Annotated in this window: 64 protein-coding genes and 2 pseudogenes (1 of these 66 cut by a window edge); 41 read left to right on the top strand and 25 right to left on the bottom strand. The window is 65.8% G+C overall.

Annotation, left to right across the window (positions count from 1 at the left end):
* The 8 genes and pseudogenes from CK226_RS30845 to CK226_RS30880 all read left to right on the top strand — a co-directional run.
* Nucleotides 1-221, top strand: a pseudogene (locus tag CK226_RS30845) (ABC transporter substrate-binding protein); the annotation flags it as partial.
* A 2-nt stretch (nt 222-223) separates the two neighbouring features.
* Nucleotides 224-1,504 carry an ABC transporter permease gene (locus tag CK226_RS30850; protein ID WP_095793847.1) on the top strand — a complete coding sequence of 427 codons (1,281 nt, stop codon included), beginning with the start codon at nt 224-226 and terminating at the stop codon, nt 1,502-1,504.
* 2 nt (nt 1,505-1,506) lie between these two features.
* Nucleotides 1,507-2,334 carry an ABC transporter permease gene (locus CK226_RS30855; protein ID WP_095775057.1) on the top strand — a complete coding sequence of 276 codons (828 nt, stop codon included), beginning with the start codon at nt 1,507-1,509 and terminating at the stop codon, nt 2,332-2,334.
* A 467-nt stretch (nt 2,335-2,801) separates the two neighbouring features.
* The gene (locus tag CK226_RS30860) at nt 2,802-3,110 is read left to right on the top strand and encodes a hypothetical protein (protein WP_095789253.1); all 309 of its coding nucleotides are present in this window, start codon (nt 2,802-2,804) and stop codon (nt 3,108-3,110) included.
* 138 nt (nt 3,111-3,248) lie between these two features.
* On the top strand, nt 3,249-3,746 hold the full coding sequence (locus tag CK226_RS30865) for a DUF2306 domain-containing protein (RefSeq protein WP_095776028.1): 498 nt from the start codon (nt 3,249-3,251) through the stop codon (nt 3,744-3,746).
* A 140-nt stretch (nt 3,747-3,886) separates the two neighbouring features.
* Complete coding sequence (locus tag CK226_RS30870; RefSeq protein ID WP_095793848.1) at nt 3,887-5,920, top strand: acyltransferase family protein; 2,034 nt, start codon at nt 3,887-3,889, stop codon at nt 5,918-5,920.
* A 252-nt stretch (nt 5,921-6,172) separates the two neighbouring features.
* On the top strand, nt 6,173-6,394 hold the full coding sequence (locus tag CK226_RS30875) for an alkylphosphonate utilization protein (protein ID WP_095776030.1): 222 nt from the start codon (nt 6,173-6,175) through the stop codon (nt 6,392-6,394).
* 224 nt (nt 6,395-6,618) lie between these two features.
* On the top strand, nt 6,619-6,954 hold the full coding sequence (locus tag CK226_RS30880) for a hypothetical protein (RefSeq protein WP_095789251.1): 336 nt from the start codon (nt 6,619-6,621) through the stop codon (nt 6,952-6,954).
* 84 nt (nt 6,955-7,038) lie between these two features.
* Here CK226_RS30880 and CK226_RS30885 read toward each other — a convergent pair whose 3' ends face one another.
* The 3 genes from CK226_RS30885 to CK226_RS30895 all read right to left on the bottom strand — a co-directional run bounded on the left by CK226_RS30885 (nt 7,039) and on the right by CK226_RS30895 (nt 8,768).
* The gene (locus tag CK226_RS30885) at nt 7,039-7,635 is read right to left on the bottom strand and encodes a DUF6456 domain-containing protein (RefSeq protein WP_095776032.1); all 597 of its coding nucleotides are present in this window, start codon (nt 7,633-7,635) and stop codon (nt 7,039-7,041) included.
* 232 nt (nt 7,636-7,867) lie between these two features.
* Nucleotides 7,868-8,173 carry a hypothetical protein gene (locus CK226_RS30890; RefSeq protein WP_142878302.1) on the bottom strand — a complete coding sequence of 102 codons (306 nt, stop codon included), beginning with the start codon at nt 8,171-8,173 and terminating at the stop codon, nt 7,868-7,870.
* Entirely contained in the window at nt 8,094-8,768 is a 675-nt protein-coding gene (locus CK226_RS30895; RefSeq protein ID WP_095793849.1) for a DUF1376 domain-containing protein, read from the bottom strand. The genes CK226_RS30890 and CK226_RS30895 overlap by 80 nt, the downstream gene beginning before the upstream one ends.
* An 80-nt stretch (nt 8,769-8,848) precedes the next feature.
* On the opposite strand from CK226_RS30895, the gene CK226_RS30900 reads away from it, so the two are divergent.
* Nucleotides 8,849-9,130, top strand: a complete 282-nt coding sequence (locus CK226_RS30900; protein ID WP_095789250.1) for a DUF982 domain-containing protein — start codon at nt 8,849-8,851, stop codon at nt 9,128-9,130.
* 75 nt (nt 9,131-9,205) lie between these two features.
* Nucleotides 9,206-9,532, top strand: a complete 327-nt coding sequence (locus CK226_RS30905; protein ID WP_179301167.1) for a DUF982 domain-containing protein — start codon at nt 9,206-9,208, stop codon at nt 9,530-9,532.
* Nucleotides 9,533-9,534: 2 nt separating this feature from the next.
* Here the strand turns inward: CK226_RS30905 and CK226_RS30910 are convergent, their stop codons facing one another.
* Together CK226_RS30910 and CK226_RS30915 are read right to left on the bottom strand one after the other, a co-directional pair.
* Entirely contained in the window at nt 9,535-10,212 is a 678-nt protein-coding gene (locus CK226_RS30910) for a GcrA cell cycle regulator (protein ID WP_095793851.1), read from the bottom strand.
* 128 nt (nt 10,213-10,340) lie between these two features.
* Nucleotides 10,341-10,718 (bottom strand): hypothetical protein, encoded by a 378-nt coding sequence (locus CK226_RS30915; RefSeq protein WP_245437905.1) that lies wholly within the window; start codon nt 10,716-10,718, stop codon nt 10,341-10,343.
* A 74-nt stretch (nt 10,719-10,792) separates the two neighbouring features.
* Here CK226_RS30915 and CK226_RS30920 point away from each other — a divergent pair, with 74 nt between their 5' ends.
* Complete coding sequence (locus CK226_RS30920; RefSeq protein ID WP_095776039.1) at nt 10,793-11,497, top strand: helix-turn-helix transcriptional regulator; 705 nt, start codon at nt 10,793-10,795, stop codon at nt 11,495-11,497.
* A gap of 46 nt (nt 11,498-11,543) precedes the next feature.
* Here the strand turns inward: CK226_RS30920 and CK226_RS30925 are convergent, their stop codons facing one another.
* Complete coding sequence (locus CK226_RS30925; protein ID WP_095793853.1) at nt 11,544-11,846, bottom strand: hypothetical protein; 303 nt, start codon at nt 11,844-11,846, stop codon at nt 11,544-11,546.
* A gap of 173 nt (nt 11,847-12,019) precedes the next feature.
* Between CK226_RS30925 and CK226_RS30930 the strand changes: the two genes are divergently transcribed.
* The 4 genes from CK226_RS30930 to CK226_RS30945 all read left to right on the top strand — a co-directional run bounded on the left by CK226_RS30930 (nt 12,020) and on the right by CK226_RS30945 (nt 14,240).
* Nucleotides 12,020-12,382 (top strand): hypothetical protein, encoded by a 363-nt coding sequence (locus tag CK226_RS30930; protein ID WP_095793918.1) that lies wholly within the window; start codon nt 12,020-12,022, stop codon nt 12,380-12,382.
* Between the two features lie 96 nt (nt 12,383-12,478).
* Nucleotides 12,479-13,066: a hypothetical protein gene (locus CK226_RS30935; protein WP_095793854.1), complete on the top strand. Its 588-nt coding sequence runs from the start codon at nt 12,479-12,481 to the stop codon at nt 13,064-13,066.
* Nucleotides 13,063-13,668, top strand: coding sequence for a hypothetical protein (locus tag CK226_RS30940; RefSeq protein WP_095793855.1), 606 nt, complete (start codon nt 13,063-13,065; stop codon nt 13,666-13,668). The genes CK226_RS30935 and CK226_RS30940 overlap by 4 nt, the downstream gene beginning before the upstream one ends.
* Entirely contained in the window at nt 13,665-14,240 is a 576-nt protein-coding gene (locus CK226_RS30945) for a hypothetical protein (protein ID WP_095793856.1), read from the top strand. Before CK226_RS30940 ends, CK226_RS30945 begins: the two co-directional genes overlap by 4 nt.
* A gap of 208 nt (nt 14,241-14,448) precedes the next feature.
* Here CK226_RS30945 and CK226_RS30950 read toward each other — a convergent pair whose 3' ends face one another.
* The 4 genes from CK226_RS30950 to CK226_RS30965 form a co-directional block, all read right to left on the bottom strand.
* Entirely contained in the window at nt 14,449-15,747 is a 1,299-nt protein-coding gene (locus CK226_RS30950; RefSeq protein ID WP_095793857.1) for a hypothetical protein, read from the bottom strand.
* A gap of 183 nt (nt 15,748-15,930) precedes the next feature.
* Nucleotides 15,931-16,947 (bottom strand): ABC transporter permease, encoded by a 1,017-nt coding sequence (locus CK226_RS30955; protein ID WP_038648308.1) that lies wholly within the window; start codon nt 16,945-16,947, stop codon nt 15,931-15,933.
* Nucleotides 16,944-18,527, bottom strand: coding sequence for a sugar ABC transporter ATP-binding protein (locus tag CK226_RS30960; protein ID WP_095793858.1), 1,584 nt, complete (start codon nt 18,525-18,527; stop codon nt 16,944-16,946). Before CK226_RS30960 ends, CK226_RS30955 begins: the two co-directional genes overlap by 4 nt.
* 94 nt (nt 18,528-18,621) lie before the next feature.
* Nucleotides 18,622-19,569, bottom strand: a complete 948-nt coding sequence (locus CK226_RS30965; RefSeq protein ID WP_095776046.1) for a substrate-binding domain-containing protein — start codon at nt 19,567-19,569, stop codon at nt 18,622-18,624.
* Between the two features lie 354 nt (nt 19,570-19,923).
* Here CK226_RS30965 and CK226_RS30970 point away from each other — a divergent pair, with 354 nt between their 5' ends.
* Nucleotides 19,924-20,622 carry a RibD family protein gene (locus CK226_RS30970; RefSeq protein ID WP_095793859.1) on the top strand — a complete coding sequence of 233 codons (699 nt, stop codon included), beginning with the start codon at nt 19,924-19,926 and terminating at the stop codon, nt 20,620-20,622.
* Nucleotides 20,623-20,634: 12 nt separating this feature from the next.
* Here CK226_RS30970 and CK226_RS30975 read toward each other — a convergent pair whose 3' ends face one another.
* Nucleotides 20,635-21,519: an SDR family oxidoreductase gene (locus CK226_RS30975; protein ID WP_095793860.1), complete on the bottom strand. Its 885-nt coding sequence runs from the start codon at nt 21,517-21,519 to the stop codon at nt 20,635-20,637.
* 78 nt (nt 21,520-21,597) lie between these two features.
* Here CK226_RS30975 and CK226_RS30980 point away from each other — a divergent pair, with 78 nt between their 5' ends.
* Nucleotides 21,598-22,428 (top strand): helix-turn-helix transcriptional regulator, encoded by an 831-nt coding sequence (locus tag CK226_RS30980; protein WP_095793861.1) that lies wholly within the window; start codon nt 21,598-21,600, stop codon nt 22,426-22,428.
* A gap of 29 nt (nt 22,429-22,457) precedes the next feature.
* Here the strand turns inward: CK226_RS30980 and CK226_RS30985 are convergent, their stop codons facing one another.
* Nucleotides 22,458-22,904, bottom strand: a complete 447-nt coding sequence (locus CK226_RS30985) for an SRPBCC domain-containing protein (protein ID WP_095793862.1) — start codon at nt 22,902-22,904, stop codon at nt 22,458-22,460.
* 215 nt (nt 22,905-23,119) lie between these two features.
* Here CK226_RS30985 and CK226_RS30990 point away from each other — a divergent pair, with 215 nt between their 5' ends.
* Nucleotides 23,120-23,746 (top strand): class I SAM-dependent methyltransferase, encoded by a 627-nt coding sequence (locus CK226_RS30990; RefSeq protein ID WP_095793863.1) that lies wholly within the window; start codon nt 23,120-23,122, stop codon nt 23,744-23,746.
* On the opposite strand, the gene arsK is transcribed toward CK226_RS30990, so the two are convergent.
* The 8 genes and pseudogenes from arsK to CK226_RS31030 form a co-directional block, all read right to left on the bottom strand.
* Nucleotides 23,710-25,005: an arsenite efflux MFS transporter ArsK gene (gene arsK / locus CK226_RS30995; RefSeq protein ID WP_095793864.1), complete on the bottom strand. Its 1,296-nt coding sequence runs from the start codon at nt 25,003-25,005 to the stop codon at nt 23,710-23,712. The two genes, CK226_RS30990 and arsK, sit on opposite strands and share 37 nt — an antisense overlap.
* On the bottom strand, nt 25,002-26,387 hold the full coding sequence (locus CK226_RS31000) for an NAD(P)-binding protein (protein WP_095793865.1): 1,386 nt from the start codon (nt 26,385-26,387) through the stop codon (nt 25,002-25,004). The genes arsK and CK226_RS31000 overlap by 4 nt, the downstream gene beginning before the upstream one ends.
* Nucleotides 26,388-26,430: 43 nt before the next feature.
* On the bottom strand, nt 26,431-26,751 hold the full coding sequence (locus CK226_RS31005) for a metalloregulator ArsR/SmtB family transcription factor (protein ID WP_095776054.1): 321 nt from the start codon (nt 26,749-26,751) through the stop codon (nt 26,431-26,433).
* A gap of 65 nt (nt 26,752-26,816) precedes the next feature.
* The gene (gene arsC / locus CK226_RS31010; protein ID WP_095776055.1) at nt 26,817-27,239 is read right to left on the bottom strand and encodes an arsenate reductase (glutaredoxin); all 423 of its coding nucleotides are present in this window, start codon (nt 27,237-27,239) and stop codon (nt 26,817-26,819) included.
* Nucleotides 27,236-27,936, bottom strand: a pseudogene (locus CK226_RS31015) (MIP/aquaporin family protein). Before CK226_RS31015 ends, arsC begins: the two are co-directional and overlap by 4 nt.
* 7 nt (nt 27,937-27,943) lie before the next feature.
* Nucleotides 27,944-28,276 carry a helix-turn-helix transcriptional regulator gene (locus CK226_RS31020; protein WP_095776057.1) on the bottom strand — a complete coding sequence of 111 codons (333 nt, stop codon included), beginning with the start codon at nt 28,274-28,276 and terminating at the stop codon, nt 27,944-27,946.
* Nucleotides 28,277-28,342: 66 nt separating this feature from the next.
* Nucleotides 28,343-30,256 carry a diguanylate cyclase gene (locus CK226_RS31025; RefSeq protein WP_095793866.1) on the bottom strand — a complete coding sequence of 638 codons (1,914 nt, stop codon included), beginning with the start codon at nt 30,254-30,256 and terminating at the stop codon, nt 28,343-28,345.
* 160 nt (nt 30,257-30,416) lie between these two features.
* Nucleotides 30,417-31,322, bottom strand: coding sequence for a LysR family transcriptional regulator (locus CK226_RS31030; protein WP_095793867.1), 906 nt, complete (start codon nt 31,320-31,322; stop codon nt 30,417-30,419).
* 93 nt (nt 31,323-31,415) lie between these two features.
* On the opposite strand from CK226_RS31030, the gene CK226_RS31035 reads away from it, so the two are divergent.
* The gene (locus tag CK226_RS31035; RefSeq protein ID WP_095793868.1) at nt 31,416-32,300 is read left to right on the top strand and encodes an aldo/keto reductase family oxidoreductase; all 885 of its coding nucleotides are present in this window, start codon (nt 31,416-31,418) and stop codon (nt 32,298-32,300) included.
* A gap of 25 nt (nt 32,301-32,325) precedes the next feature.
* On the opposite strand, the gene CK226_RS31040 is transcribed toward CK226_RS31035, so the two are convergent.
* Nucleotides 32,326-32,661, bottom strand: a complete 336-nt coding sequence (locus tag CK226_RS31040) for a metalloregulator ArsR/SmtB family transcription factor (RefSeq protein WP_095793869.1) — start codon at nt 32,659-32,661, stop codon at nt 32,326-32,328.
* A 212-nt stretch (nt 32,662-32,873) separates the two neighbouring features.
* Between CK226_RS31040 and CK226_RS31045 the strand changes: the two genes are divergently transcribed.
* The 9 genes from CK226_RS31045 to CK226_RS31085 all read left to right on the top strand — a co-directional run bounded on the left by CK226_RS31045 (nt 32,874) and on the right by CK226_RS31085 (nt 42,326).
* The gene (locus tag CK226_RS31045) at nt 32,874-34,181 is read left to right on the top strand and encodes an FAD/NAD(P)-binding oxidoreductase (RefSeq protein WP_095793870.1); all 1,308 of its coding nucleotides are present in this window, start codon (nt 32,874-32,876) and stop codon (nt 34,179-34,181) included.
* Between the two features lie 113 nt (nt 34,182-34,294).
* Nucleotides 34,295-34,495 (top strand): DUF2892 domain-containing protein, encoded by a 201-nt coding sequence (locus tag CK226_RS31050; protein ID WP_095776080.1) that lies wholly within the window; start codon nt 34,295-34,297, stop codon nt 34,493-34,495.
* A gap of 10 nt (nt 34,496-34,505) precedes the next feature.
* On the top strand, nt 34,506-35,468 hold the full coding sequence (locus CK226_RS31055) for an efflux RND transporter periplasmic adaptor subunit (protein WP_095793871.1): 963 nt from the start codon (nt 34,506-34,508) through the stop codon (nt 35,466-35,468).
* Entirely contained in the window at nt 35,465-38,662 is a 3,198-nt protein-coding gene (locus tag CK226_RS31060; protein ID WP_095793872.1) for an efflux RND transporter permease subunit, read from the top strand. Before CK226_RS31055 ends, CK226_RS31060 begins: the two co-directional genes overlap by 4 nt.
* A gap of 209 nt (nt 38,663-38,871) precedes the next feature.
* Nucleotides 38,872-39,207 (top strand): metalloregulator ArsR/SmtB family transcription factor, encoded by a 336-nt coding sequence (locus tag CK226_RS31065; protein WP_095789224.1) that lies wholly within the window; start codon nt 38,872-38,874, stop codon nt 39,205-39,207.
* Nucleotides 39,204-39,698, top strand: coding sequence for an SRPBCC domain-containing protein (locus tag CK226_RS31070; protein WP_095793873.1), 495 nt, complete (start codon nt 39,204-39,206; stop codon nt 39,696-39,698). Before CK226_RS31065 ends, CK226_RS31070 begins: the two co-directional genes overlap by 4 nt.
* Nucleotides 39,688-40,512, top strand: coding sequence for an alpha/beta hydrolase (locus tag CK226_RS31075; protein ID WP_095776071.1), 825 nt, complete (start codon nt 39,688-39,690; stop codon nt 40,510-40,512). Before CK226_RS31070 ends, CK226_RS31075 begins: the two co-directional genes overlap by 11 nt.
* Before the next feature lie 238 nt (nt 40,513-40,750).
* Nucleotides 40,751-41,446 (top strand): VIT family protein, encoded by a 696-nt coding sequence (locus CK226_RS31080; protein WP_095793919.1) that lies wholly within the window; start codon nt 40,751-40,753, stop codon nt 41,444-41,446.
* Nucleotides 41,447-41,579: 133 nt separating this feature from the next.
* Nucleotides 41,580-42,326, top strand: coding sequence for a pseudouridine synthase (locus tag CK226_RS31085; RefSeq protein WP_095793874.1), 747 nt, complete (start codon nt 41,580-41,582; stop codon nt 42,324-42,326).
* A gap of 74 nt (nt 42,327-42,400) precedes the next feature.
* Here the strand turns inward: CK226_RS31085 and CK226_RS36090 are convergent, their stop codons facing one another.
* The gene (locus tag CK226_RS36090; RefSeq protein ID WP_280951489.1) at nt 42,401-42,526 is read right to left on the bottom strand and encodes a hypothetical protein; all 126 of its coding nucleotides are present in this window, start codon (nt 42,524-42,526) and stop codon (nt 42,401-42,403) included.
* Between the two features lie 193 nt (nt 42,527-42,719).
* On the opposite strand from CK226_RS36090, the gene CK226_RS31095 reads away from it, so the two are divergent.
* The 5 genes from CK226_RS31095 (at nt 42,720) to CK226_RS31115 (ending at nt 46,448) form a co-directional block, all read left to right on the top strand.
* Nucleotides 42,720-43,172 (top strand): DUF4440 domain-containing protein, encoded by a 453-nt coding sequence (locus CK226_RS31095; protein WP_095793875.1) that lies wholly within the window; start codon nt 42,720-42,722, stop codon nt 43,170-43,172.
* Between the two features lie 78 nt (nt 43,173-43,250).
* Nucleotides 43,251-43,853 (top strand): sulfotransferase family protein, encoded by a 603-nt coding sequence (locus CK226_RS31100; protein ID WP_095793876.1) that lies wholly within the window; start codon nt 43,251-43,253, stop codon nt 43,851-43,853.
* 202 nt (nt 43,854-44,055) lie between these two features.
* Nucleotides 44,056-44,802, top strand: a complete 747-nt coding sequence (locus tag CK226_RS31105) for an SDR family NAD(P)-dependent oxidoreductase (RefSeq protein ID WP_095793877.1) — start codon at nt 44,056-44,058, stop codon at nt 44,800-44,802.
* A gap of 42 nt (nt 44,803-44,844) precedes the next feature.
* Nucleotides 44,845-45,897 carry a sigma-70 family RNA polymerase sigma factor gene (locus CK226_RS31110; RefSeq protein WP_095793878.1) on the top strand — a complete coding sequence of 351 codons (1,053 nt, stop codon included), beginning with the start codon at nt 44,845-44,847 and terminating at the stop codon, nt 45,895-45,897.
* A 95-nt stretch (nt 45,898-45,992) separates the two neighbouring features.
* Entirely contained in the window at nt 45,993-46,448 is a 456-nt protein-coding gene (locus CK226_RS31115) for a VOC family protein (RefSeq protein ID WP_095793879.1), read from the top strand.
* Nucleotides 46,449-46,686: 238 nt separating this feature from the next.
* Here the strand turns inward: CK226_RS31115 and CK226_RS31120 are convergent, their stop codons facing one another.
* On the bottom strand, nt 46,687-47,268 hold the full coding sequence (locus CK226_RS31120) for a histidine phosphatase family protein (protein WP_095793880.1): 582 nt from the start codon (nt 47,266-47,268) through the stop codon (nt 46,687-46,689).
* Between the two features lie 271 nt (nt 47,269-47,539).
* Here CK226_RS31120 and CK226_RS31125 point away from each other — a divergent pair, with 271 nt between their 5' ends.
* The 4 genes from CK226_RS31125 to CK226_RS31140 all read left to right on the top strand — a co-directional run bounded on the left by CK226_RS31125 (nt 47,540) and on the right by CK226_RS31140 (nt 49,536).
* Nucleotides 47,540-47,989 (top strand): universal stress protein, encoded by a 450-nt coding sequence (locus CK226_RS31125; RefSeq protein ID WP_095774886.1) that lies wholly within the window; start codon nt 47,540-47,542, stop codon nt 47,987-47,989.
* Between the two features lie 98 nt (nt 47,990-48,087).
* Nucleotides 48,088-48,363, top strand: coding sequence for a DUF1778 domain-containing protein (locus CK226_RS31130; RefSeq protein ID WP_095790444.1), 276 nt, complete (start codon nt 48,088-48,090; stop codon nt 48,361-48,363).
* Complete coding sequence (locus tag CK226_RS31135; protein WP_095774888.1) at nt 48,360-48,878, top strand: GNAT family N-acetyltransferase; 519 nt, start codon at nt 48,360-48,362, stop codon at nt 48,876-48,878. Before CK226_RS31130 ends, CK226_RS31135 begins: the two co-directional genes overlap by 4 nt.
* A gap of 100 nt (nt 48,879-48,978) precedes the next feature.
* Nucleotides 48,979-49,536 carry a sugar O-acetyltransferase gene (locus CK226_RS31140; protein WP_095774889.1) on the top strand — a complete coding sequence of 186 codons (558 nt, stop codon included), beginning with the start codon at nt 48,979-48,981 and terminating at the stop codon, nt 49,534-49,536.
* 7 nt (nt 49,537-49,543) lie between these two features.
* Here the strand turns inward: CK226_RS31140 and CK226_RS31145 are convergent, their stop codons facing one another.
* Together CK226_RS31145 and CK226_RS31150 are read right to left on the bottom strand one after the other, a co-directional pair.
* A complete protein-coding gene (locus CK226_RS31145; protein WP_095793881.1) occupies nt 49,544-50,293 on the bottom strand; it encodes a sulfite exporter TauE/SafE family protein in 750 nt (249 codons plus the stop codon).
* Between the two features lie 10 nt (nt 50,294-50,303).
* On the bottom strand, nt 50,304-50,498 hold the full coding sequence (locus CK226_RS31150; RefSeq protein ID WP_095793882.1) for a hypothetical protein: 195 nt from the start codon (nt 50,496-50,498) through the stop codon (nt 50,304-50,306).
* 125 nt (nt 50,499-50,623) lie between these two features.
* Between CK226_RS31150 and CK226_RS31155 the strand changes: the two genes are divergently transcribed.
* From CK226_RS31155 to CK226_RS31170, 4 genes are all read left to right on the top strand, one after another.
* Complete coding sequence (locus CK226_RS31155; protein ID WP_095793883.1) at nt 50,624-51,541, top strand: LysR substrate-binding domain-containing protein; 918 nt, start codon at nt 50,624-50,626, stop codon at nt 51,539-51,541.
* 95 nt (nt 51,542-51,636) lie between these two features.
* Complete coding sequence (locus tag CK226_RS31160) at nt 51,637-52,137, top strand: Lrp/AsnC family transcriptional regulator (protein ID WP_010910740.1); 501 nt, start codon at nt 51,637-51,639, stop codon at nt 52,135-52,137.
* On the top strand, nt 52,134-53,294 hold the full coding sequence (locus tag CK226_RS31165; RefSeq protein ID WP_095793884.1) for a saccharopine dehydrogenase family protein: 1,161 nt from the start codon (nt 52,134-52,136) through the stop codon (nt 53,292-53,294). The genes CK226_RS31160 and CK226_RS31165 overlap by 4 nt, the downstream gene beginning before the upstream one ends.
* A gap of 94 nt (nt 53,295-53,388) precedes the next feature.
* A protein-coding gene (locus CK226_RS31170) for an ABC transporter substrate-binding protein (RefSeq protein WP_095774894.1) crosses the window boundary here: on the top strand, nt 53,389-53,551 show its start. Its footprint extends 644 nt past the window's final position; 163 of the gene's 807 nt are visible here — the first part of the coding sequence; its start codon is at nt 53,389-53,391; the stop codon falls past the right edge of the window.

Genomic DNA, 53,551 nt, shown 5'->3' on the forward strand with positions numbered 1-53,551 from the left:
CCTATATCTCCAAGCCGGAAAACAATGCCAAGCTCGCCAGCTACATCACCTATGGGCCGGTGCGCACCGACGCGGCCTCCTTCGTGGCGGCCGACGCCTTGCCGAAACTGCCCAACGCGCCCGACCACCTCGCCGGCGCCTATCTCGTCGCCGACACCGAGTTCTGGGGCGACTATGGCGAGGACCTGGTCAAGCGCTTCAACGCCTGGCTGGCGCAGTAAGCATGTCGGCGCTGCAGCCCAGCGAACTCGACCGGCCCGCGCTGGCCCGCGGCCGGCCGGCCGCCGGCGCGGATCCCGGAACCGCGTCGGCGGCGCTGCGGCGCGCCGAATTCGGCGACCGGCTGCGTTCGCTGGCCCTGGCCGCGCCCCTGCTCCTGCTTCTGGCCCTGAGCTTCGGCATCCCGATCGTGTTGTTGCTGTCGCGCGCCGTCTACGACCCGACCATCGCCGACGCACTGCCGCGCACTAGCGTGGCCCTCGCCGGCTGGAACGGCCAGGGCCTGCCTGCGGACGCCGCCTTCACAGCACTCGCCGCCGATCTCAGTGAAAGCCAGGCCAAGGGCACCGCCTATGAACTGGCCAAGGCGCTGAACGCCCGGCTGCCCGGCGCCCGCAGCCAGGTGCTGAAGACCGTGCGCCAGCTCGAAGGCGCCGCCGGAAAGTCGCCGCTCGAGATCATGAAAGCCGTGCCTTTCTGGTCGGCGCCCGCCACATGGCCGACCATTGCCAACGGCACCCACGCCATCACCTCGTTTTACCTGTTGAGCGCCCTCGACCTCCGATGGAACGCCGATGGCGGCATTGAGCGGGTGCCGCCCGAACAGGCGATCTTCCTGCAGGTGTTCCTGCGCACCTTTTTCGTCGCCGCCGCCGTCACGATTGCCACTCTGCTGCTCGGCTTTCCTCTCGCCTATCTCATTGCGAGCGTGCCGAAGGGGCTGGCGGCGATCCTTATCGTGGCGGTGCTGTTGCCGTTCTGGACCTCGATCCTGGTGCGCACGGCCGCCTGGACGGTGCTCTTGCAGAAATTCGGCCTGGTCAACGACCTGCTCCTGTGGCTCGGCTTCGCCTCCGAGCGGCTCGATTTGATGTACAGCCGCATCGGCCTGATCATCGCCATGACGCATATCCAGCTGCCGTTCACGCTGCTGCCGATCTACTCCGTCATGCGCACCATCGCGCCCTCGCAGATGAAGGCCGCCTATTCGCTCGGCGCCAAACCCTTCACCGCCTTCCGCCGCGTCTACCTCCCGCAGGTCTTTCCCGGCGTCATGGCCGGCTGCCTGCTCACCTTCATCCTGTGCCTCGGCTACTACATCACCCCAGCGCTGATCGGCGGCGCCAGCGACCAGCTGATCAGCAATTTCATCGCCAATTACGTCAATGTCGAACTGAACTGGGAGATGGCGGCGGCGCTCTCCTTCATCCTCTTGGTCTTCACCCTGGCCCTGTTCGGCATCTTCGCCCGCATCCTCGGCCTCGAGCGCCTGAAGATGGTGTAGCCATGCTGCTCTCGCCCTACCCCACTCCTGGTGAACGCATCCGCGTGGCGCTGCTCTGGCTATGGTGCGGGCTGGTCATCCTGTTCCTGCTGGTGCCGATCCTCATCCCCGTGCCGCTCTCGTTCAACAGCGGCGCCTTCTTCGTCTTCCCGCTCGAGGGCCTGTCGACGCGCTGGTATGAGGTGGTGTTGGGCACGCAGCGCTGGCAATCGGCGATCGGCAACAGCCTGATCGTCGCCTTCGGCACGACGCTGATCGCCACCACGCTGGGCACGCTGACGGCGATTGCGCTGTCGAACGAAAAATTTCCCGGCCGCCGCATCGTAATGCCGCTGCTTCTGTCACCATTGATCGTGCCCGTGGTGATCACCGCCGTCGGCTCGTACCTGTTCTACGCCCGCATTGGGCTGGCCAGCACCTATACCGGCATTATCCTGGCGCATACCGCGCTTGCCAGTCCCTTCGTCGTCGTCACCGTCGGCGCCAGCCTCACCGGCTTCGACCGCAATCTGATGCGCGCCGCGGCCATTTCCGGCGCGAAACCGCTGGCCGCCTTCTTCCGCGTGATGCTGCCGCTGATCCTGCCCGGCGTGCTTTCGGGCGCCGCCTTCGCCTTCGTCACCTCCTTCGACGAGGTGGTGGTGGTGCAGTTCCTGGCCAGCGCCGGCCAGCGCACCATGCCGCTCGAAATGTTCATCGGCCTGCGCGAAAAACTCTCGCCCGCCATCACTGCCGCCGCGACGCTGATGATGGCGCTGTCGATCGTGCTTTTGGTGGTGGCGAACCTTCTGGCCCGGCGCGGCCAGGGCCGCCGGGCAGCAAGCGGCTGAGACCCGCCATCGGCGACAGCCGGCGCACGGAACGGTGAAACTTTTCGCATGCCGCTCCCGTTGCTTTAGGGATCGCCTCGCGGGCGATCGCAGACCTCCGATCAATGCCCCGCCGGTCCTGCCGGTGGGGCCTTTTTGGGGCTGACGGCGCGGAACAATCCCAGAGCCGGGAAGTTTTGAAATCGCTGGACGCTGCGACGTCCGACCGACCTTCGACGCCGGCCACGATCCACGGGGGGCAGGTTACTGCGTGGCTATTCGACAACAAAATGAGCTTTCGCTTGTGCGTATGAGTGAAAACTCGGAAATTTTCAAGCTTTCGTATGACATATTCAAGCTTTCGTATAATATATTTTAGAAAAGTAGAGCTCATTTTGCCCGGAAATTTGGAACTTTTACCCAAATCCTGCCGTTACGCCCTTGATCGTTGCTTAGACGATCACAAAGCAACAGGGAAGGATCCTATCATGAAAATCAAGATGATCTGCCTTGGCGCCATAGCGCTTTCGATGGTCGCCGGCTCGGCTCTCGCCGCATCGGGCGGCAGCGGCACGTCCGCTCTCGACGATCCGGCCAAGATGCAGCCCTTCTACACGGACTCCACCATGAAGAAGATGCGCAGCGATGACGAGTTCACCAAGGCCTGGAAAGCACTGACACCCGAAGACCAGAAGATGATGATGACGGCCTGCGCCGACGAGGTCAAGAACGCCAACCCCACCAACACCCATCCGGAATTCTGCAGCAACGTGAAAAAGATCGGCGGCAGCAAGTAGACGATGCCTCCATACCGTTGAAAAGCAGCCCCGTTCGCGGGGCTGTTTTGTGGACGGCGGATTGAGCGGTCGCCGCCGCAAACCCTTGCCGCCTCAACGCCCCCTCGGCGATAGTCCGCCATCTCGCGGAGAACACCGATGTCGCTCAGCCCTTTATTCAACGCCTCGCCCGTCATCCAGCTCCACGCGCTGATCGCCATCGCCGCATTGCTGCTCGGCGCCGCGCAGCTCTGGCGCACCAAGGGCGACCGGCTGCACCGCGCGCTTGGCCGCGTCTGGGTGGCGCTGATGGCGACGGTCGCCGGCTCCGGCCTGTTCATCTGGACGATCCGGCTGTGGGGGCCGTTCAGCCCGATCCACCTTCTGTCGCTGCTGGTGCTGGTGATGCTGTGGCGTGGCGTGCGCGCGGCGCGCGGCGGCAACATTGCCGCCCACCGCCGCATCATGCAGGGCACCTACATTTTCGGCCTCATCATCACCGGGCTTTTGACCTTCATTCCCGGCCGCACCATGTATGCCGTCGCCTTCGGCCCGCAGGGCGCGACAGCGCAGAAGCTGGCGATTTTCTCCGCTTTGGTTATCCTCGCGGCAGCGGCAGGCCTCTACGCCGCGCGCAGAGCGCGGGTGCCGGGCTGAGTGTCGGCCGGCGAAGCCGCCGTCCTCTCCAATCCTTTCCTTGTTCTGGCCATGTTGCACTGCGAAAAGCATATTGCATTGCGATATCGGCCGACCAGGGCCGCGATGCGGGGCGGGCTTGAAGTAACGAAGGAGCTGTCGTGGCGGCATCGTTTCGGCCTGATATACAAGGATTGCGCGCGCTGGCGGTCGGCGGCGTCGTGGCCTATCATTTCGGCCTCTCGGCCCTCCCCGGCGGCTTTGCCGGCGTCGACATCTTCTTCGTCATCTCCGGCTGGCTGATCACCACGCACCTTATGGGCGAGATCACCGAGACCGGCCGGCTTGACCTCTGGCGCTTCTATGCGCGGCGCGCCCGGCGTCTCTTGCCGGCGGCCCTGTTCGTGATCCTGGCGACGCTTGGCCTCGGCTATTTCATCCTGGCGCCGCAGGAGCAGGCGCTCTATTCGCGCGGCGCCATGTTCGCCTCGGCCTATGCCATCAATCTGTGGCTGCTGCGCTGGTCGTTCGATTATTTCGCCGCGGACGCCTTGAGCAACCCCTTCATCCACTTCTGGTCGCTGTCGGTGGAGGAGCAGTTCTATCTCGTCTGGCCGGCGCTGCTGCTGTTGGCCGCCTGGCTGCGCCCGGGTCGGCGCATGGCTGTCGTGGTGATCGGCGTCGCCGGCCTCGCCTCCTTCGCCGCCTGCCTGTGGCTGACCAGCCTGTCGCCGGCCTGGGCCTTCTACTTCTCGCCGCTGCGCGCCTGGGAGTTCGCCGCCGGCGGCATGGCGACGCTGGCGCCGGCAGCCTTGTGGCAACAGCGGCCATGGCTGCGATCAGCGCAGGGCTGGCTCGGCCTGGCGCTGATCGCGACGGCCTATCTCTGCTTGAGCGAAGACCTGCCCTTCCCCGGCTGGTACGCGCTGCTGCCGGTCGCCGGCACGGTGCTGCTGCTGTTGAGCGGCGCGGGCGAAGAACACAACCAGCAGCCAGCGGGCCCGGCCCGTCTGCAGGCCCTGACGCCCGCCGCCGCGCTGTCGCTGCCGCCTCTGCAATGGGTCGGCACGCTCTCCTATTCGCTCTATCTCTGGCACTGGCCGGTCATCGTCTATGCCGGCATGCTGGTGCCGGATCTCAGCGTCCTCCAGCGCCTCGGCTGCGGCGCGCTGTCACTGGCGCTGGCATTCCTCACCTATCATTTGATCGAGAACCCGGCGCGGCGCGGCGGCTGGCTGACGGCGGGCGCGCGTGCGGTTCGTTTTGCCGCAATTCCCCAGGGAAAACCGCTTCACACTTTTCCCGGAATTGCTCTGGTTCCCGCGCTGGTGCTGACCGGCGTGGGCGTGGCGGCGGCCTATGCAAATGCGCATCTGGCGACGCGCAACATCGACCTCGCCCAGCGCGGCATCGAACAGGCCGCCGAACAGCCCTCCATCGCGCGTGCCGTGGACAAGAACTGCCTGCTCGACTTCCACACGGTGAAGCCGAAACCCTGCACCTTCGGCCCGGCAGATGCCGCCCACACCATCGTGCTGTTCGGCGATTCGCATGCCGACCATTGGTCGACCCCGCTGGTCGAGGCTGCCAGGCGCAACGACACCAAGGTGATCACTTATCTCAAATCCTCGTGCCGCGCCTCGCGTCTGTCGACCTTCAACACCGTGCTGAAGCGCGACTACACCGAATGCGACGCCTGGCGCGAACAGGCGATCGCCGACATCATCCGCCGCAAGCCGCGCCTTGTGGTGATCTCGGAATTCTCAATCGGCAATCTGACGCGCGACATGCCCGCCGCCGGCCGCAAGGCCGAGACGGCGCGCTGGCAGGCCGGCCTGCGCTCCACACTGCATGCCTTCAGCCAGGCCGGCGTCGAGACCGCCGTCATCCGCGACACGCCGATCGGCGACAGTTTCGCCGATTCCTGCGTGGCGCGCGCCCTGTGGTGGCGCGAGGCGCCCTCGCGCTGCGACACGCCGCGGGCGCAAGCCGCCAATGACGGCGCGGCGGCGCAAGAGCGCGCCGTGGTCAAGAGCGTGCCCGACACGCGCTATGTCGACCTCACCGACCGCTTCTGCGGCCCCACACAGTGCCACGTGTTCATATCAGGCAAACTGGCATTCCGCGACCGGCATCATCTGGCGACGGCGTTTGCCGAGACCTTGGAGGGGCCGCTGGAGAAGGCGCTGTTCTAGAGCAATTCTCCGTTCGGAATTTCAAGAAAAACAAAGAGATAGAGCGGGTCGGCCTTTCCATGAACGATAACCCGCTCCAATGCATGTCGTGCAAAAGTGGATCCAGCTTCAACGCGGCGCACCTTAGGTTTGAGGTCGAGACAGCGGCGTCTGACCGCAACAGCCCGACGATTTGGCCCGGCAGCGCATTGACGAGGCGGCGGTCGAAGCCTTAAGCCCGCGCTCACCCGGCCCCGCGCAGAAGAGAAAGACATGACAGACCCGATCGTGAGAGACAGCAACGGCAGCCAGTTGAACGAGGGGGACTCCGTGACCCTGATCAAGGACCTGAAGGTCAAGGGCACATCGGAGACGATCAAGCGGGGCACGCTGGTGAAGAACATCCGCCTTACCGGCAATCCAGGCGAGATCGAATGCAACACCAAGCAGGTGAAGGGCCTGGTGCTGAAAACCGAATTCCTGAAAAAGGCGTGAGCCGAGTTGCGGGGGCGCTAAGTCGGCGCCCTGGCAGACCCGGATTGGCCCTGCGGCCCCAAGGGCGGGACCTGCCCGTTGGCCAGCCTATCCCGACGACGCGCTCGATCCTGCGCATTCCCCCGCCTGTCGCCGTCACGGTGAGAAACATTGGTTTACCGGCTTCATGGGAACAGGGCCGCGCCGGCGGCGTTTATTAGGCAGACCTTGAAGAGGAGGTTGTCATGAAGAAACTCTTGCTCGCATCCGTGATCGCGATTGCGTCGGCCGTGTCGGTGATAGCACCGGCGAATGCCGCCAGCATCACGCTTGGCATCGGCAACGGCTATGACGACGACTATTATGTTCCCAGATATCGTCATCATCATCGCGACTACAACGACGACGGCTACTATGGCCGATACAGTATGTATGACGACGAAGGCTACCGGCCGCGTTACTACGGCATGTACCATCACCGTTACTACGGCATGTACCATCGCCGCTGTCACACCGAGGTGATCAGGCACTGGCGTCACCACCATCGCGTCATCGAAACAGTCCGCGTCTGCAGGAACTGACTTGCGACTTGATCCGGCTGGCACCATGCCGGCCGGATTGCCCTTTGACATTCGCTTGCGCATCGCTCCCGGATGACAGCGCCGCTATCCGCGCCCCATCATCATCCCATAGTGCACCGCCAGCAGGTCCAGCCCGACCTTCAACAGCTTCGTCACCACGTCCCTGCCCTCGCCCGTCTGCTCCGCCAGGCTCTTGATCGAGCCGCCGGCGCAGCAGACTTGCCGCACCACCGCCACGACCTCCCAATGCCCCAGCGCCCTTGTGGCGGCGGCATGCGCGCGGCCGGCGTCGAGCACGCTGTCGGCGATGCCGCCGCCATGGCGGCCGCTATCGACGCGCTCGCTCCAGCGCATCGGCTTCACGCTCGCCTGCTGGCTGCACTGGAAATCCTCGCGGTAGCGCTGGCCGGCCTCGCGCTGCTGGCGCGACAGCGAGGTGATGCCGACGAGCGGGTCGACATTGCGCACCCGCACGATGCCGCCGGTGGACGTGTAGCCGTCATTCGACACCTCGTAGACGCGCCGCGCCTCAGCCGTGCCGGCGGCCAGCCGCTTGCGGCCGAAGGCGTCGTCGCTAAGCGCGAAATCATGGCCGAGCTCGCGACGTATGCGCACTTGCTCTGCCTCGCCCTTCGGCAATTTCGGCGCCTGCGGTTTGGCGGCTTTGGCTTTTTTGGGCATGGAGTGGCTCCTTGGGTTTGGGGTGTGGTGTTTTTGGAAAGGTCGGCGGGGCAGCGCCCCCCTCTGCCCTGCCAGGCATCTCCCCACGAGGGGGGAGATCAGATGTCGTGTCGGCTTTCGCCAATCATCAGCGTTGCAGGAAAGGCGGCGCCGGCGACGCTGCCAATCTCCCCACCCGTGGGGGAGATGGCCGGCAGGCCAGAGGGGGGCGCTGTCCCACCGACCTGTCTGATCATCCCGTCACCAGATTCGCGGGCGCTTGCGCCGCCCGCCGCGCCATCAACTCGCGCATCGTTTTCCGCTCCCGCACTTCGATGCAGAGCTGCGCGCTGGACGGGCAGAACTGAGCGTTGCCGCTCCTCACCTCGCCGCGCACGAAGCGCTGGATGGCGGCCTGCAGATCGGCAAGCTCGGCGTCGCGCACCGCGCCGAGATAGCCGCGCATCTGCATCTCGACGTCAGTCAGGGCGGATTGCGGGAAGCATGAGAACATCGCCGCCAGCGCCTTCGTCGCCTGCTGCAGTTCGGCTGCGGTCATGGCTGCGGATCTCCTCGATGATGGCGTTGGCGGCGTCGGCATGGGTTCTCGGCCGCTGCCAGCCGGGCGGTTTCTTGGAACTGGCCGCGCGCGATGAAGAACGCTGCGCACCGTCGCGACAGAACGGCTCTCGTTGTCCTTGCGCCGAAACATGCCGGTTGTTTTCGCCTGAAAAAGCGGAAGCTTTTTCACTCTGGTTTCTGGAGTCTGGAGAATGCCGCGGCAAAGCGCCGGCATTTGCCGCCCCATGCGCCTTTGTTTTCAAGGCGGTGACGGCACCGCCGCGTGCGCCGGCGGCGGCCCTCGCCTCGCTCTTGACCTGCGCCTTGTGCAATTCCCTGGTCAGCCTCTTGTGGCCGATCTCGCCCGCCTGCCGCTCGAAGAAGCCCAACAGATCGGCGCTGATGGCGCGCCATCTTTTCAGGGAAAGGCGCGCGACCCGCGCGAGCTTGGCGTCGTCATCGGGCAGCCGGCCGCCGGCGTTCCACATCGCCATCAGGATGAGCATGTAGGCGCCGATCTGCTCGGTGGAGAGCAGCAAGGTGTCGCCGACGAAATCGGAGACGTAGAGCTGCATGAAGGGCCGCTCGCTCATGCCATGCCTGCACGCAAGCTAATGGAACCAGCCGCCGGCCCGCACGTTATGACGCGTCGATGCAAAGGGGAGGTTTGCCGATGACGGCGTTCATGCCGATTACGCTGCGCTTTTGCAACAACAAGACCATGCTGGTCGGCTCGGTGGCCGACGCCGAAACGGCATTGCGACAGCAATGGCCCGACAAGACCGCACCCGCCTACATCGAAGCCGCAAGGCTGGTCCGCCTGGCGGTCGAGGGCAGTTGCTGCCCGCGCACCGCCTTCGAGGCCTTCAGCAAGGCCGCCAGGCAACAGGGCATCTTGGTGGTGAAGCCGAGAAGCCGCGCGCATGACTGGCTCGACGCCGCCGCCGGCCCGTGACGCCGGGGCGATGCAACCGCGTGGCGGCCTTGCGCGTTTATAAGCGCGGGCTTTATAGTCTCGCTGAGATCGAAGGTGAACGCCGTGGGTACGCTGAAAACCGGAGTGCCGCTCAAAGTAAGCCTGGAAGGACATGTCGAGGAGATCGACAGCGTCAGCGATGCCGCCGATTTCCTGCAGCGATGGCCGATCGAGCGGCGCGGTCACGTCTACCGCAGCGCGCTCAACGCCTGCAGTGCCGCGATCGCCGCGCAGATCTCCGAATCCGACGCGATTAAGGTGTTCACCGGCTTTGCCCGCGTCTCCGGCATCCTGGTTGCCGAAGGCGGCCCGGCCATGCGGCTCGAGGCACGCAGCGTGCAAAGCCGCATGCCCAAGCAGGGCCGACAGATACCGAAATAAGCTCACTGGCAAACCCGCCGCTGAAACCGCGCCTGGTGGTAGCCGCAGTAGCTTTTCTGCGCTTTCGTTCGCATGCCGCAGCACAGCATGTCGGCGCCGGGCCGGCCGCCCGGCGCCTCGTTCTCCGGATCCTCTTCCAGCGTGAGATCGAGCGGCGCGCGGCAGCGGTCGAACAGGCAGTCGATGAAGCGCATCGCCACGCCATGCGGCTGGCGGCCGATCGGTGCGCGCTGGGGCGCCGGCACCTGTAGACGGTAGGCCTCGCCATCGGCGATCAGCATGCCCACCTCGCGCACGAACAGGCGCGGCGGCAGCCACGCCGGCGAGGATTCGCGCCTGGTCCGCGCCTTGTTCTTGCGCGCGTGCCCGGTGGCATGGACGCCGGCGCGTTGTTGCGCCACTGCCTTGCCGCTCGGCTTGCCATTTGCCTGCTTTGCGGCCGCCGGCTTGCATATTGCCTGCTCGCCGGCGGCTTGTCTCGCGGCCGGCGGCATCCCACGGCCATTGGCAAAGCCGATCGCGCCCAGCATGGCGTTGCGGTGGACGATGCCGATGATGGCGTTGCGTGACACCGGGTTGCCGCGCAGCGCGCTGAACGCCGCCGCGATCCTCAAGGCCGAAAGCCCCTCCTCCAGCCAGCGGGCGATCTCTTGCAGTTCGGCGTCGCTGTAGCTTGCCATCTCCAAGCTCCATCCAGGGGTCCGCCTTCGGCAGCGCTCGAGAGCGCGCCGTCGGCCAGGCGTCAGGGTTCGGCCCGGTCCGGGCCACGGTCAGGGTGTTCGGTGCGAAAGCCGGCTCGCGGGCCGGATCAGCCGGGGCGGATCGCGTGCCCGGCGGCCAGGCGCGCCAGTCGCGCCTCGGCGGTCTTCCTGTCGGGAGCGGAAACTGCCCTGCCCGTCATCGGCTCGAACACGGCGCCGTCCTGCGTGCGGATGCAGGAGCGCGCATAAGGACCGGCGGACAAAACGGGCCGGTCGAATTGGGGGCCGGAGCCGAGGGGAGCGGCGGCTCCGGCCGTTCCGGCCGCCGGGGACGGGCGGGCCGGACCCGAGGCATCAAGGCGCTCGGGCTTCGCCTCGGCCGGGGAGGAGGACGGCCGGGACGGAAGGCCGGCGACATAGGTCGCCTTGTTTGCCTCGCGTGAGGCCGGCGCTACCGCGCCATGAAAGCTGGACAGGTTTTGCATGGCCGGATATAAGCATAACTCAAAAATATATGCAAGCCATTCTTTCATAGACGAGAGCCGCTTTCATCGCTCACATGGGTGCCATGGCCAAAACGGAACTGTCGATCAAGGTCGGGGCGGCGATACGCCAGGCGCGCAAGCAGCGCGGCCTGGTCATGCGCCACATTGCCGAGCACAACGACACCGATGTCGCCGCCGTCGGCAATTGGGAAACCGGCCGCAACCTGCCCAAGACCGAGAACCTTCTGAAGACCGCCGCCTTCCTGCGCGTCGACCCGGTCGCGCTCGGCCAAGGGCAGGTCGTCTTCCTCGACGATGCCGGCCCGGTGGCCGACGCCGAGATCGTCACCGATGCCGGCCCGATGCCCGCCGGCTCAATGGATATCGAGGTGCTGGGCGCCGCGGTCGGCGGCGATGACGGCGACTTCACCTTCAACGGCGAGCCCGCCGGCTATGTCCAGCGCCCGCCGGGCGTGCGCAACCTGCCGAAAGTCTTCGCGCTGCATGTGCTGAGCGACTCCATGGTGCCGCGCTACGAACCCGGCGACCTCATCTATTGCGGCGGCCGCGACGCGATCCCCGGCGACCATGTGGTGATCGAGACGTTCCCGGAAGAAAACGAGCGCAACGGCAAGGCCTTCATCAAGAAACTGGTCAAGCGCACGGCGGGCGAGCTGGTGGTCGAGCAGTACAATCCGCCCAAGACGCTGACCTTCAACCGCTATGCGATCAAGCATGTCTGGCGGGTCATCCCGCTGAAGGAATTGCTGGGATATTAGGCCCTTTTTCCTTCTCCCCTTGTGGGAGAAGGAAAAACCAGCCCCCTCAAGCCCGCCTCGCCCCCTCCACCAGCACCTCGCGCTCGCTCAGCATCTGCGCTTCGCTGCGCACGCGCTGGCGCTCGTCGAGGAAGGCGGCCTGGATCGAGATCGCCGTGCCCGGCAGCCCGTCGGCGCGGCAGGCCGAGCAGACGATGCGGCCAGAAAGCTCAGCCAGCGGCGTGCTGCCCGTCACCCCGAAACGCCGGAGTTCATCCGGTTTCCACCATCTGTTGCGGCCGCAATCGGCGCATTCGACCGATATCGAGACGACATGCGCGATGACTGGTTTCCTGCCGGGCAATGCCATTGCCACTCCACCCCATTTGTTCCTGATTTGTTCGCATAATCCTGCGTTTTAGCCCTGGAGTCGAGTCGCAGTTTTAACACTTTCCCAAAAGTTTCCCTTTTATCAATTTTTGAGTTATGCTCCCAAAAACTTACAAACGTGAGTCGCCTGCCGCACCAGACCCGGGAGCAATGATGGATGCCGCCGATTTCGCCCGCGCCTGCGGTTACACCGGCGACAGCCCTGCTCTGCTTAAAGCCTTCGAGGCGATCCGCCGCAAGGGCATCGCGCAGGCCCGCCAGGAGCATTTCCGGCGCAAGGCCGTCATCGACGAGTTGAAACAATCCGAACCGCTGTTCCTGGCGGCGATCGGCCCGGCGCTGTCGGCGCAGGAGGCCATCGAGGACACTGCCCGTTTCATCGCCTGCTGGCGCAACATGCCGCGCTGGCGCCAGGAACGGCGCCTGCCCGACCTCGTCCGGGCGAGGCAGCAGCGTCTCGTGGCCCGCTTCTTCCGCCGCCACGGCCATCGCCTGTGGGCGCGCGAAGCGGCCTGAAGACCGGCCATGTTGGACCAGCCATTTGCGGGTTCCAATCGGTTCTGTTTCTTTCTAGATTGTGCGTGGGTGGCTGTTCGACGTGCATGATTTGGAATGTTCAGGACTGCCCGCTCAAAAGTTCAAACCTGGATCACCGCCGGCGCGGGGACCATCGCGGCGCTGTTCGTCGCCGGTCTGATGGGCGCTTTCGGCGCCATGCCCGCCCACGCTCCGCCGCAATTGCCGCTTGATGCCGCCATCGATGCCGGGCGCTGGCGCGTCCAGCCGGTGCGCGCCTATGTCAGCCACGCCAGAACCTATGGCGTGCTCTTGAAGCCCGGCCAGAAGGCGCTGGTGCTGGAGGCCGACATGACCAACCGCACCGCGCAATCCGATAAGGCCTATTTCGATGTCTTCAAGCCGGACGCCATCACCTTGCCCGACCCCATGCCGACGATCGCGCTAATCCGTGATTCGACGCTGACGCCGGAACTCCATCCCGGCATGACCGAGCGCATGGCCTATGTCTGGCCGCTGGCCGGCGACGCCGCTGTCCCGGCCAGCTTGAGCTTCGGCGTCACCGCCGAGATCTTCAAGCCGCGCGACAACCTCTACGGCATGCCCGGCTGGTTCAATCCCTACCGGCTCGGCACCATCACCTTGCCGGTCGCCGACGTGCCGGCGCCGGGAACCGGCTCATGAGAATCCGCATCCTCGGCAATCTCGTCATCCTCGCCAGCACCGTAGCGCTGAGCTACGGCATGCAGGTGTCGAAACCACATTATGCCGACCTCACCGCGCCGATCCCGGTCGATGGCGCCATGCGCGACACCGTGCGCGCGCGCAGCTTCGATGTCCGGCTCGACAAGGTCGTCTTTGCCCGCGCCCTGAAAACCAACCAGTTCGGCCAGGAAAGGTCTTTGACCACCAGCGGCCTGTGGGCGGTGGTATCGACCAATCTCACCGCCACCGCCGCCTCCACAACGGTTGCCGAGGGCACCTGGCAAGGCCCGACCGGGCTGCGCTACCACCAGACGGAGCGGCTCGGCTACCGCCAGGACATGCCGCCGCATGGCGTCGATCCGGGCCTGGAGAAGCGCGGCCTGTTCGTGTTCGAAATACCGCCCGACCAGATCCGCGGCGCCAGCCTGCTGATAGCAGCGCGCCAGTTCGCCCCGCTCGACGCCCAGGCGCGCATCAGCCTCGATGGGGTGCCGACAAGCGCCGACGGCCAGCCGGCGGATGTGCTGCCGGAATTCGACTTGGATGCCCCGCAGGCCCACACACCTCAAGGCAAGTCATGAACGCCGTTTCTACCGGACCGATCGCCGGCGAAGACCGGCAGCCCGAGAAAAAATGGCGGCGGCGCAGCCTTGTGGCGCTTGCCATCCTGCTGCCGCTGACGCTGGCCGAGACCAGCAATGACAGCCTGCGCGAATGGCTGCATGGCGAGGACCTTATCGCCCGGGATGTCGATTTCGGCCAGGCCGTGCCGTTCGGCGGCAGCGACTGGAAACTGGCCGATCTGCGCGGCGGCAAGGCCGGCCGCCTGCCCGACCACGCCTTCGCCGTCATCGCCACGTTCTCGGTCAAGATAGGTGACCCCGACCTGCAAAAGCAGTGGCTGGGCTGCAAGCTGATGCTGACCGACGCCGCCGGGCGCCGCTGGCTGCCGGATGCCATCAGCGGCGTCAGCCTGCCGGCGGGCGTGATGAGCTGCACCTCGGCGATCTTCTCCAGCGCCAGGAAGGGCGACACCATCACCATCGGCGACACTTTTATTGTGCCGGAGGATGCGGTGAAAACGATCCGCCCGGCGGTCGGGCTGGGCAGCGAGCGGCCCTGGTTTCTGCGCTTCCAGCGGCCGCCGAAATAGCTACTTTCTCCCCGTCACTATACGGGGAGTTGAGAAGCGGTCCGCGAAGCGGACGAAAAGCCAATTGCTTGGCTTTTCGAGTGACGAACGCCCGGCAGGGCAATGAGGGGCAGCGCCAACGCTCCGGTAAGTGGCTGATTTGCCCAACGTCGCGGTCAGCACCGGCTTTGCGTATCCAAGCCCAATTCTTTCACGTCAGCGCCGCCCCTCATCCGCCTGTCGGCACCTTCTCCCCGTGAACGGGGCGAAGGGAACTCAGCGAAAACGCCGTCTCCAGCACCGCGGCCAGAAAGCATATCCTGATCGGCTCGATCAAAATGCCGGTGGAGGAATCCTGGAACGGGCTGCCGAACAGCAGCGTCACCCCGTGCGAGAAAATCTGCCAGACATCGAGTTCGTGCGGCCCGATCAGCCGCGTCGCGCCGAGCCACAGCCAGGCGGCGCTCCAGTCAATGAGGCGATAGCCGACGATCAGCGTGCACAGAAGCAGCAGGCTGGAACTCACCGTCAGCCGCACGCCATTGGCGATTGGCAGATAGCGCGAGCGGTAGCCGGCGATGAAATGCTCGACGAAGTCGCGCAGGAATTTCGGCAGGCCGGCATAGCGCGCGCCGAAGCGCTCCACCCGATCGTGCACGCGCATCAGGGCAGCATCTTCGCGCACGTCATAGCCGTAGATCAGCGCCGCCATGACCAGCCAGATCAGCGGCAGGAGCATGTAGAAGAACAGGTTGACGGCCACCGTCGAGGGCGCGATCGAGGTGATTTCGACCGGCACCATCGGGGCCGCATTCGCCACCGGCACCGGGCTCGCCAGCCCGTCGGCGGTGGCCTGCAGCACCGACCAGAAGGAGCGGCTCATCAGCCATTGCAGCGCCGTGTCCTTCCAGCGGCTGATCACATAGAGACCGACGAAGATCCAGTTGGTCTCGCAGATCACCACCACGATCTGCCAGAACGAGGCGGTCTTGGTTTTCGTCTGCATGAACTTGGCCAGCCGGCGGATCAGCCAGGACACCGCCACCGAGATCAGCAGCCAGCGCGAATCCAGCACGTCGAGCACATTTCCGGCCTGGCCGAAATCGGCCTGGTCGAGCGTGGCGCGCGAATATTGCCGCACGATATCGCCGAGAAACCCCCAGGCCGCGTAATAGGCGAAGAAAGGCAGCAGCGCGATGGTGATCATGCGCACCAGCCGCGAGCCGCGCCGGTCGGCAGTGTCCTGTTCCCCCGCGGCCTTGTCGGCGCCGCGCTGCGCGGCCAAGAGATGCGGCAGGCCGGGGCGCAGCACATGGAACATCGCCACCGTCACCACCAGCTGCGCCAGCGCCACCAGCGTCAGCATGGCAAGCCCGGCGAAATGATTGGCGAGCGCCACTTTCGCCGCCAGCTGCAGCAGGAGATCGCCGGCCAGCACCCCGGCCAGCACCAGCGCGACAAGCTGCGGCCAGAAGCGCCGCAGCAGCGAAAAACTCAAGCTGATCGGCCTGATGATATCGGCAAACATGAGGTCTGTCACGATGCCACCCGCCCCAGGCCTTTCTAGCAAGGCCCGATCGTTTTGCAACCGGGCCGGGAAACGGATGGTCGTGCTGCGGTTTTGACCAGAAAGTTGCCAGGGTGAAAGTGCTGGTGCGAGGCGCCCCCCTCTGTCCGGCAGGACAGAGGGGTGAGCGCAGACCTCTTGCCCTTACCGCCGCACCCGCGACTTCAGCCACCGGTCAAACGCCACCGCCAGGATCAGGATGAGCCCGATCACGATGCTTTGCGTGTAGGACGAGACATTGTTGAACTGCAGCCCGTTCTGCAGCACGCCGATGAGCGCCGCGCCCACCACCGTGCCGCCGACCGAGCCGATGCCGCCGAACAGCGAGGTGCCGCCGATGACGACGGCGGAGATGACCGTCAGCTCGTAGCCGATGCCGGCGACCGCTTCCGAGGAATTGAGCCGCGCCGACAGCACGAAGGCGGCAAGCCCGGCGAAGAAGCCGACGATGACATAGACCGAGACAAGGATGCGGTCGACGCGCAGGCCCGAGAGCCGTGCCGCCTCTGCATTGCCGCCGACGGCATAGACCGCGCGGCCATAGCGCGTGTAGCGCAGCACGATGTGGCACAGGATCGCGGCGATGGCGAAGATGATGGCCGGCACCGGCACCGGGCCGATCAGCCCCGTGCCGAACCAGCGCATCGAGGCGTCGAAACCGGAGATCGGGCCGCCATTGGAGATGGTCAGCGTCAGCCCGCGAAACACCGTCAGCCCGCCCAGCGTGACGACGAAGGGCGGCACTTTCAGTCGGGTGATGGCAAGCCCCTGCACGCCGCCGGCGGCGGCGCCGACGATGACGGCGGCGAGCAGCGCCGCGAACCAGCCATAGCCCTGCGTGCCTGAGGTCGACAGCGACAGCGTGTTGGCCGCACCGCCCTTGGCGACGACGGCGGCGACCATGCCGCAGAAGGCCAGCAGCGAGCCGACCGAGAGGTCGATGCCGGCGGTGAGGATGACGAAGGTCATGCCGAGCGCGATCAGCCCGGTGATCGAGATCTGCCGCGTGATGTTGAACAGATTGATCGGGTCGATGAAGCTCGGCTTCAAAACGGTGAAGACGACGACCAGCGCCGCCAGGAACAGCAGCGGCCCGAAACTCATCAGCAGCCGCGCGATCGTCGCGCCGCCGCGCTGGCTCTGCTCTTCGGCGATGCTCATCGTGCCTGATCCTCCGCATCCTGCCCAAGCGCATCTTGGCTGTCGAGCGCCATCAGTTCCATCAGTTTTTCCTCGTTTGCCTCGACGCCCGGCATCTCACCGGTGATGCGGCCCCGGCGCATGGTGACGATGCGGTCCGACACCGCCAGCACTTCGGGCAGCTCGGACGAGATCATCATCACCGCGATGCCGCGCGCCGCCAGTTGCACCAGGATCTGATGCACCTCCGCCTTGGCGCCGACATCGACGCCGCGCGTCGGCTCGTCGACGATCAGCACTTTCGGGTCGCGCGCCAGCCAGCGCGCCAGGATGACCTTCTGCTGGTTGCCGCCCGACAGGCCCTCGATGGCCTGCTCGGCCGAGGCCATGCGGATCGACAGCATTTTCCTGAAGCCCGACAGCGCGTCGCGCTCGCGCCGCTCGGCCATGAAGCCGAAGCCGTTGCTGAACGTGCCGAGCGAAGCGACGGAGAAATTGGGCAGGATGCCGAGCGCGGCAAAGATCGCCTGGTGCTTGCGGTCCTCCGGCACCAGGCCGATGCCGAGCGCGATGGCATCCGCCGGTGAGGCCGGCGCGATCTGTTTGCCGTCGAGCGTGATGGTTCCGGCGGCGATGCGGTCGGCGCCGAAAATGGCGCGCGCCAGCTCCGTGCGGCCCGAGCCGACAAGCCCGGCGACGCCGAGGATTTCGCCGGCCTTGAGATCGATGTCGACGCCGTCGAGCACGATGGCGTGCGGCGCCTCGGGGTCGCGCACGGTGCGCAGGCCGCGCACCGACAGCACGACATCGCCGGCCACCGCGCGCTGCACCGGCCGTGCATAGAGTTCGGAGGCGGCACGGCCGACCATCTTCTCGATGATCCGCGGCAACTGGATCGGCCGTCCCTTGTCGCGGTCGAGATGCCCGGCCAGCCGGCCGTCGCGCAGCACCGTCATGCGGTCGCAGATGGCGGAGGCCTCCTCCAGCCGGTGGGTGACGAACATGATGGCGACCTTGTCCTGGCGCAGCCGGCCCATGATCGACAACAGACGCTGCACCTCGGTCTCGGTCAGCGCCGATGTCGGCTCGTCCATGATGATCAGCCGGCTCTTGAGCGACAGGGCGCGGGCGATCTCGACCAGTTGCTGCTCGGCCACCGACAGCGCCGAGACCGGCGTCATCGGATCGATGGAAAGGCCGACGCGGGCGATGATGTCGCGGGAATCCTGTTCCATGCGCCGCCAGCTCACCAGCCCCAGTGGCCCGACCGGCGCGCGGCCGATGAAAATGTTCTCCGCCACGGTCAGCGTCGGGATCAGGCTGAGCTCCTGGTAGATGGTGACGATGCCGAGCCGCTTGGCATCCTGCGGGCTGGACGGCGCGTAATCGGCGCCGTCGAAAATGATGCGCCCGCTGGACGGCGGCATGACGCCCGACAGGATTTTGAGCAGCGTCGATTTTCCCGCGCCGTTCTCGCCGAGCAGGCCGAGGATTTCGCCGGGGCGGATGTCGAGCGAGACGTCGCTCAGCGCGGTCACGCCGGCGAAATGCTTGGTGACGCCCTCGACGGCAAGCAGGACAGGCGCGGCTTCAGCTGGCAAGGGTTGCTCCCGTATTGCGGTAAGTGGCGGGAGCGCGCCCGCCTTCGGCGCGCTGTCCCGCCAGCCTTGCCAATGAGCCTGTCTCCGCCAAGTTCTACTTCGTCTCGCTCAACCTCTCGGCCTTGTCGAGATTGTCCTTGCCGATGACGATCGGCGTCAAAAGCACCAGCTTCTCCTTCGGCTCGGTCTTGTTCTTGGCGTAGGCGACAGCGATCTGCACGGCGGTGCGCGACTGCTGGCCGGGGAACTGTTCGACCGTGCCGGCGAGCTTGCCGTCGCGCACGGCAACCAGCGCTTCCGGCAGCGCGTCGAAGCCGTAGATCTTGACGTCGGTGAAGTTGCGCGCCGCACAGGCTTCGAGCGCACCGAGCGCCATGTCGTCATTGGCGCAGATGATGGCGTCCGGCTTGCCATTGGCGGCGAGCCCGGCTTCCGTCACCGACAGCGCCTCGGCGCGGGCGAAGTTTGCGGTCTGCTCGAAGATGATCTGATACTTGTCCTTCAGGGGATCGAGCACATTGTGCACGCCCTTGTTGCGATCGATCGCCGGACCGGCACCCGGCTGGCCCTGCAGATGGAACAGCTTGGCGCCGTTGGGGAACGCCGCCACCATGGCCTGCGCCTCCGCCTCGCCGCCCTTGACATTGTCGGCGCCGACATGGGCGAGAATGCCCTGGACACCGTCGACGCGGCGGTCGATCGTCACCACGGGAACACCAGCCTTGACCGCTTCCTCGATGGCCGGCGCCAGCGCGTTGACGTCGAGCGGCGAAATCACGATGGCGTTGACCTTCTGCACCAGCGCCGCCTCGATGTCGGCGGTCTGCTTGGTGGCCGAATTCTGTCCGTCGCTTTCGGTCAGGTTGACGCCCTGGGCCTGCGCTTCGGCCTTGATCTCGTTCAGCATGTGCACGAAGAACGGAAAGCCGAGATTGGGCACCGAACCCAGTATGGTCAGCTTATCCTCGGCGAACGCCGAACGTGCGGCCAGCATCATGGCGCCCGCGGCCACGGACGTCATCAGGAATTCACGTCTGTTCATGGTTGATCTCCTCCACAAGAACGCACGCCCCGGAAACCGGGACGGTTTCAGGAAGGATCATGCGTCGGTTCAAAGTGTTGGAGCATCCTCCTTGCGCGGGACAGCGCATGCCGCTCCAGCTGATCGCCGTGCAAAAACTGCCTCCCATCGGCATCAGCCGCGAGATGCTAACCCAGGGTCAACCTTTTGTGCAACATCGATATAACAGCGCTGGGGGCGAATTATCGGAATTGTCGGAATTTTGGCCAAACCGACCTGCCCGGCTTCCATTCCGGGGCCGCGGCCCTAGTTTGACCCCCGAACCATTCCTGAAGCTCAGTCCTTCCCGAAAATCAGTCCATCCCTGGAGAAACCATGAAGCCGCACGTCATCTGCCATATGCTCGCCTCGCTCGACGGCGGTCTTCATCCGAGCCGCTACACGGCGAGCCCGGACGGAACTCGGGCCGAGTGGTCAGGCCTCTATGAGCAGATCCACGGCGATCTCCAGGGCGACGCCTGGATTGTCGGCCGCGTCACCATGGCCGAGATGAGCAAGGCCGGCGCGCACCCACCGGCGCAGATCGGCAAGGTCGAGCGGCCGCATCATTTCGCGCAACGCGACGCGGGCACCTATGCCGTGGCGCTTGATGCCTCCGGCAGGCTCCATTTCGCCAGGCCGGATGTCGGCGGCGACCATGTCGTGGTGCTGCTTGGGCGCGACGTCTCCGACAGCCATCTGGCCGAGCTCGCCGCCGACGGCGTGTCCTATATCGTGTCGGAAACGGCCGATATCGATCTCGCCGCCATGCTCGAAGTGCTCGGGCGTGAGCTCGCAATCCGCCGGCTGCTGCTCGAAGGCGGCGCCGGCATCAACGGCTCCTTCTTCGCGGCAGGGCTTGTCGATGAATTAAGCCTGCTGGTCGCGCCCGCGCTCGATGCGCGGGCGCGAAACCAGGGTTTTGTCGAGTTCGGCGAAAGCGGCCTCGCCGGCAAGATGCAGCTGTCGCTGACAGACTGCGAAACGCTGGCGCATGGGCTCATCCATTTGCGCTACGCCGTCAGCCCTGGCTGAGGCCGCAGCCCATCAGGGGCGCATGGCGTCGAGATCGGCGATCAGCGTCGGGCCGGTCGGGTGCCAGCCGAGCCGTGCCTGGGTCAGTGCGCTGGAGGCTGGCAGGTCCATGGGGGCGAACATTCCCATCCAGCCGAAATGCTCCGCCGCCTTTTCCGGCGCGATCGAGACGACCGGCAATTTCAGGCCCCGGCCAAGCGCCTCGGCGATGGCGCGCACCTCGACGCCTTCCTCGCCGACCGCGTGATAGCGCGCACCCGGCTGGCGCTTTTCGACGGCAAGCCGGTAGAGCCGCGCGGCGTCGGAGAGATGCCCCGCCGAATAGCGGTTGCGACCTTCGCCGACATAGGCCGACACGCCCTTTTGCCGCGCGATCTCGATGAGCGGCGAGATCAGCCCCTGCTTGACCGGATTGTGGACCTGCGGCAGGCGCACGACCGACAAATTGATGCCGGCCTCCAGCAAGGCATTGCCGGCGAGTTCGGAGGCGATGCGCGGATTGGGGTGGCTGGCGTTGAAGACGTCCTCGACCGCCAGCTGGCCATGTCCGGGGCTGCCCATGCCGACGCCCGAGGTGATGACCAGCGGCCGGTCGGATCCGGCGAGCGCCTCGCCGAGCGCCGCGATGACTCGGGCGTCCTTTTCGCAATTCTCGGCAAAGCGCGAAAAATCATGGTCGAAGGCGGTGTGGATCACGGCATCCGCCTTTGCCGCGCCGCTGCGCAGGCTCGCCGGTTCCTCGAGGGTTCCGCGATGCACTTCGGCGCCCGCGGCCGCCAGCGCGTCGGCGCCGGCATCGGAGCGGGTGACGCCGATCACCTGATGGCCGGCCTGGATGAGTTCGGGAACGAGCGCCGAGCCGATGAAGCCGGTGGCGCCGGTCAAAAAGATACGCATGCAAAATCTCCTGCACAGTTGCCCGCGCAGTATCTCCGGTCTATTATTCCATTAAAGTAGTGATCTTATCATGGTATAATGGCTAACAGGATGCCCACCCCCGGTTCGCTCGCTGCCTTCCTGAAAGACCGCCGCACCCGGCTCGATCCCGCTTCGTTCGGCTTCTCCGGGCGCCGGCGCACGCCGGGGCTGCGCCGCGAAGAGGTCGCCCAGCGCTCCAACATCAGCCCGACCTGGTACACATGGCTGGAACAGGGCCGTGGCGGCGCGCCTTCGGCCGATGTGCTGAACCGTATCGCCAAGGGGCTGCTTTTGACCGAGGCGGAGCGCGAACATCTCTTCATGCTTGGGCTCGGCCGTCCGCCCGAGGTCCGCTACCGGGGCGACGAGGGCGTCAGCCCGAGGCTGCAGCGCCTCATCGACACGCTCGAGGCCAGCCCCGCTTTGGTCAAGACTGCCACCTGGGATGTCGTCGCCTGGAATCGCGCCGCCGAGATCGTGCTGACCGACTACGGCACCATCCCAGCCGGCCGGCGCAACATATTGCGCTTCATGTTCCTCACGCCCCACATCCGCGCCAAGCAGCATGATTGGGAAAACCTTGCCCGTTTCGTGGTCGGCGCGTTCCGGGCCGATGCGGCGCGCGCCGGCGCGGTCTCCGAGGTCACCCTCCTGGTGGACGAACTGTGCAGCGGCAGCGCCGAGTTCGCCACGCTGTGGCAGGAGAACGACGTGCTCGCGCATGGCGACGGGACAAAGCGCCTGAAGCACCCGGAACTGGGTGATATCGAGCTGGAATATTCATCCTTCGCGGTCGATGGCCGGCCGGATTTGAACCTGACCGTCTACAACCCGGTCGACGGCAAGGTCGCCGACCGCATCCGCGCTTTGGCCAAGCGCCCGAGGTAACGACCGGCGCCGCTGCGATGGCGCCCTCTTCAACGCCGCTCGCACACCGCCTTCAGGATCTGCAAGGTCGGACCCCAGTAGAGATTGGCGTGCGGACGGATCGCCGGTTCGGCGAAGTCGCTGAGCGTCAGCGTCAGCAGTGTTTCCCCATTTGCCGGCGCCAGGGCGAAACTGACCAGCGTGTGGTTTTCCGGCACGTCCGCCAGGCGCGAGGCCGACAGCGTGCTCCAGTAGCTGTAGGCAAACAGCCGCTCCGGCTCAAACGCGCGGACGGTGCCACGGTTCTCGAACGCCATGCCATGCAGCAGCCCGCCTATCACGATCGCGCCACCGGCATGCCCCTCCAGGCTGACGGTCAGCTCTTCATCGGACATCCATTGCGGGATCATCCCAGGCGTCGTCAGCACGCGCCAGACCCTGGCCGGTTCGGCGGCTATGGCGACGGCCTTGACGATCGGCGCGGAGGGATCGGTCATCCCTGCATTTACCGCGACTGCTGGGGGAAAGTGTAGCGCAATATCGGTTGGTACTTCCGCGCAATTTCAGCCGGCAGCAATCTGTGCCTTGGCGGGAACAGCGCCTGCCGGATCAATCCTGTCGGTCTGAATAATCGTGCTTCCACAAATTGATCACCGGCCGGCCACCGCGACTGATATGCTGGACGGTGTCACTAAAAGTGAGGGCCGGCCCGATGGAGAAAGAGGCATCGCAGTTGCACTGGAACGCAGCATATGAATCGAAGGGCGAGGACGGCGTCAGTTGGTTCCAAGATAATCCCGAGCCCTCTCTTTCGTTGATCAAAGAGATTGCCGAGCGCAGCTCTGCCATCGTTGACGTTGGCGGCGGCGCCTCTCGGCTGGTGGATAATCTTCAAGAACAACAGTTTGAGGACGTCACTGTCCTGGATCTGTCTGCTACGGCGATCGCGGCGGCTCGCGATCGGCTGGCTGGGACAGGCGGGCACATCGATTGGATTGTTGCTGACATTCGCACGTGGTCGCCGAGGCGACTTTACGATGTCTGGCATGACAGGGCCGCCTTCCATTTCATGGTCGAAGAAGCCGATCGTGACGCTTACCTCGTCACACTCGAGCGGACACTCGCACCAAATGGCTACGCGATTATCGCGACGTTCGCGCTCGACGGGCCGGAGAAGTGCAGCGGCCTGCCCGTTCAACGATACGACGCAAGCAAGCTCGCCCAAGTCCTTGGATCCGGCTTTGCACTTGTTCGCACACTCGACCATCTGCACCTGACGCCATGGGGCTCCTCTCAGTCCTTTCAGTTCAGCGTTTTCAGACGAGCACCTGACATGTAATCCGGCGCTGCTGTAAAACTGTCCGCGCCCGGCGCAGCCGCATCGGCCATGCCGCCCTTTTCACCCTTGCGCGACTGCCGGCTGATCAGCGCGACGGCGGCGAAGGCGGCGATGCCGAACAGGCCGACCACGACGTTGAGCCACAAGGCCGGGAAGACGCCGAGGCCCGATATCATCAGGGTCAGGCCGAACGGGGCGAAGGCGGAGCTGAACTGGCGCGCTGCCGTGATCCAGCCGACATAGGAGCCGTAGCGTTCCTGGCCGAACAATTCGAGCGGCAGCGTGCCGCCGACAATGCTCATCAGGCCCGAGCCGAAGCCGAAAAGCACGGCAAACAGCATGGCGCCGGAAACGGAGGGCGCCACCATGAGCAGCACCGCAAGACCGCCGGCCAGTGCGGCGGTCGCGCCGAGCGCCAGCGATGTCTGCGACAGGCCGCGGCCGAACAGCATGTTGACCAGCCGGCTCGCCACTTGCGACGGGCCGAACAGGCTGGCGACCAGCACCGAGGCGCCGCCGAGGCCGACCAAAGTGAGCAGCGGCACCATCTGCACGAGGATTGCCGAGAGCATGAAGCCCTCTATGGCAAAGCCGGCCAGCACCAGGACGAACAGGAGCGACCATCGCCGGCCGGGCGCTGACCCCGACAGGCTCGCCGTGACCGGAACGATCCTCTCCCGCGCCTTGCCGATACGGCTGGAAAGCCGGGCCAGCCACCAATGGATCGGCAGGCAGACAAAGGCGTTGAGCGCGGCAAACAGAGCGAGAACCTCGCGCCAGCCGAGGTGCTGGTGCAGCAGCGTCGTCAGCGGCCAGAACAGGGTCGAGGCGAAGCCGGCGATCAAGGTGAGATGGGTGATGCCGCGCCGCGCACCGCCGAGCTGTACGATGGCGACGAAGGCCGTGCTGTAGAGGACGAAGCAGGAGGCGAGTTCCATGGCCAGCACGCCTATGGCAAAGCCGGCGCGCCCCGGCGCCAACGCACACAACAGCAAGGCGCCCGCCGCCGCCAGCGAACCCGGCACCATCAGGCGCCCCGCCCCGACCCGGTCCGCCAGGCTGCCCGCGAACGGCGCCAGGATGGCGCTTGCCAACAGCGACACCGACAGCACGGCGAACACCCATTGCTGCGACCAGGCGAGTTCCGCCGCCACCGCCGGCGCCAGGATGCTGTAGCTGTAGTAGAGCGTGCCGTAGCCGACGATCTGAGTGGTGCCCAGCGCCCAGATGGCGGAGGCAGGAATCTTGGCGTCGCTCACTCGGCGGCTTCCATCTTGCCGGCGCAGCCGCAACCGCTTTTGCCGGCGGCCTTGGCGTCGGCATCCGCCACGCAGCAGGCATCGATCGCCGCCGGCGCCGGTCCGCCGCAACAGCCCTGCGAAGCGCCGCCCGCCGGCACCGTGCAGACGCCGGTTTCGGGCAGCACCAGTTGCACCGCGTCGGCCGCCGCCATGTCGCCGGCGAGTGCCGCCGCGATCGAGCGCACCTGTTCGTAGCCGGTCAACAGCAGGAAGGTCGGCGCACGGCCATAGCTCTTGATGCCGACCGTGTAGAAGCCGGGCTCCGGATGGCTGAGTTCGCGGTGGCCGTGCGGCGGCACGTCGCCACAGGAATGCTCGTTGGGATCGATGAGCGGGCCGAGCGCCTTGACGCCTTCCAGCCACGGATCGAGATCGAGCCTGAGCTCCCGGGTCAGCGACAGGTCCGGGCGCTGCCCGGTCGCGGCGATGATGCGGTCGACAGGGCCGAGTTGAGCCAGGCCATCCCCGCTTTGCCCCTCGACGATCAGCCTTCCGTCATGCTCGCGGATCGCAAGCGTGGCAAAGCCCGTCACCAACTGGACGCGGCCGCTTTCGGCGAGGTCGCGGATATCGGCGCCGAGTTCGCCGCGCGCCGGCAACTGGTCGGCGTCGCCGCCGCCAAAGATGCGCACGAGGTCGGTTCCGCGCACCGCCCAGATGAAGGCCGTGCCGGGCGCGGCCTCCGCCAGCCTGGCCAGGTCGAGCAAGGCATTGGCCGCCGAGTGGCCGGAACCGGCGACCAGCGTCGTGCGGCCGGCATAGAGCGCGCGGTCGCGGCCAAGAATGTCGGGAATTCCATACGCGATACGGTCGGCAAACTCCGCTTCGCCCTCCGCCGCGATGCCGCCGGCACCGAGCGGGTTGGGCGTGCGCCATGTCCCCGAGGCGTCGATGACCGCGCGGGCGCTGTCGCGCCTTGTCCCATCGGCGGTTTCGACGACGAGCATGAAGGGCCGCGTCCCGCGCTCGCTGCCGCGCACCTTGTCGGCGCCCCAGCGCGATATGGCCACGACACGCGCCTTGGTCTCGATCGCCGGCGCCAGTTCCGGCAGGTTGGCGAGCGGCTCGAGATAGTGCGCGACGAGTTCATCGGCAGTGGGAAAGGCTTCCGCGTCCGGCCTCCGCCAGCCGTGGCCTTCGAGCAGCTTCCTGGCCGCCTCGTCGACGCAATAGCGCCAGGGGGTGAACACCCGCACATGGCCCCAATCCCGCAAATTGGCGGCGACACCATCGCCAGCTTCATAGACCTTTACCGGCAGGCCCCTGGCGATGAGATGAATGGCGGCGGCCAGGCCGACCGGACCGGCGCCGATGACGGCGATGGGCAGATCGTTTTGCATCAGCTTCTATCCTTCCGGTATTATCGAAATAACAGGCAAAAATTCAGGCAGCCGCGTCTTCCGCTGCCGGATTGCAGGCGGCATCGGCGCAGCATTCGTCGGCCAGGAAGCCGATGAGATCGTTCATCATGGGATAGTTGGCGCGACAGATCAGCGTCGTCGCCTGCCGCTCCTGGCTGACCAGCCCGGTCAGGATCAGGCGGTGCAGATGGTGCGACAGCGTCGAGGCGGCGATGCCGAGGCTCTCCTGCAGGAAGCCGACCGGCCGGCCCGCTTCGCCAGCCCGCACCAGGATACGATAGAGGTTCAGCCGCGTCGGATTGCCGAGCGCTTCCAGTTGCTTCGCTGCTTGTTCGAGTTTCATGGAAATAGCATGCGGCCGGCGACGGAAACCGTCAAGTCCTATTTCGAAGAATATCGAAATAGGCTTCAGACGACCCGCTTGCCGCTTGCGTCGACAACGACCTCGCCGTCCTCCTTGGTGAACGGGCCGATATCCGGATTGGGCAGGATATCGAGCACCTTTTCGGACGGCCGGGCCAGCACGACGCCGAGTGGTGTCACCACGATCGGCCGGTTGATCAGGATCGGATGCGCCAGCATGAAATCGAGGATCTCGTCGTCGCTCCATTTGGGATCGCCAAGGCCGAGTTCGGCATAGGGCGTGCCCTTCTCGCGCAGCAACTGGCGCGGCGTCATCGCCATCGCCTCGATCAGTTCGACGAGCCTTTCGCGCGACGGCGGCGCCTTCAGATATTCGATCACCCGCGGCTCCTCGCCGGACTGGCGGATGATCGCCAGCGTGTTGCGCGACGTGCCGCAGGCCGGGTTGTGATAGATGGTGATGGTCATTGCACGGCCTTCATCTCAGTGACGGTCTTGTCGGTGAAGGTCTTGGGTTCGGCCAGCAGCCATCCGGCCAAGGCCAGCGCCAGCAGCGCGCCCGCCAGTTCCGCTGCTATGAAGGCCGGCACATCGGAGGGCCGGATGCCGGCAAACGTGTTGGAGAAGGCACGCGCAATGGCCACCGCCGGATTGGCGAAGGAGGTCGAGGCGGTGAACCAGTAGGCCGATGTGATGTAGAGCCCGACCAGCCAGGGGATGGCATCGCCCCGGAAGCGCAAGCCGGCAAGGATGGTGAAGACCAGGCCGAAACTCGCGACCAGGTCGGCCAGCCACTGCCCGTGCCCGCTGCGCACCGTCGCCGACACCTCGAGCAAGGGCAGGTCGAACATGGCATGCGCGACCAGCGTGCCGGCAAGGCCGCCGAGAATCTGGACCGTGATGTAGCCCAGCACGGCCAGCCAGCCGATGTCGCGCCGCAGCCCGAAAACCAGCGTCACGGCCGGATTGAAATGGGCGCCGGAGACCGGCCCCAGCGTGGTGATCAGCACCACCAGAATGGCGCCGGTGGGAATGGTGTTGCCGAGCAGGGAAAGTGCGACACCCCGGTCAGCCGGCTGGCCATGATGCCCGAGCCGACCACCGTGGCAACCAGCATGGCGGTGCCCAGCGCTTCGGCTGCGAGGCGGCGTCGAAGGTCGGTCATGTCAAGCTCAACATTTGCAGGTCACGGCCTGGAGGATCGGCTGGCAAAGCTCCGGCGCGCCATTGCAGCAATCCTCCATCAGATAGGCGAGCAGATCGCGAAACCCGGTCATGTCGGCGGTATAGCGGATGCTGCGCCCGTCGCGCTCGGCACGCACCAGCCCGGCCTGGCCGAGGATCTTCAGATGCGCCGACATGGTGTTCTGCACCGCACCCAGCCGCGTCGCGATCTCGCCCGCCGGCACGCCCTCGGTCCCGGCCCGCACCAGCAGCCGGAACACCTCCAGCCTGGTTTCCTGGCCGAGCCCGGCGAGCGCCTGCAATGCTGTTGCCTTGTCCATCAATCCACATATCCAGATTTATGGATTAGTGGCAGTAGACCATGACAGTGGTGTGACGGCGATGGCTCACGCTTTGCGCCGGGAACCCGTCGTGCGTGGTTCGCTCAGATGCGGGCGCCAGCCATGCACGCGATCCCGCCCGGCGGCCTTGGCGCCATAGAGGGCCTCGTCGGCGCGCCGCAGCAGATCGGCGATCTCGATCTCGGCACTCCCGTCGAAAGTGGCGACCCCGATGCTGACGGTGACGGTGCCCTTTTCGCTGCCGGCATGCGCAAGCCGAAGGTCGCGCACCTTGCCTCTAAGGGTCTCGGCGATGACGAAGGCGCCTCTGGCGTCGGTCTCGGGCAGGACGAGCGCGAACTCCTCGCCGCCATAGCGGGCCGCGGCGTCGGCCGGCCGCCGCGCCGTCGCCTCGATGCAGCGGCTGACGGCGCGCAGGCATTCGTCGCCCGCCGGGTGGCCATAATGGTCGTTGAACCGCTTGAACCAGTCGACATCGATGATGAGCAGGCTGAGGGGTATGGCGTTGCGCCTGCCGCGGGCGAATTCACGCGCCAACGCATCGTCGAAGGCCCGCCGCGTCAGCAGTTCGGTCAGCCCGTCGCGATGCGCCAGGAGGTTCAGCTTCTCGTTGGCGGCCAGCAATTCCGCCTCGACCTGCTTGGCCTCGGTGATGTCGGAAAACACGCTCAGGCTGCCGCCATCGCCGGTCGGCCGGGTCCGCACGTCGAGCCAGCGCCCGTCGGCGAGCTGTATCTGGCGGTGGCTGGCATGCGTTTGCGTGACCATGATCTCGGCAATCCAGCCCTCGACGGCGTCGGGCGGCGTGATGCTTTCGCCGCGAGCGACCGAGGCACGCAATATATCGCGATAGTCGGTGCCGGGCACCCTGATGTCGGCCGTCTTCGGAAACATCGCGCGATACTGGGCGTTGCACAGAATGAGCTTTCCGGCGGGATCGAACATCACCAGGCCGTCGGCCATGTGCGTGAGCGCGTCTCCCAGCCTTGCCTGGCTTTCCGCCAGCTCGGTTTCCAGCCGCTTGCGTTCGGTGATATCGCGATTGTGCGTGATCAGGCCGATGACGGCTCCGGTCTTGTCGCGAAACGGCGCCTTCAGCGTTGCCAGCCAGCCATCTGTGCCGTCCTCATGGTGAAGATGCTGCTCGATGGTGGAGGCGACGCCGGACGCCAGGACGGCGAGCTCGTCCTCGCGGAATTCCCGCGCCGTTTCGCTGGGGTAAAAATCGAAATCCGTCTTGCCGATCAGCGCCTTCGCGTTGGCCGCGTGCATCAATTCGGCGGTCGCCGGATTGGCGGCGATGAAGCGTCCGTCGAGATCCTTGACATTGAGGCAGTCGGGCAAGGTCTCGACCACGGTCTTGAAAATGCGCCTCGATTGCAGCGCCTCGAGGCGACGCCGCTCCTGGTGGAGCGCCAGCCCCGACATCGCCACGGAGACAAAGATGAGCAGGCTGGAGGGAAACACCACCTGCGGCAGAACCGTCTGTACGACCGACCGCGGCAGGACGCTGAGGCCAAGCAGCGAGCCGCACGCGGCCGCGGCGCCCAGGATCATGATGTCGCCCATGCTGGGCCGGCGGCCCCTGAGCGCAAGATTGCCGCCGACACCGACCAGCATGGTGGCCGCGATCCCGACCGCGCCGGCGAAGGCGCCGATGCCGCCCTCGAAGGTCCGGAAGGCACCGGCCATGACGCCGGCGACGATACCGGCGACAGGACCGCCGAAGAAGCCGGCAACGGCGATCATCGTCGCCCTGAGATCGACCAGCACGCCCGGCTGCAACTGCATGGGAGTCAGCATCAGGACGATGGCGCCGGCGCCCATCAGCAAGCCGAAGGCCGCGGCCTTTACCGGGGCCGGCCTGCGATCCAGCCACACATGCGTGTGGATCCAGACCGAAACGAACATCGCAACGACCGCGAGATTGGCCAGCAATTCGGACCAGGGCGAACCCATTGCGCGCCTTTCCTGTCACCGGGCTTTCGCCGTATCGCCTCCTCGATAGTCCCTCAATGACAACAAAGTGTTACGTCAGGCAGTTGACTCCCGGTCGAAGGAACCAGGCAAGCAGGGCCAACGGGCATGGCACATCCGGCGGCGCGATATCGGCTCGAAATCAGCCCCAGCGCATCGTGCCGACAAAGTCGATGAACGCCCTGAGCGGTGCCGGCGTCAGCCGCCGGCCGGGATAGTAGAGGAACGGGCCTGAGAATTCCTGCCACCAGGGCTTCAGCACCGGCTCCAGCCGGCCATCGTCGAAATAGGGGCGCAGCCAGTCCTCGAACAGCGAGACGATGCCGCCGCCGGCCACCGCCACCTCGAGCGCAAGCGCCATGGCCGTGCCGGTGCTGACCAGCAGCGGGCCGGTCGGCTCGACGCTCACCACCTCGCCGTCGCGTTCGAACTCCCAGGGCGGCGTCAGGCCGCTGGCGAAGCGGCCGCGCAGGCAGGCGTGACGGAGCAGGTCGCGCGGATGCTCGGGCCGGCCGTGCCGGTCGAGATAGGCCGGCGCGGCGGCGGTGGCGTAGTGCTGCCGGCGCGGGCCGATCGGCACGGCGATCATGTCCTGCTCCAGCCGCTCTTCATAGCGGATGCCAGCATCGCAGCCGCTCGCCAGTATGTCGACGAAACTGTCCTCGGCGGTCACTTCCACGCGAATGTCGGGATAGGCGGCGAGGAAAGGCGGCAACAGGCGCGGCAGCACCAGTTTCGCCGCGACGACAGGCACGTTGAGCCGCAGCGTGCCGGCGGGGCGGCCGCGAAAGCCGTTGACCACGTCGAGCGCCGCCTCGACTTCGCCGAGCGCCGGACCCAGCCGCTCGAGCAGGCGCGCGCCGGCCTCGGTGGGCGCGACGCTGCGCGTGGTGCGGTTGAGCAGCCGCACGCCGAGCCCGGTCTCCAGCCGCCGCACCGTCTCCGAGAGGCTGGAGGCGCTGACATTGCCCACCCGTGCCGCCTCGCGAAAACCGCCGGCGCGCGCCACCGCCATGAACGCTTGTAGGTCGCCGAGATCCGCTGCCATTGTTCGCCTTTTCGCACAGGTTGTTCCGATTGCACCATATTATCGCGCATGCGCGCTTTGTCTACATTGGGCCGATCCACAGGAGATGAGACCATGACCGACATCAGCAAGGCCGGAACCTTCAAACTCGCCGACCGCACCGTAAAGCGCCTCGGCTACGGCGCCATGCAACTGGCGGGACCCGGCGTCTTCGGCCCGCCCAAGGATCGCGACGCAGCCCTTGCCGTGCTGCGCGAGGCGATCGCCAGTGGCGTCGACCACATCGACACATCCGATTTCTATGGCCCGCACATCACCAACCAGATCATCCGCGAAGCGCTGCACCCCTACCCCGCCAACCTCACCATCGTCACCAAGGTCAGCGCCCGGCGCGGCGCCGATGCGTCCTGGCTTCCCGCAATGTCGCCCAAGGAGCTGACCGAGGCCGTGCACGATAATCTGCGCAATCTCGGGCTTGATGTGATCGAGGTCGTCAACCTGCGCTCCATGCATGGCATCCACGGCCCCGCCGAAGGATCGCTCGAGCCGCAGTTGAACACGCTCGCCGAATTGCAGCGCCAGGGCCTCATCCGCCATATCGGCATGAGCAACGTCACAGCGACCCAGATCGCCCAGGGGCGCGGCATCGCCGAGATCGTCTGCGTGCAGAACCAGTACAACATCGCGCACCGCGACGACGACGCGCTGATCGATGCGCTTGCCGCCGACGGCATAGCCTATGTGCCGTTCTTCCCGCTCGGCGGCTTCACGCCGCTGCAGTCGGACACGCTGGCCAATGTCGCCAGGAAACTCGGCGCGACACCGATGCAGGTGGCGCTCGCCTGGCTGTTGCGCCGCGCGCCCAACATCCTGCTCATCCCCGGCACTTCCTCGGTCGGCCATCTCCGCGAAAACCTGGCGGCGGCCGAACTCGACCTGCCGGCCGATGCGCTCAAAGTGCTGAACGGCATCGGCGGTGAAACCGAGCAAGCGGCATAAGGCATTCCTGCTGTCGGCCGGCAGACTACCGGCTGCCGACCCTGGCGATCCGTGTCTGCGGATCGCAATAGATGCCGTAGAGCGTCTGCAGGATTCGCTCGACCTCCAGCGAAGCCAACCGGTAGTAGACCTGCTGGGCGTCGCGCCTCGTATCCACGAGCTTGAGCGCGCGCAACTTTGAAAGCTGCTGCGACAGCGCCGACTGGTTCATCGCAACCAGTTCGGCCAGTTCGTTCACGCTCGTCTCGCCGTCCAGCAGATGGCACAGGATCATCAGCCGTTTTTCATTTGCCATCGCGGCGAGCAGTTCGGACGCTTCGCGCGCCTGCTTGTCCAGGTCGGCTATTTTTATATTGCGCATATGAACACATTATCATATTAAGAGTTACGAATAATATTAGTCTGGCACGGCTGCCTGTCAAGTCGATGGATCGATGCCGATGCTTCGCACCGTCAAGGTCGCTTGATCAGCGTCAAGTCGCAGCCTGCCACAATGGCGCAAAATCAGCCAATCCCGCGCGGGATCAGCTGTGTTGGCGTTGCGCCAAAGCGACGCCGCAACGGAGGAAGAACATGGCGCATATAGTCGTCCTGGGTGCCGGGCTGGGAGGCACCATCATGGCCTACGAGCTTCGCGACGGACTGGCCGGGGAACACCAGGTTTCCGTCGTCAACAATGGCAGCCACTATTCATTCGTACCGTCCAACCCTTGGGTCGCCGTCGGCTGGCGCGACAGGCAAGCGGTGGAAATAGACCTTGCTCCGGTGCTGGCACGGCGCAAGATCGGTTTTCATCCGCAGGGAGCCAGGCGCGTCCACCCGGTCGAGCGCACGGTGGAACTCAAAGACGGCTCATCTGTCTCCTACGACTATCTGGTCATCGCCACCGGTCCCGAACTCGCTTTCGACGAGATCGAGGGCCTCGGGCCGGAGCACAACACCCAGTCAGTCTGCCACATCGATCACGCGCTCAAGGCCAGGACCGCCTTCGACGCGCTCGTCGCCAAGCCAGGCCCGGTCGTCATCGGCGCGGTCCAGGGCGCGTCCTGCTTCGGGCCGGCTTACGAATTCACCTTCATCCTCGACAAGGCGCTGCGCGACGCCAGGGTGCGCGACCGCGTGCCCATGACCTTCGTTACCTCCGAACCCTATATCGGCCATCTCGGCCTCGACGGCGTCGGCGACACCAAGGGCCTGATCGAGAGCGAGATGCGCCAGCATCACATCAAGTGGATCTGCAACGCCAAAGTCGACAAGGTCGAGCCCGGCAAGATGTTCGTCCAGGAACTCGCCGACGACGGGTCGGTCAGGCAGGCGCATGAACTGCCGCACACCTATGCCATGATGCTGCCGGCCTTTCGCGGCGTGGCGGCGGTGCGCGGCATCGAGGGCCTGACCAATCCGCGCGGCTTCATCCTTGTCGACAAGCACCAGCGCAACCCGGCGTTCCCCGAAATATTCGCGGTCGGCGTCTGCGTCGCCATCCCGCCGATCGGCAAGACACCGGTCCCCGTCGGCGTGCCCAAGACCGGCTTCATGATCGAATCCATGGTCACGGCGACGGCGCACAACATCGGCCGGCTGGTGGAGGGCAAGCAGCCTGACGCCCAGGGCACGTGGAATGCGGTCTGCCTCGCCGATTTCGGCGATTCCGGCGTCGCCTTCGTGGCGCAGCCGCAGATCCCGCCGCGCAATGTCAACTGGTCGTCCTCCGGAAAATGGGTGCATACCGCCAAGGTCGGTTTCGAGAAGTATTTCCTGCACAAGATAAGGGCCGGCAAGTCCGAGCCCTTCTATGAGCGCCTCGCATTGCAGGCGCTTGGGATCGACAAGCTCAAGCAGATCAAGGTCGAGGCATCGGCGGATGTCCCGGGAGCCTGACCGGCGCTAGCCGGCGGCGGGCGAGAGTTGCTGTCGCAAATTCGACGCCGCCTCTTGCGGTCGGTAGTTGTATTCTTATATTTAGATATCATCATATACAAATGGAGATGACAATGTCCCTCGACCGTTCCGTTCTCGCCTTCGCCGGCATCATGGTGCTGCTGTCCGTCGTGCTCACCGCCTTTGTCTCGCCGCTGTTCGTATGGCTGACGGTGTTCGTCGGCTTGAACATGCTGCAGTCGGCGTTCACCGGCTTCTGCCCCGCGGCGATGGTCTTCCGCAAGCTCGGCATCAAGCCGGGATGCGCGTTCTGAGGAAATCCGGATGCGCCTGCCTCTTTTGTTCGCCGCGCTGTTGGCGGCCTCTCCGACGCTTGCCGGCACGCTGACACTGGTGCCGACGACGGTGACCGAATGGAAAGCGGTCTATGGCCGTGTCGAGGCGCGCGACACCGTTCCGGCGCGCGCCCGTATCGGCGGCCTTGTTGTCGATCTGGCCGTCACGGAGGGCGAGCAGGTCAAGGCGGGGCAGAAGATCGCGACCGTCCAGGACGACAAGATCGCGTTTCAGGTCGCCGCTCTGGACGCCCAGCTTCGTGCTCTGCAGGCGCAGCTGGACACCGCGCAGTCCGAACTTGCCCGTGGCCAGACGCTGGTCGACAAGGGCGTCATGACCGCGCAGCGTCTCGATCAGCTGCGCACCGAAGTCGACGTCGCGCGCAACCAGCTTGCCGCGACCGAGGCGCAGCGATCGGTGATCGTGCAGCAGGGCGCCGAGGGCGATGTTTTTGCTCCCGGCGACGGCCGCGTGCTGACCGTGCCCGTGACGCGTGGCGCGGTCATCATGGCCGGTGAGGTTGTGGCCACCATTGGCGGCGGCGGGGTGTTCCTGCGGCTTGCCGTTCCGGAGCGTTACGCGGCGTCGCTGAGCGAGGGAGCCGCCATCCGTATCAATGCCGGCGGCAAGGAGATCCCCGGCCGCCTCGCCAAGATCTATCCGCAGATCGACAATGGCCGCGTCATCGCCGACGTCGAGGTCGATGATCTCGACACCAATTTCATCGACGCCCGCGTCCTGGTCGAGCTGCCGGTCGCCGAGCGTTCCGCGCTGCTGGTGCCGGCTTCGGCCATTCAGATCCGTTCGGGGATCGATTTCGTGCGCGTCGCCGCAGGCGGCGGCAGTGTCGAGCGCGCGGTGGTAACAGGCGAGCGGTCCAGGCGCGCCGACGGCGACTATGTCGAGATCCTGACCGGTCTTGCGGCCGGCGACGTCGTGGTCACGCCATGAAAGGTCCCGCCTCGTTCGGCATTGCCGGCGCGCTGACGCGGGCCTTCATCGCGTCGCCGCTGACGCCGCTGTTCCTGGTCGCCGCCTTCGCCTTCGGGCTGGTGGCGCTGCTCACGCTGCCGCGCGAGGAGGAACCGCAGATCTCGGTGCCGATGGTCGACATCTTCGTGCGCGCCGACGGGCTGAAGGCCGACGACGCCGTCAAGCTGATCACCGAGCCGCTGGAGACGATCGTCAAGGGCATCGACGGCGTCGAGCATGTCTATTCGCAGACGCGAGACGACCAGGCGATTGTCACCGCCCGCTTCATCGTCGGCACCTCGTCGGACACTGCCGTGCTGCGCGTCCACGACAAGGTGCGCGCCAACATGGATCGCATTCCCGTCGGCGTGCCCGAGCCGCTGATCGTCGGCCGCGGCATCGACGACGTTGCCATAGTCACGCTGACGCTGTCGCCGAAGCCGCAGACAGCCGCGCGCATGACAGCCAACGACCTCACCCGCATCGCGCGCGAACTGCGCACCGAGATCGCCAAGATCGACAATGTCGGCCTGACCTATCTGGTCGGCGACACCGGTGAGATCATCCGCGTCAATCCGAACCCTGAAAAGCTCGCCCTTTACGGTGTCACCCTGCAGCAGCTCGCCGCCAAGGTGTCGGGCGCCAACAAGGCCTTTCCCGCCGGACGTGTGCGCGACAAGGGCGAGCAGATCGACATCGTCGCCGGCGAGACATTGGCCTCGCCAGACCAGATCGGCAACCTGCTCCTGACCTCGCGTGACAACCGCCCCGTCTATGTCCGCGACGTGGCCGACATCGCCTTCGCCGCCGACGCCGGCGATACGCTGGTGTCGACGGTCACCAGGGCCGGCGTTGGTGTCGAGCGCGTGCCGTCGGTCACGCTCGCCATCGCCAAGCGCGCGGGATCGAACGCGGTCGCCGTCGCCGACGCCATTCTGCACCGGGTCGCATTGCTCCAGGGCGGGCTGATATCAGGCGACATCTCGATCGACGTGACGCGCAATTACGGCGAGACCGCCAACGACAAGGCCAATGAGCTCCTCTACCATCTCGGCCTGGCGACGATCTCGATCATCGTGCTGGTCTGGGTCGCCATCGGCCGCCGCGAAGCGATGGTCGTGGCCGTCGTCATTCCGGTGACCATCCTGCTCACGCTGTTTGCCTCGCGCGTCATGGGCTACACGCTGAACCGCGTTTCGCTGTTCGCGCTGATCTTTTCCATAGGCATTCTCGTCGACGATGCCATCGTCGTGATCGAGAACATCTCCCGCCACTGGGCCATGGGCGGCGGCCGCGATCGCCGGCAGGCGGCAATCGAGGCGGTGGCGGAGGTCGGCAACCCGACCATCGTCGCCACCTTGACCGTGGTCGCCGCACTGCTGCCGATGCTGTTCGTCTCGGGAATGATGGGCCCCTATATGAGCCCGATTCCGGCCAATGCCTCGGCGGCGATGATCTTCTCCTTCTTCGTCGCGGTGATGGTGACGCCGTGGCTGATGCTCAAGCTTGCCGGGCGGGCGCCGGTGCATGCCCGTCAGGATCATGGCAATGGCGGCCCGCTCGGCCGCGCCTACACCGCCGTCGCCCGGCCGATCCTGGCCTCGAAGACGGCGAGCTGGGCCTTCCTGCTCGTCGTCGGCGTGCTGACCCTGGGCTCGCTCGCGCTGTTCTACACCGAGCATGTCACGGTCAAGCTCCTGCCCTTCGACAACAAGTCCGAACTGTCGGTGACCATCGACCTGCCGGAAGGGTCTTCCGTCGAAGCCACAGATGCGGTGGCGCAGGCCGTCGCCGCCAGGGTTCTCGAGTTGAAGGAGGTTCGATCGGTCCAGACACATGCCGCGACGGCGGCACCCTTCAACTTCAACGGCCTCGTCCGCCATGCCGTCCTGCGCACCGAGCCGCAGCAGGGCGACGTGGCGCTCAACCTGCTGCCGAAGGCGAACCGTGCCCGCTCCAGCCATGAGATCGCGCTCGACGTCCGCCAGCGCATCGCCACGATCCCCGTACCGCAAGGCACCAGCCTGAAGGTGGTCGAGCCGCCGCCCGGCCCGCCGGTGATGGCGACGCTGCTGGCCGAGATCTACGGACCCGATGGCGAGACCCGCCGCAAGGTCGCCGCCAGGATCGAAACGGCGTTCCGCTCCGTGCCCTTCATCGTCGACGTCGACAATTCCTGGGGACAGCCGGCACGCCGGCTGCGCGCCACGATTTCCACCGACGATGCGGAGTTCTTCCATGTCGAGGAAAGCGACGTCTTCGACACGCTTGCCATCCTCAATGGGGGCAGGACCGTCGGTTATTCGCATCGCGGCGGTGGCCGCCAGCCGATCCCGATCCGCATCGAGCGGCCGAAGGGCGAGAGGACGCTCGACGAGCGCTTCCTGACCACCTCTATTCCGGCCAATGTCCTGCCTGGCGACCGCGGCGTGGTCGAACTCGGCGATGTCGTGCGGGTGACGCCGGAGCGCGCTTCGTTCCCGGTGTTCAGGCACAATGGCCGCGCCGCCGAAATGGTGACGGCCGAGCTTGCCGGCAGCTTCGAGGCGCCGCTTTACGGCATGCTCGCCGTCAGCAAGGCCATCGACGCGCAGGACTGGACCGGACTGCAGAAGCCCGCAATCTCGCTGCATGGCCAGCCGGAGGATGAAAGCCGGCCGACGCTTTTGTGGGACGGCGAATGGGAAGTCACCTGGGTGACCTTCCGCGACATGGGGGCGGCCTTCGGCGTCGCGCTGCTCGGCATCTACATCCTCGTCGTCGCCCAGTTCGGCTCGTTCAAGGTTCCGCTGGTGATCCTGACGCCGATCCCGCTGACCTTCATCGGCATCCTCGGCGGGCACTGGCTGTTCGGGGCGCCGTTCACGGCCACCTCGATGATCGGCTTCATCGCGCTGGCCGGCATCATCGTGCGCAATTCGATCCTGCTGGTCGACTTCATCCGCCATGCGGCGTCGCCCGACAGGCCGTTGAGCGAGGTGCTGATCGAGGCCGGCGCGATCAGGTTCAAGCCGATCCTGCTTACGGCGCTTGCCGCCATGATCGGCGCGGCGGTGATCCTGACCGATCCGATCTTCCAGGGGCTGGCGATCTCGCTGCTGTTCGGCCTGGCCTCCTCGACGCTGCTGACGGTGCTGGTCATCCCCGCGATCTACCGGGTGCTTCGCACGTAAAAAAGCCGCCTCAGGGAAAACCTGGCGGCGGCCGAACTGGAGTTGCCGGCCGACCCGCTCGACGTGCTGGACGACATTGCGGACGAAAGACGGGAGCCTGGGGTTTCAAGCTATATTTCCCCGAGCTCTCCCAGCCCCGTAAAGCGCGTTGACGGCTCAGGCAAAACCACATATAGAACCAACTAGTTCCAGAACTGATTGGTTCCGTAATGGCTCATCAAGTCTCGCTCGACGACACATTCGCCGCCCTCGCCGATCCCACGCGCCGGGCGATCCTGGCCCGGCTGCTCGACGGCGAAGCGTCGGTTGCCGAACTGGCGCAGCCTTTCGCGCTCACCGTGCGCGCGGTCTCCAAACATGTCGGCGTGCTGGAACAGGCCGGCCTCGTCACCCGCAGCCGGGCGGCGCAAAAGCATCTCAGCCGCATCGAACTCAAGCCGCTGCGCGACATCGACCGCTGGCTCGACGACTACAGAAAACTCTGGGAAGACCGCTTCGACCGGATGGAGGACCTGCTGCGGCACGGCGCGGACAGGCCGGAATGAGCGCGCCCGCGACCGCCGACCGCAGCTTTGCCATCGAGCGGATCTTCAACGCGCCGGTCGAACGCGTCTTCCGGCTGTGGACCGATCCGCTTCTGGTGGCGCAGTGGTGGGGCATCAGGGACTGCAGCGTCCCCTTTTGCGTGCTCGACGTGCGCGTCGGCGGCCGCTGGCGCATCGACATGCTGACCGCGGGCGGCGCGCTCTACCGCAACCAGGGCAGCTATCTCGAAGTCGTCGAGAACGTCAGGCTGAGTTATTGCGACGAACCCGATCCTGAAATCCGTGAATGGGCCGGCAAGCTGCCGGGTCGGAGCCGCCACACGGTGAACTTCACGCCCGACGGCGCGCGCACCCATGTCCATTTCGAGGTGACGCTGGCGACTGCCGCCGACCGCGAACGCCTGCTGGCGCTCGGCATGCGCGGCGGCTGGATGCAGAGCTTCGACCGGCTGGAACAGCTGATAGGCAAGGGAGCCGACCATGCTGGCTGAGAACGCCAAACCGACCACGCAAGCCGTGCTGTCGCGGGATGGAACGCCGATCGCCTGTGAGCGGCGCGGCCAGGGTCATCCGCTCATCCTCGTCGACGGCGCGCTCTGCTCGCGCGCCATGGGTCCGAGCGGTCCGCTTGCCAAGGCGCTGGAAGGCGATTTCACCGTGTTTCGCTACGACCGCCGCGGCCGTGGCGACAGCGCCGACACCGCGCCCTACACGGTCGAGCGCGAGGTCGATGACATCGAGGCCGTGCTGCGGGCGGCAGGCGGTGAAGCCTATGTCTGGGGCATGTCTTCCGGCGCCATGCTGGCGCTGATGGCGGCAGCCCGCCTGCCCGGCATCGGGAGGCTTGCACTCTACGAAGCGCCGCTGATCGTCGACGACAGCCGCGCGACGACGCAAGGCGACTGGGCAGCGATCCGGCAAGCCATCGCCGACGACAGGCGCGGCGACGCCGTGAGCGCCTTCCTCAAATCGGTCGGCATGCCCGGCCTGCTGATCGCCGTCATGAAGCTGACGCCGATCTGGCGCAAGCTCAAGGCAGTGGCGCATACGCTGCCTTACGACGGCGCCATCGTCGCCGGCGACCAGCTCGGCAAGCCGCTGGACCCCGCCCGCTGGACCACGCTCGGCGTGCCGACATTGGTGACCGATGGCGGGAAAAGCCCGCCATGGATGCGCCATGGCAACAAGGCGTTGGCGCAGGCGCTGCCCAATGCCCGCCACCAGACGCTGGCAGGCCAGAACCACATGCTGAAACCCGCCGCGCATGCGCCGGTGCTGACGGCGTTCTTCAACGGGCGGCATTGAGCGCGCACGCCGGCCCGACGCGAACAACAGGAAATTTGACCATGCAGCTTCGGCATATACTCGCCATCGCTTTCACAATGGCGGCCTTACCCGCAACCAGCAGGGTGCTCGCGCATGTGAACGGGGCCAGCACGGCCCGGCTCTGACCTGGATCAAAACCGGATTCCTGAAAAGCGGCTAGAAACGCCTGAACAGCGCCCGCCCCGTGGGCGGCGAAGGCAAGATCAGGAGAAAGGCATTGAGCCGCCTGCATATCGAAAACCATCAGGTGTCGCGCATCGGCTGGCTGCGCGCCGCCGTCCTGGGGGCCAATGACGGCATCGTCTCGACCGCGAGCCTGATCGTCGGCGTGGCGTCGGCCGCCGCGCCGGCTTCGCAGGTTTTGGTCGCCGGCATAGCCGGCCTGGTGGCGGGCGCCATGTCGATGGCGGCCGGCGAATATGTCTCGGTCAGCTCCCAGTCGGACACCGAGAATGCCGACCTCGCCCGCGAACGCCGGGAACTCGAGACCCAGCCCGAATTCGAGCGCGAGGAGTTGGCGCAGATCTACGTCAAGCGCGGCCTGGCGACGGACCTCGCCCGCCAGGTCGCCGACCAGCTCATGGCCAGGGATGCGCTGGCCGCGCATGCCCATGACGAACTCGGCATTTCGGACATGACCACGGCGCGGCCGATCCAGGCGGCGCTGACCTCGGCGGCGACCTTCAGCGTGGGCGCGGCGATGCCGCTCATCATGGTGCTGGTGTCGCCGGCCTCCATGCTGGTGCTGGCGGTCTCTCTTGCGTCCCTGCTGTTCCTTGCCCTGCTGGGCGCCATCGGCGCCAAGGCGGGCGGCGCCAACATCCTTCGCGCAACGTTGCGCGTGACCTTCTGGGGCGCCTTCGCCATGGCGCTCACCGCCGGTATCGGCGCGCTGGTCGGTACCGCGGTGTAAGCGGCCGGCCACCTGCCCGGCCGCTTATGCCATCACCCGCCGACCGCCACCTGGATCCAGGACAAGGCCACCGCTTGCGATTGCCGCGCCTCCCATGCCATCTGTCCGATACAACGGACCGACCCGAAGCAGAATGGCAGCACGACCGACATCGCCCACAGCCAGGCCATCAGGCGTCAGCCTCAACCGCGCACTGTCGAAACTCGGCCTGTGCTCGCGCACGCAGGCGCAGGTGCTGATCGCGGAAGGGCGCGTGCGCGTCGGCGGCAAGGTGGTGCGCGACGCCGCGCTGCGCGTCGACCTGAACCGCGACCGCATCGTCGTCGATGGCGCGCCCGTCATTGCCGAACGCAAGGTCTATGTGATGCTCAACAAGCCACGCGGGCTGGTCACCACCCGCGACGACCCGCAGCAGCGCGACACCGTCTATGCCTGCCTCGAAGGGCTCGATTTGCCCTTCGTCTCGCCGGTCGGCCGCCTCGACAAGGCCAGCGAAGGCCTATTGCTGATGACCAACGACACGCATTTCGCCAACCGGTTGATGGACCCGGCCTCGCATCTGCCCAAGACCTATCACGTCCAGGTCGGCACGGTGCCTGACGAAGCGATGCTGGAGGCGCTGCGCGCGGGCGTCACCGTCGATGGCGAGACCCTGACCGCCACTTCAATCACGCTTTTGCGCAGCGGCGGCCGCACCGCCTGGCTGGAGATCGTGCTCGACGAGGGGCGCAACCGCCACATCCGCCGCCTGCTCGCCGCGCACGGCATCGAGGTCAAGCGCCTCATCCGCATCGCCATCGGGCGCTTGCCCCTGGGAGACCTCGCCAAGGGCGCGGCGCGGCATTTGACGCCGGAGGAGTTGGCGTTGCTGGAAGGCTGAGCAAGCGCAAGCGGCCAGGTTCATTTTTTCCGTCGGGAGTTTGCGCCAGAGCGAGGAGATGGACCGGCGGCCCATCACGCCTTGTTGGTGATCCACATGCTTGGCGCGCCGACCACGCCGGCGCTCGCCATCGTCTCTTTCAATTTTGGGTTCTTGATGAAGGCCAGTGCCTCGGCGACACTGCCGAAATCATGGGTCACGGTGACGTCGTTGGGGTTGTCCGCCGCCTGATAGACGGTCTCTCACGATCGGTAGTCAGTATTTGCACGGTATATTAGTAAATGTTAAATTAAAGACTGGAGCCGCGATTGGTATGCGGCTCGCGACCATTCCGGCGATCGCTCGCCGCCGTGGAGAAACTGGTAATCAGAAACCGGAACACGGGAGGATGAAATGACTTTCAAGCATTGTCTGCTGGCCGTCGTTTTCACGTCATTCTGCATGGGATCTGCTCAGGCCCAGCCTGCGAAAGAAGCCATCGAAGCCGCTAATGCCGAGTTCGTGAAGGCGTACAACAGCAAGGATGCGGCCGGGGTTGCCTCGAAATACACGGATGATGCGGCCGCATTCCCGCCGGATATGGCGCGGGTCGACGGCCGCCAGAATATTCAGAAGCTATGGCAGGGCGCGATGGATATGGGCATATCGGAGCTCACGCTCACGACGCTTGATGTCCAGGAAAGCGGAGATTTTGCGTTCGAGTCCGGGAGTTTCTCCCTCAAGGCGCCGGGCAAGGATTCGAAGCTGGTGGATGCCGCCGGGAAGTATGTCGTGGTCTGGAGGAAGGGTCAGGACGGAGGCTGGAAGCTCTACCGGGACATATGGAACTCCGACCCCGGGAAATGAGTCCGCATGCAGCCATCCCCGCCTGCGGATGGTGCTCGCAAGCGACTGATCTGGCTGTAGGCCTGAACGCGGGGAATAATGGCGATAAGGGTGATCGGAACGGGCTTTGGCCGGACAGGAACGGACTCGATGCGCGAGGCGCTGACGATCCTTGGCTTCGGCCGCTGTCACCACATGTCCGAAGTCATGGGCAATGAAGACCAGAAGCGGCTTTGGCGTGCGCTGGCGAAGGGCGCGGCGCCAGACTGGAACCAGCTGTTCGCGGGCTACGCGTCCTGCATCGACTGGCCCTCGGCGCACTATTGGCGTGATCTGATTGAGTTCTATCCGAATGCCCGGGTCATCCTGACATACCGATCTCCGGAAAGCTGGTGGGCAAGCTTCGAGAAAACGATCCTCGCGAGTATCAGCCAGAGCACGGATCAGGAATCGCTGGGTCTTGCCCTGATCTCCAGGCAAGTCTTCGACGGCCGGCCGCACGATCGCGCCAATGCCATAGCCGTCTACGAGGCCAACGTAAGGGCGGTCATTGCGACAGTGCCGCCTGGTCGGCTGCTGGTCCACAATCTCGGAGATGGGTGGAAGCCGCTCTGCCTGCATCTCGAAGTGCCGGTGCCGGACAAGCCCTATCCCAATCGCAACAGCACCAAGGACTTTCAGTCGGCTCTTGCACAGAACTAGTTGGCCGTCTGCAAGGAGCGCGTTAGCGGACGTTCCGTACGGCGACCACTGCACGTTTAATTAGCCACAATGTTCACGAATGAGAGCCGCCTGATCCGCGCCCGCGAAAGATTTTCGCCGCCCCACCGATGATTTCCACCCGCCCGCGCTGTCCTCATCCATGGGCGCCGGAATTGTCCGGGCCGGAACAGTGAGGTGATCCATGCGATCGTTGCAAGGTCAAAATGTCGTCGTGGTCGGAGGCAGCCGGGGTGTCGGCCGCTCGATCGTGGAAGCCGCGCTCGGCGAAGGCGCAGATGTGCTTGCCGTCGCCCGCGGCGCGGAAGCCCTGAAGGAGCTCGCCTGGGAAGCGTCCGGAGTCAGGACGCTGGCCGCCGACGCCACGCAGGACGCAGCGCCCGATAGGGTGTTCGCCGCGCTGCAGCCGGATGTGCTGGTGATCTGCGCCGGCGCCTTCGCGCCGTCAGCCTCCATCCAGGACCAGAGCTGGGACGATTTCTCGGCGAATTGGGAGACGGACGTCAAGGCATCGTTCCTGTTCTGCAGGGCAGCACTTCAGGGCCGGTTGAAGCCGGGCAGCCGCGTGGTGCTGATCTCCAGCGGCGCGGCATTCAGCGGCGGACCGCCGAACTCCGGCGGCTACTCCGGTGCCAAGCAGATGCAGATGTTCCTTGCCGCCCACAGCCAGAAGGAGGCCGACCGGCTTGGCCTTGGCCTGCGCTTCATGGCACTGGCGCCGATGCGCATCATGGCCGGCACCGGCGTCGGCCAGCGCGGCATTGCGAGCATCTCCGCCTATCTCGGCATCAGCCCGGCGGATTTCCTGGCCAGCATGAGCGATGTGCAGACGCCCGCCGATGTCGGGCACGCCGTGGTGGCGCTCGCCGGCGGCAAAGTGCCAGGCATCGCCTTCACGGTGAGCGGCAGCGGCCTTGCCGCGGCGGCATGAGGCGCGCAGGATGCGAGACGAACTCCGCATGGCAGGCTCGACATGACAGACGCTCCCGGCCCGTTTGAGCCGCTGAGCCCGACAGGCGGGCCGATCCTCGATCGGCCTGCCTTCGAGCGCCTGACGATGGCCCACCGCCGGACGCTGAAGCTGCATTGCTACCGGATGATGGGCTCGCTGCACGAGGCCGACGATCTCGTCCAGGAGACGTTCCTCAAGGCTTGGCGCGGCCGCGCGCAATTCGACGGGCGCGGCTCGCCGCGCGGCTGGCTCTACACGATCGCCACCAACGCCTGCCTCAACGCCATCAAGGCGCGGTCGTCGGCCCACCGCGTCCTCGAAATGCCCGCGCGGCCGCCGAGCGAAGGGCGCGCCGCCGCCGGGCCGGCGGTCGAACTCTCCTGGCTGGAGCCCTACCCCGACGCCGAACTGCCGGACCTTGTCGATGGCGAGCCCGGCCCGGATGCGCGCTACGAGACAAATGAGGCCGTGCGGCTGGCCTTCGTCGCCGCCATCCAACTACTGCCGCCGAGGCAACGCGCCTCCCTGCTGCTGTGCGACGTGCTGGGCTGGTCGGCGCTGGAGACCGCGCAATTGCTGGGCGGTTCGACCGCCTCGGTCAACAGCGCCCTGCAGCGGGCGCGCGCGACGCTTGGCGAGCGCTATCCCGGGGGACGGCCCGAGCAGCGATCGCAGCCCAACCGAGAGGAAGGCGTGCTGCTCGAACGCTATATCAGCGCCTGGCAGGCCGCCAATCTCGACGGCTTCGTCGCGCTGCTGCGCGAGGACGCCACCTACCACATGCCGCCATGGCGCGACTGGTACCAGGGACATCAGGCGATCCACGGTTTCTTCAAAACCGTGTGGGGCAATTTCGCCGGCTACCGCGCCGTGGCGACACGGGCCAACGGCCAGCCGGCGGTCGCGATCTATGCCCGGCGCCATCAGGAGTCCGAATGGCGCGCGCAATCGCTGCATGTCATCGAGCCGGCCGATGGCGCTATCGCCTCGCTGACGATCTATGTCGCCCCGCTCGGCCCTGCCCTGTTCGCCGCCTTCGGCCTGCCGCCGGTCTGGTCCGGACCGGAAGCGTAGCCGTCGCCTCCACTCCTGACGGAAAGCTGGCAGGAGGCCTGGCCTATAGAACGGCCGGGAGCCCGGCCGTGGCTTCAGCCATCAAGGAGCCAACAATGAATTTCGTCTCTGTCCGCATCATCACCTCGGACGTTCAGCGCCTCGTGCGCTTCTACGGCGAGATCACCGGCATGCCGGTGACGGTCTACACGGAGGATTTCGCCGAACTCGCGACACCTTCCGGCACGGTGGCGATCGGCAGCACGCGCACCTTGATGCTGTTCGGCGGTGACGTCGCCCGCCCCGCCGACAACCACACGGCCATCCTCGAATTCCGCGTCGGCGATGTCGATGCCGAATTCATCAGGCTGTCGGACTTCATCAGGGACACGACCGTGCAGAAGCCGACCACCATGCCCTGGGGCAACCGCTCGCTGCTGTTTCGCGACCCCGACGGCAATCTGGTGAATTTCTTCACGCCGGTGACGGCGGAAGCGATCCGGAAGTTCGATAAGTTGGAGGCGGACGCGCGGCTTGAGTTGGTTCAGCGCCTGGCATCGGGGATTGGCTGAAGCCACCCAACGCGTCGTCATCCTAGGGCGAAGCAGGAGCGCAGCTCCGTCGCGGAGACCCTAGGATCCATGCCGGGACCTTCGACGTAGAGTGCAGCGGAGCAGTATTCTGCACCGTAGCGGCGCCTAGAAGTCGCGGCATGGATCCTCGGATCTGCGCCGCGTCGCTTCGCTCCTTGCTTCGCCCGTGGATGACGAAGCGATGCGCGTTCCCGCGAGTGGGCCGCAGCGATGCCCGCTACTTCAGGTTCCATTTGCGCACGACCGGCTCGCCGAGATCATGCTCGTAGCCGAGCACGCTGATGCTTGCCGTATCGAGCACGAACAGCGCGCCGCCTTCCGGCGGCAGGCCGAGCCAGCGGGCGGCGAGCACGCGCAGGAAATGCGCGCTGGAAAAGATCAGGATCGAGCCGCCAGCTTCGCGAAGCTGTCTGATGATCCTGTCGGCACGGGCGCCGACATCGGCGGCCGTCTCGCCTCGCGGGCAGCCGTCGCGAAACACGTTCCAGCCTGGCCGCTCGGCCAGGATGTCCTTGGTGGTGCGCCCCTCATAGGCGCCGTAGTCCCACTCCTGCAGATCATCGTTTCTGACGCTCTCACCGCCAAAGCCAGCCAGCACGCTGGTGTTGTAGGCGCGCTGCGAGGGGCTCGACCACACCGCCGAGAACGACAGGCCCGCGAGCCGCTGCGCCACGCCCCGCGCGGCCGCCTCGCCCGCAGCCGTCAGCGGCATGTCGGTGCGGCCGGTATGCTGCCCCGAAAGGCTCCACGCCGTCTCGCCGTGCCGGACCAAATGGATTTGCGGATACGCGCTGCTCATACGCTCGGCCCTTCGTTGATGTCGGGCCAAAGCTGTAGCGGTCGGCGCAAGGGAGCGAAAGACCCGGCGACCATCGCGGCAGGCGGTCGGGGCGCAACCGAGCCAAAGCCAACAGGGATACCGGAAGATCGCCGCGGCACGCCCCTCGTCTGGCCCTGATCCACATGACGCTGGCCCTGTGAGCAGCCCGGCGGCGCAACTATATCAGGAGGGAGCCACCAAGGCTCCCGCCCCCAAGGGCGCCAACCCTTGCACAACAGGTCAGATCATCATGTACAAACATCTGCTCATCGCCACCGACGGGTCGGAACTGGCCGACAAGGGCGTTGCCCATGGCCTCACATTGGCAAAAGGCATCGGCGCCGCCGTCACCTTCGTCACCGTCTCGGAACCGTTCCCCATCTTGGCCTGGGGCGGCGCGATGGCCGGCTACGCGGCGGGCGACGAACTGGTCGTCTACCAGGAAGAGGCGCGTAAATATGGCAAGGAGGTTCTGGCCAAGTGCAAGGCCTCGGCCGATGCAGCGGGCGTGTCCGCCAAGCTTGTGCATGTCGAGGACAAGCGGCCCGCCGAGGCGATCCTGGAACTGTCGCAGGCGCAGGGCTGCGACCTGATCGTGATGGCCTCGCATGGCCGCCGCGGCCTGGGCAAGCTGCTTCTGGGCAGCCAGACTGCGGAAGTGCTGTCCTACACCGCGATTCCGGTGCTGGTCGTTCGGTAATAGATCGGCCGGCGCTCATGCCCTTGAGGTCAACGCGGCAGGATTTATATTGTACGGATTCAATCCGTACCGTATTATCATGAGCAAAGGGGATACCTATGCCGCGCAACGTCAGTGACAACGGTCGAATCGATTTTCGGATTGCGCCCGAAGCGAAAGCTGTGATCGCTCGTGCGGCAGCCTTGTCGAATGTCGGCCTGACCGAGTTCGTCACGCGTTCGGCACTGCGTGACGCCCAAGCCACGATCGAGCGCGCGGAACATCTTGCGCTATCAGAACGGGACAGTCTGCGTATCCTCGACCTGCTTGAGAACCCACCCTCCCCGACCAACCGTCTTATCCGCGCCGCCAAGGCCGGTCAGACCCTCGCGTGAACTCCACTACCTGGCAGGAAACGCCGATCGGGAAACAGCATGACCGTGCCGCCTTCGACTGCGGCGACACGGACCTCGACACCTATTTGCAGCGCTTCGCCCGTCAAAACCATGAAAGCGGTGGCGCGAAAACTTTCGTTGCCGTGACGGCGCAAGATCCTTCGCGCATCCTAGGGTTCTATTCTCTCAGCCCGGCTTCGATCGACTTTGTCCGGACGCCGGCCATCGCCAGACGCGGCCTTGGCCGCTATGAGGTGCCGGTCTACCGTCTAGGTCGGCTCGCAGTGGATCGTTCGATACAAGGCCGTGGCCTCGGCGGCGGTTTGCTGCTCGCTGCCGGAAAGCGCTGTATGGCAGTCGCGGAGGAAGTCGGCGGCGTTGCCTTGCTGATCGATGCCAAAGGGGATCAGGCGGCACGCTGGTATGAGGGTTACGGTGCGGTCCGTCTCGACGACGCGCCGTTGTCCCTGATCCTGCCTTTCGCCGTTATCGCCAAGGCGATAGCTGCGTTCTGAACACCTGCGGCGGTGCTGGTGGTTCGCCAAGCCTGGCCCTTAGAGGCAGAATCCGGCATGCGTCAGCTATTCGTTTAGCCGTGCCGGAGGGAAACAACGAATGGCGCATGAGGATCACACCAGGGTAATCCCCGGGAGAACGCCGCAATCGGCGGCCATGCTGGCGGACGTCAAACGGGCGATGGCGATCACCGCCCGTCTCAACCGGTTGACGTTCAACGACGCCGACGAGGTCCGCGCCCTGTTCAGCGAACTGATCGGCAGGAAGGTCGACGACAGCTTCCTGCTGATCCCGCCCTTCTACGCGACCGGCGGGGCCGACACCCGCGTTGGCCGCAATGTCTTCATCAATCAGAACTGCACGTTTTATGATCTTGGCGGGCTCGACATTGCCGACGATGTGCTGATCGGGCCGAATGTCAGCCTCATCACGTCAGGCCATCCGCTCGAACCGTCGCGGCGCCGTGCCTTCACGACGGCAAGGCCGATCGTCATCGAGCGCAATGTCTGGATCGCCGCCGGCGCGACGGTCATCGGCGGCGTGACCATCGGCGAAAATTCCGTCGTCGCGGCGGGCTCGGTGGTGACCAGGGACGTTCCCGCGAACACGCTCGTCGGCGGCAACCCGGCGCGGGTTATCAGGTCGATTGCCGAGTGAGGCCACTTCACATCAGCGCCTCCAGCGCGAGATACACCCCCAGCGCCAGCAGCCCGACAAGGAACACCCTGCGAAAAGTCTCGACGCTCATCCTCTGGCGCAGCGCCTGGCCGATGAACAGGCCGCCCAGCGCCGGGAGCAGCGCCAGGATCGAGCCCGTCAGTTGCGCCGTCGGCGACGCGAAAGCCCCTGTCCTGAACAGGCCGAGGGCAAGCGCCGCCGTCGAGACGGTGAAGGACAGGCCGAGCGCCTGGATGAGATCTTCCTTCTCCAGCCGCAGCGACTGCAGATAGGGCACCGCCGGAATGACGAAGACGCCGGTCGCGCCGGTGACCAGCCCGGTCGCCACGCCGACCAGCGGGGACATCAAGGCCTCGTGGCGCACCGGCGTGGTGAAGCCAAGCCTGAGGAGGCCGAGAATGGCGTAAAGCACAAGCGCCGCGCCGAGCCCCGCCGAGGCCGCGCCCGCATGCGCGCCGGTGAGCATCCCTGCCCCGGCGACGGTGCCCAGCATGATGCCGGCCATCATCGTCCACAGCCGCCTGCACAGGCCGCCGAAGGCGGGGCCGGTGAACAACTGCCAGAGATTGGTGACCAGCGACGGGATCAACAGCAAAGCGGCGGCCTCGGCCGGCGGCATCGTCACCGCCAGCAGGCCCATCGCCACGGTCGGCAGGCCCATGCCGACGACCCCCTTGACGAAACCGGCGGCGAGGAAAACGGCGCCGATCCAGGCGATGATGCCGGCGCTCAGCATGCCCACGGGATCAATCATGCAGCAGCATGTCAGCCGCATCGGCATCCGGTTTTGCCGGCACGGCATCATGGCTGGCGGGAACCGCCGTCGTGCATCCGCGCAGGCCAGGCTGCGCCTGCGCCATGGCAAGCGAGGCCACGGCGACCGCAAGCGCCATCGCCATGCCTTCAAGAATACCAAGCCGGCCTGTCGCTTTTTCGCTCATGGCAAATCTCCATCGCAAAAGATTTGACGGACATCCGGCCCGCGCACAATGTGGAAGTTGCGCTGCCAGCCTTCGTCCAGGCCGAAGGCTAAGGCCAACATCGCGTACCGCGCAGGAGCAAAAAGATGCGCTTCGATCTCACCGATCTCCGGCTGTTCCTGCTGGTGGCCGAGCGCGGCAGCATCACCCATGGCGCCGAGCTTGCCGGGCTGGCACTGGCCTCGGCGAGCGCCCGCATCAAGGGCATGGAGGAGCGGCTCGGCGCGCCGCTTCTGGAGCGCCGCCGCCGTGGCGTGGTGCCGACTGCCGCCGGCCAGGCGCTGCTGCACCATGCGCGGGCCGTGCAGAACCAGATCGAGGCGATGGCCGGCGACCTCGGCGCCTATGCCGGCGGCCTGCGCGCCCGCGTGCGGCTGATGGCCAACACCGCCGCCACGGCCGAACTTTTACGCGACACCTTGCCGGCCTTCCTGGCGGCCCATCCCGGCATCGACATCGATTTGGAGGAGCGCCCCAGCCACGAGATCGCCGAGGCGGTGGCGAGCGGTGCGGCCGATCTCGGCATCGCCGCGACCTGGGCCGGCCTTGCGCATCTCGAACAGAAACCGTTCTTCATCGACCGGCTGGTGGTGATCGCCGCGCGCAACTGGCCGGGGCTCGCCGGCCTGCGTGCCGTCAGCCTCGCCGACATGCTGGGCGAATCCTTCGTTGGCCTCGGCCTCGGCCACGCCCTGCAGGAGCACATCACCCGCCAGGCCGCCCGCCTGGGCGGCCATCTGCATATCCGCATCCGCGTGCCCGGGCTCGACAATGTCTGCCGGCTGGTCGCGCAAGGCGCCGGCATCGCCATCGTGCCGGAAAGCGCCGCCCGACATTCGGCTCGCACGCTGCGCAGCCTGCGGCTGACCGACGACTGGGCGACCCGCCAGCTCAATTTGTGCGCCCGCAGCTTCGACGAACTGACGCCGCAGGCAAAGCTTCTGGCCGCAGCGCTTGATCCCGCCTCCCCGCATGGGGAGGAGATGGTCATAGCCCAGAGATGATACGGGCCTTGCTGTTATTAAAAATTTCCCATAGTGTCTTTTCACATAAGAAAGAAAAGCGCATCAATTTATCTCATTTGTGAAAGACTGGCACTTTGCGGGAACATCTCGATCTGACCGATCGGCGGCTGGTCAAACAGCTGTCGCAGGACGCCCAGCCGGGCATCAACCGCCTTGCCGAGATCTTGGCGATTTCGGTGCCGACGGTGCGGTCGCGGCTGCGCAATTTGCTCGACCGCAATTTGCTCAAGATCGTCGGCCTGCTGAACCTCACCGAGCGGCCGGAACTGATCTCGGCTATTGTCGGCATCAATGCCCAGGGGCGCGGCCGGGCCCGCGAACTGGCGCAGCGCATTTCCGAACTGCCATTCGTCAACTCGGCCTCGGTGGTCACCGGACGCTTCGACATCATCGTCGACGTGACGGTGGCCGGTGACGTCGCTGATCTCTATCGCGTCACCAGCGAACTGATCCCGGGCGCCGGCGAGCCGGGCGAGGTCGTGCGCAGCGAGACCTTCGTCGTCATGGCGTCCTGCAACAAATGGGTCAGCCTGCCCGAAGGCTGCTGGTCGGACGACCGCAAGGAGCCGGCATGAGGATAGCGGTTCTCGGCGGCCTCGGCCTGCAAGGCCGCGCGGCCATCGCCGATCTCGTCGCCAGTGGTGTCGAGGAGGTGACCTGCGTCGATACCGCGCCGGATGGCGCGGCCCGGCTGGCTGATCTGACCGACCTTTCCCGCGTGCGTTTCGTCATGCCCAAGGGTGCGATCGGACCGGCGCTTGCCGGTGTGCTGGCGGACGCCGACGCCGTCATCGATTTGCTGCCGCAGCCGCTGATGCGCGAGGCGGTGCAAGCCGCCATCGCGACCCGCACGCCGCTGGTCACCACCAATTATGCCAAGACCATCGCCGACCTGGCGCCGGAAGCCGAACGGGCCGGTGTATCGATCATGACCGAATGCGGGCTCGATCCCGGCATCGACCTCGTGCTTTACGCCCGCGCCGCGAAACAGTTCGACGCGATCGCATCAATCGATTCCTATTGCGGCGGCATTCCCGAGCCGAAGGCGATGGCCAAGCCGCTTTGCTACAAGGTGAGCTGGAACTTCGACATGGTCCTGGTCAGCCAGAACCGCGACAGCGTGATGATCGAGGACGGCAAGCGCGTCGCCGTGCCCGCAGCCCGCCAGCACGACAGTCCTTTCATCCATGAGATCGAGGTCGCCGGCCTCGGCCGGCTGGAAGCCTTCCCCAATGGCGATGCGCTGCATTATGTCGAGATGCTTCCTGCGGCCAAAGGGCTGCGCCGCTCCGGCCGCTACACGTTGCGCTGGCCGGGATGGTCGGCCTTCTGGGCGCCGCTGAAGGAGCTCGGCTTCCTCTCCGAGGACAAGGTGCCCGGCACCTCCAGCAGCCCGCGCGAATTCCTCGGCCGGCTGCTCGGCCCGCAACTGCAATATCGCCCCGGCGAGAAGGACCTTTGCGTGATGCGCAATGTCTTTTCCGGCCTCCAAGGCGGCCGCGCCAAGACCGTGACATCCGATTTGATCATCGAGCGCGACCTGGCGTCGGGCCTGTTCGGCATGAGCCTCGGCGTCGGCTACCCCGCCAGCATCGTGGCGCAGATGCTGGCGCGGCGCGAGATCATCACGCCGGGCTTTTTGAACCCGCTGCTCGACGTGCCCGACGAAGCCTTCTTCGAGGAATTGGCCAAACGCGGCATCAAGGTTGCCGAGACGGTGGCCTGGGACTGAGGATTTTCGAACGGCCCGCCGGCAAACGGCGTCGCCGCTCAAAAAAGAGCCCAAGGGAATCCGCGGGCAAACAACGACAGGGAGGAATGCCAGAATGAAGATTGCCAGACTTTTCATCGCCGGAAGACTTTTCATCGCCGGACTTGCGCTCGCGGGCCTGACCGCTGCCGCCAGCGCCGGAACGCTGGACGAGATCACCAAGCGCGGCGAATTGCGCGTCGCCGTGCAGACGCAAGGACCGCCCTTCTCGCTGGTCG

The sequence above is a fragment of the Mesorhizobium sp. WSM4311 genome, from assembly GCF_002295115.1.
In the GTDB taxonomy this organism is placed as follows: domain Bacteria; phylum Pseudomonadota; class Alphaproteobacteria; order Rhizobiales; family Rhizobiaceae; genus Mesorhizobium.

Bases quoted from the DNA above. Each gene is read 5' to 3' on its own strand.
- CK226_RS30850 (WP_095793847.1), top strand. From the start codon at position 224: ATGTCGGCGCTGCAGCCCAGCGAACTCGACCGGCCCGCGCTGGCCCGC.
- CK226_RS30855 (WP_095775057.1), top strand. From the start codon at position 1,507: ATGCTGCTCTCGCCCTACCCCACTCCTGGTGAACGCATCCGCGTGGCG.
- CK226_RS30860 (WP_095789253.1), top strand. From the start codon at position 2,802: ATGAAAATCAAGATGATCTGCCTTGGCGCCATAGCGCTTTCGATGGTC.
- CK226_RS30865 (WP_095776028.1), top strand. From the start codon at position 3,249: ATGTCGCTCAGCCCTTTATTCAACGCCTCGCCCGTCATCCAGCTCCAC.
- CK226_RS30875 (WP_095776030.1), top strand. From the start codon at position 6,173: ATGACAGACCCGATCGTGAGAGACAGCAACGGCAGCCAGTTGAACGAG.
- CK226_RS30880 (WP_095789251.1), top strand. From the start codon at position 6,619: ATGAAGAAACTCTTGCTCGCATCCGTGATCGCGATTGCGTCGGCCGTG.
- CK226_RS30885 (WP_095776032.1), bottom strand. From the start codon at position 7,635: ATGCCCAAAAAAGCCAAAGCCGCCAAACCGCAGGCGCCGAAATTGCCG.
- CK226_RS30890 (WP_142878302.1), bottom strand. From the start codon at position 8,173: ATGACCGCAGCCGAACTGCAGCAGGCGACGAAGGCGCTGGCGGCGATG.
- CK226_RS30895 (WP_095793849.1), bottom strand. From the start codon at position 8,768: ATGAGCGAGCGGCCCTTCATGCAGCTCTACGTCTCCGATTTCGTCGGC.
- CK226_RS30900 (WP_095789250.1), top strand. From the start codon at position 8,849: ATGACGGCGTTCATGCCGATTACGCTGCGCTTTTGCAACAACAAGACC.
- CK226_RS30910 (WP_095793851.1), bottom strand. From the start codon at position 10,212: ATGGCAAGCTACAGCGACGCCGAACTGCAAGAGATCGCCCGCTGGCTG.
- CK226_RS30915 (WP_245437905.1), bottom strand. From the start codon at position 10,718: ATGCAAAACCTGTCCAGCTTTCATGGCGCGGTAGCGCCGGCCTCACGC.
- CK226_RS30920 (WP_095776039.1), top strand. From the start codon at position 10,793: ATGGGTGCCATGGCCAAAACGGAACTGTCGATCAAGGTCGGGGCGGCG.
- CK226_RS30925 (WP_095793853.1), bottom strand. From the start codon at position 11,846: ATGGCATTGCCCGGCAGGAAACCAGTCATCGCGCATGTCGTCTCGATA.
- CK226_RS30930 (WP_095793918.1), top strand. From the start codon at position 12,020: ATGGATGCCGCCGATTTCGCCCGCGCCTGCGGTTACACCGGCGACAGC.
- CK226_RS30935 (WP_095793854.1), top strand. From the start codon at position 12,479: ATGTTCAGGACTGCCCGCTCAAAAGTTCAAACCTGGATCACCGCCGGC.
- CK226_RS30940 (WP_095793855.1), top strand. From the start codon at position 13,063: ATGAGAATCCGCATCCTCGGCAATCTCGTCATCCTCGCCAGCACCGTA.
- CK226_RS30945 (WP_095793856.1), top strand. From the start codon at position 13,665: ATGAACGCCGTTTCTACCGGACCGATCGCCGGCGAAGACCGGCAGCCC.
- CK226_RS30950 (WP_095793857.1), bottom strand. From the start codon at position 15,747: ATGTTTGCCGATATCATCAGGCCGATCAGCTTGAGTTTTTCGCTGCTG.
- CK226_RS30955 (WP_038648308.1), bottom strand. From the start codon at position 16,947: ATGAGCATCGCCGAAGAGCAGAGCCAGCGCGGCGGCGCGACGATCGCG.
- CK226_RS30965 (WP_095776046.1), bottom strand. From the start codon at position 19,569: ATGAACAGACGTGAATTCCTGATGACGTCCGTGGCCGCGGGCGCCATG.
- CK226_RS30970 (WP_095793859.1), top strand. From the start codon at position 19,924: ATGAAGCCGCACGTCATCTGCCATATGCTCGCCTCGCTCGACGGCGGT.
- CK226_RS30975 (WP_095793860.1), bottom strand. From the start codon at position 21,519: ATGCGTATCTTTTTGACCGGCGCCACCGGCTTCATCGGCTCGGCGCTC.
- CK226_RS30980 (WP_095793861.1), top strand. From the start codon at position 21,598: ATGGCTAACAGGATGCCCACCCCCGGTTCGCTCGCTGCCTTCCTGAAA.
- CK226_RS30985 (WP_095793862.1), bottom strand. From the start codon at position 22,904: ATGACCGATCCCTCCGCGCCGATCGTCAAGGCCGTCGCCATAGCCGCC.
- CK226_RS30990 (WP_095793863.1), top strand. From the start codon at position 23,120: ATGGAGAAAGAGGCATCGCAGTTGCACTGGAACGCAGCATATGAATCG.
- CK226_RS31000 (WP_095793865.1), bottom strand. From the start codon at position 26,387: ATGCAAAACGATCTGCCCATCGCCGTCATCGGCGCCGGTCCGGTCGGC.
- CK226_RS31005 (WP_095776054.1), bottom strand. From the start codon at position 26,751: ATGAAACTCGAACAAGCAGCGAAGCAACTGGAAGCGCTCGGCAATCCG.
- arsC (WP_095776055.1), bottom strand. From the start codon at position 27,239: ATGACCATCACCATCTATCACAACCCGGCCTGCGGCACGTCGCGCAAC.
- CK226_RS31020 (WP_095776057.1), bottom strand. From the start codon at position 28,276: ATGGACAAGGCAACAGCATTGCAGGCGCTCGCCGGGCTCGGCCAGGAA.
- CK226_RS31025 (WP_095793866.1), bottom strand. From the start codon at position 30,256: ATGGGTTCGCCCTGGTCCGAATTGCTGGCCAATCTCGCGGTCGTTGCG.
- CK226_RS31030 (WP_095793867.1), bottom strand. From the start codon at position 31,322: ATGGCAGCGGATCTCGGCGACCTACAAGCGTTCATGGCGGTGGCGCGC.
- CK226_RS31035 (WP_095793868.1), top strand. From the start codon at position 31,416: ATGACCGACATCAGCAAGGCCGGAACCTTCAAACTCGCCGACCGCACC.
- CK226_RS31040 (WP_095793869.1), bottom strand. From the start codon at position 32,661: ATGCGCAATATAAAAATAGCCGACCTGGACAAGCAGGCGCGCGAAGCG.
- CK226_RS31045 (WP_095793870.1), top strand. From the start codon at position 32,874: ATGGCGCATATAGTCGTCCTGGGTGCCGGGCTGGGAGGCACCATCATG.
- CK226_RS31050 (WP_095776080.1), top strand. From the start codon at position 34,295: ATGTCCCTCGACCGTTCCGTTCTCGCCTTCGCCGGCATCATGGTGCTG.
- CK226_RS31055 (WP_095793871.1), top strand. From the start codon at position 34,506: ATGCGCCTGCCTCTTTTGTTCGCCGCGCTGTTGGCGGCCTCTCCGACG.
- CK226_RS31060 (WP_095793872.1), top strand. From the start codon at position 35,465: ATGAAAGGTCCCGCCTCGTTCGGCATTGCCGGCGCGCTGACGCGGGCC.
- CK226_RS31065 (WP_095789224.1), top strand. From the start codon at position 38,872: ATGGCTCATCAAGTCTCGCTCGACGACACATTCGCCGCCCTCGCCGAT.
- CK226_RS31070 (WP_095793873.1), top strand. From the start codon at position 39,204: ATGAGCGCGCCCGCGACCGCCGACCGCAGCTTTGCCATCGAGCGGATC.
- CK226_RS31075 (WP_095776071.1), top strand. From the start codon at position 39,688: ATGCTGGCTGAGAACGCCAAACCGACCACGCAAGCCGTGCTGTCGCGG.
- CK226_RS31085 (WP_095793874.1), top strand. From the start codon at position 41,580: ATGGCAGCACGACCGACATCGCCCACAGCCAGGCCATCAGGCGTCAGC.
- CK226_RS31095 (WP_095793875.1), top strand. From the start codon at position 42,720: ATGACTTTCAAGCATTGTCTGCTGGCCGTCGTTTTCACGTCATTCTGC.
- CK226_RS31100 (WP_095793876.1), top strand. From the start codon at position 43,251: ATGGCGATAAGGGTGATCGGAACGGGCTTTGGCCGGACAGGAACGGAC.
- CK226_RS31105 (WP_095793877.1), top strand. From the start codon at position 44,056: ATGCGATCGTTGCAAGGTCAAAATGTCGTCGTGGTCGGAGGCAGCCGG.
- CK226_RS31110 (WP_095793878.1), top strand. From the start codon at position 44,845: ATGACAGACGCTCCCGGCCCGTTTGAGCCGCTGAGCCCGACAGGCGGG.
- CK226_RS31115 (WP_095793879.1), top strand. From the start codon at position 45,993: ATGAATTTCGTCTCTGTCCGCATCATCACCTCGGACGTTCAGCGCCTC.
- CK226_RS31120 (WP_095793880.1), bottom strand. From the start codon at position 47,268: ATGAGCAGCGCGTATCCGCAAATCCATTTGGTCCGGCACGGCGAGACG.
- CK226_RS31125 (WP_095774886.1), top strand. From the start codon at position 47,540: ATGTACAAACATCTGCTCATCGCCACCGACGGGTCGGAACTGGCCGAC.
- CK226_RS31130 (WP_095790444.1), top strand. From the start codon at position 48,088: ATGCCGCGCAACGTCAGTGACAACGGTCGAATCGATTTTCGGATTGCG.
- CK226_RS31140 (WP_095774889.1), top strand. From the start codon at position 48,979: ATGGCGCATGAGGATCACACCAGGGTAATCCCCGGGAGAACGCCGCAA.
- CK226_RS31145 (WP_095793881.1), bottom strand. From the start codon at position 50,293: ATGCTGAGCGCCGGCATCATCGCCTGGATCGGCGCCGTTTTCCTCGCC.
- CK226_RS31150 (WP_095793882.1), bottom strand. From the start codon at position 50,498: ATGAGCGAAAAAGCGACAGGCCGGCTTGGTATTCTTGAAGGCATGGCG.
- CK226_RS31155 (WP_095793883.1), top strand. From the start codon at position 50,624: ATGCGCTTCGATCTCACCGATCTCCGGCTGTTCCTGCTGGTGGCCGAG.
- CK226_RS31165 (WP_095793884.1), top strand. From the start codon at position 52,134: ATGAGGATAGCGGTTCTCGGCGGCCTCGGCCTGCAAGGCCGCGCGGCC.